We start from the raw sequence: 45397 nt of genomic DNA on the forward strand, positions 1-45397 counted from the left end.
TAATTTAAACCAATCAATCAATGATAATATTTCGATCAATCAACCAGTAAAAATCCACACAAGTTGTTCTTCATAATCTCTTAATGATCTTTCTAATACCTCGTCAGTATTAGATGCTGGACTTCGACAATCCCAAACAACTCAACGCTTCGCGCTTCGTTCGTTCCGGTTATCTCGTCGGTATGAGGCTCATTATAGGGCAATTTCTTACACGTGCAAGTGCTTTTAACTCACAAGATTCACGATTGTTTTATTTTTATGCACCAAATTGGTTCACTTTCCCACCAATATTTACATAAACTTATAATATTAAACAAAAAATATGAACAAAATATTTCTATTTAGTTTTATAGTTATTTGTTCACGCTTGGTGTTTTAATCGTCACACTTTTAATTTGTACTGCTGTAACTGGTACATTCTGATGCATTCCATAATTACGGGTCGGGACTTTGGCAATTTTATCTACAATTTCCATACCCTTCGTTACTCGCCCAAACACCGTATAGCCTGCATTCATGGCTGAACGATCCAGAAAGCTATTATCAACCAAGTTTATAAAGAACTGAGCTTTTGCAGAGTCAGGCTGATTGGTACGTGCCATAGCCAAGCTACCGCGTTTATTTTGCAAACCATTATAGGATTCATTTTTAATCGCCGCTTTAGCATTTGGCTTTTCTTGCATCGCTGCATCGAAACCACCACCCTGAATCATAAAGCCAGGAATCACACGGTGAAAAATAGTGCCGGTATAAAAGTTGCTTTTGACATAGTCTTCAAAGTTTTTGCTTGAGATCGGTGCCTTGTCATTAAAGAGTTCAATTTCGATATTGCCAGATGAAGTCTGCATCTCAATCAGGGTATTTGCAGCAAAGCCCGGTAAGCTAATGGCAGCTAGTACGATGGCAGACAATGATTTTTTTAACATTTTTTAACTCATCCTTTATATAGATCCGCTTTGGAATGACGGTATATTAAGCTTTTATGTCCAATAATAGCAGTTGTCTGCCAATCAAATACAAGAGAATAATAATGAATTATGCATTTGCACAGGAACAAAATATCAATCAGTTCCCACCTTGGCATTTGCAAGGTGAAGGTTTTATTTTAAATTACTGGCTGACGCCCAGTTTTATCCAGCAGGCCAAAGCGTTTCGAGTTGCGCCTTCAGCATTGGGCCGCGTTGTTCAGGTCCTCTTAATACGTTACCAGAGTTCACCGGTGGGTCCTTATGATGAGCTGCTGATTTTAGATCATCCTCTAATCAGTAAGCGGCGCTTAAGCTCCATTCCCAAAATCTATGTATCTACTCATGAATCTGTAGCACATGGTCAGGCTTTATGGGGGATTCCTAAAGAATATGCTGAATTTGAGTGGGAGGAGCATCATCAGGACACGATTTGCCGTATCAGCCACCAAGGTCACCAGATGAGCCTCTCTATTCGCAAAACCCGCTCACCGCGCCAGTTCTATATAAATAGTCATCATATCCCTGCCTCAATGCTGAGAATCCAGCAGGCCTGGGAAGGGCAGCGTTTTGACTTTAGCCCTCAGTTCCGCGGTTATCTCAGCAAAGTTTTACAGGTAGAATGGCATAATACCGGAGATATTTTTCCCGACTTTTCCAAAGCCAAATATTTACAAAGCTTTTATATCCCGAAATTTAATTTAATTTTCCCTGAAGCTCAAATCTCTTCCAAATAAACAGTATTCATAAGCAGAATAATGATCTCAAAATATAAAAGGTGTTTTAGCAAACACCTTTTAAAATTGGCCCAGCCTAATTGCGTTTATCCCAAAATTTTCGAAAATCCCGAGCGATCTCGATCACATATTTTTTGGCCCGTTTAGAAATCGGGCTTAAATTAATAAACCCATGCGTCTGATCGACATAGTTTTTATGATAGACCCGTACACCATGCTGGCGCAATTTATGAGCATAAATAGAGGCTTCATCATGTAATAGATCATGCTGTGCGGTAATAACATAAGTCGGCGGCAGCTGTTTTAAATTACCATAAGTCGGTGAGACCAGTGGATCATCAAGCGCCATCTGGTGGTTTTCCACATATAGTCGGCTAACCAGATTAACATCCTCTTCAGACAAGACCAGCCCCTCTTTATAGGCATAAAAAGAAGGATGACGGCTCTTGAAATCGAGCACAGGATATAATAGTAATTGCGCCCGTGCTGCATAGCTCTTGCCAACACTGTGCTGTGCTACAACAGTTGCCAGATTACCACCGGCACTATCCCCCGCAACCGCGATCCGGTTTTTATAGATTTTGAGAGTTTTACTGTTCTGATGTGCCCAGGCCAGTGCATCTTCACAGACCTGCACGATTTGTAGCGGGCTATATTCCGGAGTTAAAGGATAGGCCACACTGAGTACCTGTACTTTGGCATGCACAGCCAGTAAACGGCAGAACTCGTCATGGGTATCCAGACTGCCGACCATAAAGGCGCCACCATGATAAAACATGATCATAGGCAGCTTTTTCTGCGGCGCAGGATGATAGTGCCGAGCCATAATGGTTCCGCTATGTAAGGGCAGACGGATATCTTCAACCATTTTCAGTGAAGTCGGCTTGCCCTGAATCGCTTTCATCTGCTGAATAAAATCGACCCGTGCCTTAGCTACATCCTCATGAATAAAACTGGACTTTCCCTGCTTGAGCTGAATAGCCATTAAACATTTAACAAATGGGTCCAGATCCGGATAGATATAAGGATAGTCCAATGCCTTGGCTAGAGCCTCCTGTGCCATACCAGGCATATGGTTCAGCATCCGTGCGCCGAATCCTTGTCCCTTTTCTTGTACATATTTCATTACCGGGTGAGTTTGACTCATGCTTTTCTGCCCCTTTTCTCTTAATTCTTCATATTTTCTACATGATCAGAAGTTTAGTGACCATTCTGTTATAGAAACCTTAATATCTAGGTACACAGAGGTTCTATGCAATACGCTAACCTGCTTTATAAAAGATGTCATTGACAATTTTCTTAAGATTTCTGATGTTTTTTGCGAGCTTAATTGTATTTTAAAGAAGGAAGCCTATGGCCACTAAAGTAATCACGCTAGCTCTTGCAACTGCATTTTTAGCTGTAGGTTGTGTGGCATTTCCGGAAAATGACCATTATGACGGCCGTTATGATCGGCGTGGTTATGACTATCACTATGATCAGGATCATCGTTATAACCGGCAGCGTTGGCAATATGAACAGCAACGCAAGCGTCTGGAAATGGAGCGGCGCAGACAAGAAGTTCGACACCGTCATTGGGAACAGGAGCAGCAACAGGATCTGAAACAGCAGCGCAAAAGTATATCAGCACAACGTCAGAAACAGACTGAAGCGCAACGCAAACGTCGCCAGGCAGCTGAGCAGCAACGTAAAAAAGCCCAGCAGAACCATTCTGGGCATCGAAGCTGGAATGATCGCCATCGCCCGCAACAGCAGTCTCACCGCGGGCATCGCCGCGATTGAAGATTCAAGCGCAAAAACTCAATATCAGCTATGCAATTTAAAACAGACGAAAAAAAGGCTTATCCAGAGATAGATAAGCCAGAAAAACAAGAAACTACAGCGGTAAAATCTGAGTTAGATCCTATTCATTTAAGGCTGAATTGTGAAATACTTTATTGATTGGTTATTAATCTTTTTTAAGTATAAAAAACCAGCAACCCAAAACCAAGCTTGAATAATTTTTCAATTAAAACAGCCAGCTATAATCTAAGCTAAAAGTGACTTTATTCGGCTCTCTCTTCGGAGTAAAGTCACTATTGACAAGGCAATCATACATTTTCCTTCAGCCTATTGGAAACAGATAAAATTTATCCTCTTCATCTAAAATTACGATTGAGCAATAGAATTTGTAATGAGGCAATGCATAGAAAATCCGGATTTAAGCCCACATCATTCGACTAAAGTCTACAATTGTTTAAAAAACCTCGGGTTTGTTAAAAATAACTTAAACTTAAGGATAAATTACGGTGCTTTTATTCTTGGCGCTGAGCTGTACTCAAGAGCTACTAGACGATAAAAGCTGTGCGACTTTTATGAATTTTTCAGACTTTGCTATAAATCCTAAAATTAATCCGTACTTGCGCTTGAATTTTTTGGGCCTGCCCCTATTTCTAAAGTAATTCAGTATTTCAATCATGGCAGTTCAGCATTAACTTGGTTAACACTGATGCCCAAAGGACTGTACATGTTTAAAAACCCATTTAAACGGAGTAAATCAATGGCAACTGAGCAAAACCAGCAGGCTCAAGAACTTGAGCAAGAGCAAGTGGAACAAGACACAGCACAAACTCAAGCAGATACTGAGCAGGCGGAGGTTTCCGTTGAAGCTTTAGAAGAGAAAATTGCCCAGCTTGAAGGCGATCTGAAACTAGAAAAAGCCCGTACGGCCAATGCAGTCTATGAAGCACAAAAAAGTGTGGAACGGATTCAACGCGAATCTGAAAAGCATAAAGATACGGTGCTGGAAAAATTTGCCAAAGAGCTACTGGAAACCGTTGATAACCTTGAACGCGCAATTGCCGCAGTGGGCGAGGAAAAGACTGCTTTTTCTGAAGGAGTTGAGCTTACCCTAAAATCTTTACTGACAACTTTGGAAAAATTTGGTGTGGTGGTGGTGGATACCGCCAATGGCTTTAATGCAGACCTGCATCAGGCAGTAGGTATCGATCCAAATGCCAAAACCAATGAAATTGGCAATGTGCTGCAAAAAGGCTATACGCTGAATAGTCGTTTATTACGTCCAGCAATGGTCATGGTTGGCGCCTAAAGCTAAGTATTTCGGGAGTTTGTGAAATTTTTTCTAAAAATTAACTTGAAAAAATTTGAATGGCTCTCATATCGGATAACAAGTGTAAATCACAAAAAAATTATTGAGGAAACCTCCAAATGGCTAAAATCATTGGTATTGACTTAGGTACAACTAACTCTTGCGTAGCTGTACTTGAAGGCGACAAAGTTAAAGTAATTGAAAACGCGGAAGGTGCGCGTACCACCCCATCTATTATTGCGTATAAAGATGGCGAAATTCTGGTAGGTCAGTCTGCAAAACGTCAGGCGGTAACTAACCCGAAAAATACCCTGTTCGCAATCAAGCGTCTGATTGGTCGTCGTTATGAAGATCAGGCCGTACAAAAAGATATCGGTCTTGTACCTTATAAAATCATTAAAGCAGACAATGGCGATGCTTGGGTTGAAGTAAACGATAAGAAACTTGCTCCACAGCAAATCTCTGCAGAAGTTCTGAAAAAAATGAAGAAAACTGCGGAAGATTATTTAGGTGAAACAGTGACTGAAGCTGTGGTAACCGTGCCTGCTTATTTTAACGATGCACAACGTCAAGCAACGAAAGATGCCGGTAAAATTGCTGGTTTAGATGTGAAACGTATCATCAACGAACCAACGGCAGCTGCCTTGGCATTCGGTATGGACAAGAAAGAAGGCGACCGTAAAGTGGCTGTCTATGACTTGGGTGGCGGTACTTTCGACGTTTCAATTATTGAAATTGCCGACCTGGATGGTGACCAGCAAATCGAAGTATTGTCGACCAATGGTGATACATTCCTGGGTGGTGAAGACTTCGACAATACCCTGATCGACTATCTGGTTGAAGAGTTCAAGAAAGAACAAAACGTGAATCTGAAAAATGATCCACTGGCATTACAACGTCTGAAAGAAGCAGCAGAAAAAGCCAAAATCGAGCTTTCTTCTTCTAACGCAACTGAGATCAACCTGCCATATATCACGGCTGATGCGACTGGTCCTAAGCACTTGGTCATCAATATTACCCGTGCAAAACTGGAAGGTCTGGTAGCTGATCTGGTTGATCGTACGATTGAGCCTTGCCGTATCGCCCTGAAAGATGCCGGTCTGTCAGCTTCTGATATTTCTGACGTGATTTTGGTAGGTGGTCAGTCGCGTATGCCACTTGTACAACAAAAAGTACAGGAATTCTTTGGCCGTGAACCACGTAAAGACGTGAACCCGGATGAAGCAGTTGCAATGGGTGCAGCGATTCAAGGTGCCGTGCTTTCAGGTGACAAGACTGATGTTCTGCTGCTTGACGTCACTCCGTTGACACTGGGTATTGAGACCATGGGCGGTGTGTTAACTCCAATCATCGAGAAAAACACCACCATTCCGGCGAAAAAATCTCAAGTATTCTCTACTGCTGCGGATAACCAGCCTGCTGTAGACATTTCGGTTTACCAAGGTGAACGTAAAATGGCTCAACAAAACAAATTGTTGGGTAACTTCCAGTTAGGCGACATTCCACCAGCGCCACGTGGTGTGCCGCAAATTGAAGTATCGTTCGACATTAACGCTGACGGTATCTTGAAAGTATCTGCAAAAGACAAGAGCACAGGTAAAGAGCAATCAATTCAAATTAAAGCAAACTCAGGTTTGAGTGATGCTGAAATTGAAGCGATGATCAAGGATGCGGAAGCGAATGCAGAAGAAGACCGTAAGTTTGAAGAGCTTGCCAAAGCACGTAACGAAGCAGACGCACTGGTTTCTTCTGCTCAAAAAGCAGTGAAAGATCTGGGCGAACAAGTGACTGCGGATGAGAAAACTGCGGTAGAAACAGCGGTTTCAGAGCTTGAAACGGCTACGCGTGAAAATGATGTAGAAGAGATCAAGGCGAAAACTGAAGCGCTGCAAAACATCATCATGCCGATCACGCAACGTGCTTATGAAGCAGCTCAAGGCCAAGCTGGTGCACAAGGTTTCGACCCGAATGCATTCCAGGGTGGTGAGGCTGGTCAATCACAAAAAGCGGACGATGGCGTTGTAGATGCTGAGTTCACTGAAGTAAAAGATGACAAAAAATAATTTGTCAGCTGACACCTAAAAAACCGCGCGCAAGCGCGGTTTTTTATTCCCTGCATTTTATAAAAAGAAAATGTCCATATTGATCATATTTTTTAGCTCGTCCGTTGAGTGTCTGCGACGACTTAAAGGCAGATAGATAAAACCAGACTTGTCGCTGCTATGCCTTTCAAAGTGCAGTTCTTTTGGAAAAATTAAAATAGTCAGCTAGATTATGTATAAACAATAATTTTAAAATCAAAGACCTATTCTGATTTTCTAAGTATTTTAGGCAGGAGACTCAGTATTGCAGGCTATGTAGACCCCGCCAATCCCATCCACCATTACCCTATAACTCGCTTAGTGAGCGGCTGACTCACTTCCTGGATACCCGTTTGCATTGAGTCCAGCTATTTGCATCACGAGAACAATTTAACCGCCTCACAAAGCTATCTTGCAGATCAGCAACGTTATCTGATCAGTCAGAAAAGCCAGATTGAAACGGAGTTTCCGGCATTGTCATAACGCAAAAATCAGCCTGATTTATTTGAACATGAACGTGAAAAAATTGCGACAGAGTCTCAAGATCTAGAGGTACAGGCAACCCGTTTTCAGTAAGAATACCCGTCTTTGCAGCAGCAACAGCAGACTGACTTTAATCTGCAACTGCCTGCCCATCAAAACGGCTTATAGCAGCAAAATATTCTGCACGCCCAGTAGCGTTCTCCTCCACGCGAATTTGATAAAGGCGTATGTACGGCCAGCCAGATGCAGATTTATCAGTTGGAAGCACAAGATGTTGGACGGCTGACCCTGGCACATGGACTGGGCCATGCTTTGGGACTTCTGCCTCCTCATGGTCTGAAAGCCCTGAGGTATCCGGTTTTGGGTTAGCAAACAAGGTAGGATTTTCAACTGCGACCTGCCGATAAAACCCTACTCTATCGCCGTTAATCTGGCTGAGCCAGAGGATATATTTATCGGCAGATGGACAATTAAGCAGCAGATAAAGGCATTTCATGCTATGGTGAAGGGTAGTATAGTGTTTTAAGCCATCTCTGGAGATTCGTGTGAGTTACTACCATATTTTAATTGAAGTAAAGGATCACATTAGTACGATTGATGAAACCCGTGATGTTGAAATCTTCGATATCAAGGAACTTCAACCTTATCTCCATTCGATTTTATTACCTTATTTTAATGAACAGTTAATTGAACTGGATGATGAAAATCTGGAATACAAAGATATTCTGCATCTAGAAATCAAACAGACCATTTTACCGATCAATGATCTCATTGAAGAAGAACAGCGACTATTACCTAGCGATACTGATATTACCATCAGTGCTTATGAGATTTTTAATAACCGTGACCTCAGCCAGGATGTCACTTCGGTTATTTTCGATCTGCTGGAAGCGGTCAAACTAGAAAACTAGGTTTAAGCGGGTATAAAAAAGTCCTCTAGATGAGGACTTTTTTATTATTACGAAACTTAGATCGAGAATGAAGAACCACAGCCACAGGTTGTGGTTGCATTCGGGTTTTGTACCACAAAGCGTGATCCTTCTAGACCTTCGATATAATCTACGACCGAACCTACCAGATACTGATAGCTGAGTGCATCCACCAGAACTTTCACGTCGCCATTTACAAATTCTGCATCATCTTCATTCTGGCTATCTGCAAAGTTAAAGCCATAAGAAAAGCCTGAACAGCCGCCACCAGTGACATAAACACGGAGCATTAAGTCTTGGTTACCTTCACTGTCACGCAACTGGCGTACTTTATTTGCGGCATTGTCGGTGAGCACAAGCGCTTGAGCATTCATGGCAGATCCTCTATTGAATAGTATGTCTTTAAAAAGAAAAGACCATATTTCAAGTATAACACTCAATATATGGTCAGTCTCTTGAGATTAAAAGTCAAATCTGACTTATTTTATCAGGATTATTTATAGTTCTCATCCTGTAAGGCACATTCGAAATTTTTTGGGTTCTGCTTACAGCGGAACTGCCAGAGCAATTTCATCATGCGTTTGTCATAAATCCCGCGCTTGGTCAGGTCAATTCGGGCATCACGCATCATTTTCTGATAGCCCGGCTTGTCAGCAGCAGGAATATCCATCCAGTATTTTTGCGGAATATCCGCCTTCATCTTACCTAAAATACCAAAAGCACGCGGCAACTGGCCCTTGACCCATTCACGTGATTTTTGTCCATAACCTGCCGGGAATTTGTCCGGGCGAATAATAATATTGCCGGTCACCTGCAAAATTGGGTAATTGACGATTGCACCTTTATTTCCTAGGCCTTTATGCAGCTCAAGTGGCTTAAAAGCAGCAGCTGGTGCTCCAATAATATCGACTTGACCATTATTAAACATGCTGGCAAAGTTGCTGATTTCAGCACTTACGGCTTGCGCACCGACCTGCTGTACCATAATTTTCTGTGCTTCATCATAGCTCAGTACCGCAATTTTTTTACCTGCTGCTTTGGCCACGGTATTGATACTGCGATCATTGACCAGCAGATAAGCGTCCCCGACCGGAATCACGCCGGCAATTTCATATTTCCCCTGTAGCATATGCTTGGCAAAGGTCGGGCTGGCCAGCCCCTGCATGACTTTAACGGCCAGCTTCAGGTCAGTGATGGCACCAATTGCATCCAGAGAACCAGTGAAATTATTAAACTGGCGGCCACGCATTCCGGTAACACTGATTGCATCACATTTACCCGCTTTAAAGTCTTCGGCCACCACGGCCTCATTGGTATTCACGCGCAGCTCAATATCGCCTCCCCAGTTTTTAGCAGCCAGCTGATAGTCTTTCATTAGGCTATATACATCGCCATTTTTACCGACCAGGTCAAATACACATACTACCTGTTTGGCCTGCGTCAGTCCCGAAATCCCGAGCAGGGCCGTACCCAGCATGAGCGCCTTCCATCCTTTTTTCATTCTGCTGTTTTCCTTATCAGATTGTTTTTATTTTTTCATATTGCATGTTCTTGTTTTTAGAGGAACATGTGGGGTGTCTCCTCTTCAGTCTAACGATTTTTTAATAATCTGCAATCGTATAACTGACGGCGATGCTACAAAAAAAGCCTAGACGAATCTAAGCTTTTTTTTCTTCCAGAAGCAGATTATTCACCCGATAATGAACATTCAAAGTTGGCCTTATCTATAGAGCAGCGTGCACGTTTCAGAACAGACATCATGCCAGCATCATAAATACCCCGCTTGGTCATATCCATACGTCCATCGCGTAACAGTCTTTGATACTTGGTTTTGTCTTCTGCGCTGAGGTTCATTTTGTATTTTGCCGGAATACCGGCTTCCAGACGGTTAATCATTGCAATACTTTTTGGCAGATTTTTCACAAACCAGTCACGGGATTTCTGGCCAAAGCCGGCCGGGAATTTCTCTGGACGAATCACTAAATCTGCACTTACCTGCAAGACCGGGAAGTTAAACATAGCACCATTACTGCCCAGGCCCTTATAAATCTCCAGCGGCTTATAGGCATAAGCCGGCGCACCGACCATGTCGACCTGACCATTGTTGAATTTCGCCACAAAGTTCGACACATCTGAAATAACAGCTTGAGCCCCAACACGCTGAACCATGATTTTCTGGGCATCGTCATAGCCCAGCACGGCGAATTTTTTACCGGCCGCTTTTTCAATCGAATTAATATTTTTATCACGCACGAAAATAAACGCTGAACCGAGTGGGGCGATACCGGCTATTTCATATTTTTTGCCCCCCAGATTACTGACCATTTTAGCTGCATTACGTTTGTCGAGCGCAAAAGTAATGGCACGCTGGGCAATGGTATTGCTTGGAGCACCGCCCAAGGCATCAATGGAGCCAGCAAATTTATTATATTGACGGGCACGCATCGCAGTCATAAATACAGCATCACACTTTCCTGCCTTAAAGTCATTATCCGCAACGGCCTCGTCCTGACGTGCAATCAGATTCACCTCAGCGCCCCAGCCTTTTGCAGCCAGTGCCCATTCCTGTGCCATCTGATAAGACTCTCCAGACTTACCCAGTAAGTCAAAGATACACACATCCACTTTTTCCGCAGCAGCCGTACCCGCAAAACCAAATGCAGAAAGTGCAACCAACGATAAAACTGCTTTTTTCATTCTATTCATCCTTTTGAAATCTTGTTGTTAACTGAGTGTCCATACACATCATAAATCTTAGCAAGTTTATTAAAAAAATAGAGCAATTACTCAAATATGGCATGTCATTTCAGGAAATTTATATGTCTTTTCATGCATATATTTTTTTATTACCCATTTAAGTTATTTAATTTCAAATACTTATATTATATAAATTCATCTATATTTTTATATATCTGAAAAGACAATTACAAAATAAAACATACTGTTTTTATTCACCGCCAATTGAACACTCAAAATTGGTTCTTTCCACCGTACAGCGCGCCCGCTTGAGCACGGTCATCATCATCGGGTCATAAATCCCCTGCCTGGTCAGATCCATACGGCCGTCACGAAGAATTTTTTGATAATTCAGCTGCTCATCCCGGCTCAGGTTCAGAATATATTTGCTCGGAATCTCCGCTTCCATACGTTTTACCATAGCAAAACTGCGCGGCAGCTGCTTGATAAACCATTCCCGAGATTGAGCCGCAAATTGAGGCGGAAATTTTTCCGGACGGATAATCAGGTCTGCTGTGACATTAACCACGGGAAAGTTAATCATGGCTCCTTTGCTGCCCAAACCTTTGGACATTTCCAAGGGTTTAAAGGCATAAGCCGGCGCAGCCACGATGTCGACTTCACCCTGATTAAATTTACGGATAAAGTTAGAAATGTCCGATTTCACCGGAATGGCTTCAATACGTTTGACCATGCTGGTTTGGGCATGATCATAGTGCAGCACCGCAAACTTTTTATCTTTGATATGTTCCAGCTGATTCATGCTGCGGTCACGGACAAAAATATAGGCCGGTCCAATCTGGCCAATGCCTGCGACTTCAAATTTTTCCTTGCCATTTTGGCTGACAAGCCGTTTGCTATTACGCTTGTCCAGCACATAACTGATGGCCTTCATTGCAATATCATTGCTCGGTACACCACCTAGCGCATCAATCGAACCGGCAAATTTGTTATAGGTTCGGGCGCGCATGGAGGTCATGTAAAACGCATCGCATTTTCCAGATTTAACGTCCTGATCCACTTTGGCTTCATCCTGATAGCCACGTAGCTGAACGCTTGTACCCCACTGTTTACTGGCCAGCGCCCATTCTTCGATCAGCTTGTAAGATTCGCCCGACTTTCCAAGCAGATCAAATACGCAAACTTGCTGCGGCGTGGCAGAAGCAGTTGAGACCAGTATTGTCATGAGCGATAAAATCAAAAATTGTTTTTTCATTTTTATTGAACTCGCTGTAATCTGTTCATTAAAATAAGCAGCAATCTATTATTTTTAAAAAATTAGAGTAATTATTCTAATTATTTCTATCATAACCAAATTTAAAGTTTTTAAAAGACAGGTCATCTGCAAATTGCGATGGAAGTCTTTTTTGTTTTCAGCGAGCTTTCTATTAGAATAGCGCTATTATTTTTTGCCCGTGTTAGTAAGTTCAATGATCCAGTTTGACCAAGTTTCCTTACGCCGTGGTGGGCGAGTATTATTTCAAAAAGCGTCCATGCAGCTGCATCCTGGCTGGAAAATTGGTTTAACCGGAGTCAATGGCGCAGGCAAGTCCACCCTATTTGCCGCGCTACTCGGAGAGCTGGGGGCTGATGAAGGTTCACTGAGCCGTCCATCAATATGGACCGTAGCGCATATGGCACAAGAAATTAAAGCGCTGGACATGCCAGCCATTGATTTTGTGCTGTCAGGAGATGAAGAATACTGGCATATCCAGCAGCAGCTGGCACAGCCTGAACAGCTTTCTGATACGGAGCTGGCACAGCTACATGGCCGTTTTGACGAGATTCATGGCTATTCGGCACCGGCCAAGGCGGCACAACTGATGGCCGGCCTCGGTTTTATGGATCACCAGCTCCGTCTAGCGGTATCCAGTTTTTCTGGTGGCTGGCGGATGCGCCTGAATCTGGCACGGACCCTGATGAGCCGTTCAGATTTACTATTACTCGATGAGCCGACCAACCATTTGGACCTAGATGCGATTCTGTGGCTAGAAGACTGGTTAAAAGCTTATGAAGGGACTTTGGTACTGATTTCGCATGACCGCGATTTTCTGGATGCGGTGATTGATCATATTCTGCATATCGAGAATCAGGAACTGACGCTTTATACCGGTAATTACTCAACCTTTGAAGTGACCCGCAGTGAACGCCTATCCCAGCAGCAACAGGCCTTTGAAAAGCAGCAGGAAACACGCGCTCATCTGCAAAAATTTATTGACCGTTTCAAGGCGAAAGCGACCAAGGCCCGCCAGGCCCAAAGCCGGATCAAAATGCTGGAGCGTATACAGGAGCTGGCACCTGCCCATATCGATACGCCATTTACCTTCAGTTTCCGTGAGCCGACAAAAATGAGTTCGCCACTGCTGACGCTGGAGCAGGCAGAAATTGGCTATGGTGATAAGTCCATTGCCCAGAACATCAATCTGCAAATCACACCAAATTCCCGGATTGGTCTGCTCGGTATGAATGGTGCGGGTAAATCGACCCTGATCAAGTCTCTTGTCGGTGATTTACCTCTGTTAAATGGTCAGCGTAAGGCCTCTGAACTCCTGAATATCGGATATTTCGCCCAGCACCAGATGGATGCCTTAGATGGCCAAGCCAGTCCAATGCTGCAACTGGCACGTCTTGCTGATCCAAAAATCAGCGAAGCCCGCTTAAGGGCTTTCCTGGGTAGTTTCGGCTTTAGTGGCGAACGGATGGATACATCTTGTGAAAGCTTCTCTGGTGGTGAGCGTGCGCGTCTGGCGCTGGCGCTGATTGTCTGGCAACGTCCAAATGTGCTGATTCTAGATGAGCCCACCAACCATTTAGATCTCGATATGCGTCATGCCCTGACCATGGCCTTACAAGACTTTGAGGGTGCTGTGGTACTGGTATCGCATGAGCGACAACTCATCGCCACGGTCTGTGACGAGTTGCTGCTGGTACATGGCGGGCGCTGTACAGAGTTTGAGGGAGATTTGCAGGACTATGCCAAATGGTTACGCGAAGCACGCCAGCAGCAGATCAATGCGCAAAATACCTTAGTTAAGGCTCAAACAGTTACAGAGACGAAGCCGGCTGCACAGAAAGTCGATAAGGAAGCCCAACGTAAACTGGCAGCCCAGCGCCGCGAGCAGACCCGTCCCATCCGCAAGAATATTGAAAAGTATGAAACCCAGATTGAAAAGCTGCAACGGCGTCTGGCTGAGATTGAAGACTTGCTGGCCAATAGCGCTTTATATGAGGCATCACGTAAAGATGACCTGCTAAAGCTGATGAATGAGCAGACCGAACTCAAACAGAAGCTGGAACAGGCCGAAGAACATATGCTGGAACTTATGATGGAGCTAGAAACGCTGGAGCAGTCATTTCTGGACAGCTGAGTTCTGACCACTTTTTTATCTTAAAGAGCTGAGGCGCGGTGGACAATTCGCCTATGTCTGCAACATGAGAGCTATATTTCGCAAGAGTTTTTATGCTGATATGAGGCAGGAAATTCAGTCCTTCTAAAGGAAGGAGTCATAACGAGCTAGCAGTAAAAAATATGCTCATCCTGAACGTCTGGCGCTAAAATTTTTCCAGATTTTGTTATGAAACTTGGCAATAGTCTCGCTATTGCCAAGTTTCCTGCCTCATCTGCTCAGGTTTAGCTTATCACGCAATCTATTTACACAATGATCAACAGCCCCTCACTGTTTATCTAGTTAACCTCTTTTTTTAACACTCAAATTCATCTATTTGATTCAAAATTTTTTCTTTCCTCCAGTTTAAAAAGTTTCAAGCTGTTTTAGCAGGGAATTACGTAAGGCCTCTATAAGTTTATTTTTTAAACAGTTGGATGTCCTATTTCATACATTAATTTACAGCGCTTCCTCGCTTTCTCGGGCTCTAATAAAAAAGGTTTTTAATTTCTGGCAGTCTTGAGATGAGTCTGTTGAATATTGAACGAGAGAGGAGATCCGCATGCGTGCTCTTAGCTATCATGGTATTCGAGATGTACGAGTTGAATCTGTTCCAGATCCGGTTATTCAGGAACCAGATGATGTCATTTTAAGGGTGACTGCCACCGCGATCTGTGGTTCAGATTTGCATCTTTATCGAGGAAAAATTCCGGCCACAGAACAGGGTGATATTTTCGGGCATGAGTTTATGGGCATCGTGGAAGACATCGGCCCGGAAGTCAGCTCGGTCAAAAAAGGAGACCGGGTTATTATTCCCTTTGTGATCGCATGTGGTCACTGTTTTTTCTGCGAACATGAATTGATGGCTGCCTGTGAAAATACCAACAGCGGTCATGGGGCGATCCTGAATAAAAAACAGATTCCACCCGGTGCAGCCCTGTTTGGTTATAGCCATCTGTATGGCGGCGTTCCTGGGGGGCAGGCTGAATATGTGCGGGTTCCCAAAGGCAATGTCGGGCCTTTTAAAGTCCCCGGCTCATTACCAGATGAAAAAGTCCTGTTCTTGACGGATATTCTACCCACCGCTTGGCAAGCCGTGAGCAATGCGCAGGTCGGTCGCGGTTCCAGTCTTGCGATTTATGGAGCAGGTCCAGTCGGTCTGCTTGCTACCGCCTGTGCCCGCATGCTGGGCGCCGAGAAAATTTTTATGGTCGATCACCATCCTTATCGCCTGCGTTTTGCCCATCAGACCTATGGAGCGATTCCGGTTAATTTTGATGAGGTCGATGCGGCAGAATTTATCATCCAGAATACTGCCGGTCATCGGGGTGTAGATGCCGTGATTGATGCGGTTGGTTTTGAAGCCAAAGGCAGCCTGGTAGAAACCGTGATGACCAATCTGAAAATTGAAGGCTCCAGTGGTTTTGCCCTACGCCAATGTATCGCCGCAGTACGTCGCGGTGGGGTGGTGAGTGTGCCGGGAGTTTACGCCGGGCCAATTCATGGCTTCCTGTTTGGGGACGCTTTTGATAAAGGACTGACCTTTAAAATGGGACAAACCCATGTGCATAAATTCCTGCCCGAATTGCTGGAGCATATTGAAAATGGCAATCTTTCGCCAGACGTGATTATTACCCACCGCATGAAGCTGGAAGAAGCGGCGGAAGCCTATCGTATTTTTGATCAACGTGAACAGGATTGTCGTAAAATTATTCTGACGCCATAAAGACCGCTTCAGCCAGCAAGCAAAAAGCGCCCCGAAAGGCGCTTTTTTAGTCTGAGCTTTATCCTGAGCAATCAGGTATCAATATCGGCATTCAGGGCATTTTCTTCAATAAAGGCACGACGCGGTTCAACATCATCGCCCATCAAACAAGAGAACATACGGTCCGCTTCAATCGCATCCTGTACCGTCACCTGTAACATATGACGGTTTTCAGGGTCCATTGTAGTTTCCCAGAGTTGGTCGGCATTCATCTCGCCCAGACCTTTATAACGCTGGATCATCATACCGCGGCGTGAGTCTTGCAGAATATGCTGCCAGACCTGATGGAAATTACTGACCTGAATTTTGCGCTCACCTTTTTGTAAATAAGCCCCCTCTTCCAGCAGGCTAAACCAGCTTTTCGAGTTTTTCAATAAGCGCGCATACTCACTTGAACCGAGCAAACCAGCATCAATCAGATAATGATGTGGCAAGTTATGCACATAAATAGTGATTCGAGGTAACCAGCTCGCCACTGTTTGATCATTCAGTTCTTTTTCAAAGCGTTCCAGGCTCAGTTCAGGACGTAAGCCAGGCTGAATGCGCTCAATTGCTGCACGCAGCTGTTCACCCCAGCGGGTAACATAGTCCTCGTCTTCAAGCTGATCTAGCTTAAAGGCCTCGATTGAAATCAGGGCATCCAGCAGGCTGGCAGGATAACGCTGGGTCAAACGTGCCAAACTCTTTTGCGAGGTTTGGTAGTCTGCAATGACATTCGCCAGTGCTTCACCGCGAATGGCAGGGGCTTCTGCGCTAACATGCAATTCCAGTTCATCAATGGCATTGGAAATCAGATAAGTTTCCAGGGCATCATTGTCCTTGATGTACTGTTCCTGCTTGCCTTTTTTCAGTTTGTACAGCGGTGGCTGGGCAATATAGATATGGCCACGCTCAACCAGTTCCGGCATTTGACGGAAGAAGAAGGTTAAGAGCAGTGTACGGATGTGCGAACCATCGACATCAGCATCGGTCATGATAATAATTTTGTGATAACGCAGCTTATCCGGATTATATTCTTCACGGCCAATCCCACAGCCAAGTGCAGTAATCAGGGTGCCCACTTCGGCAGATGAAATCATCTTGTCAAAGCGTGCACGTTCCACGTTCAGGATTTTACCTTTAAGCGGCAAAATCGCCTGCATCTTACGGTTACGGCCCTGCTTGGCCGAACCACCGGCAGAATCACCCTCGACCAGGTAGAGTTCAGATAAAGCCGGATCCTTTTCCTGACAATCTGCCAGTTTACCCGGCAGGCCTGCGATATCCAGGGCGCTTTTACGGCGCGTCATTTCCCGGGCTTTACGTGCCGCATCACGGGCACGTGCGGCATCAATAATCTTGCCCGCAATTGATTTAGCCGCTTGCGGATTTTCCAGCAGATATTCCGCAAAAGCCTTATTCATGGCCTGCTCAACCGCAGACTTCACTTCACTGGACACCAGTTTTTCTTTGGTTTGTGAAGAAAATTTCGGATCGGGTACTTTTACCGAAACAATCGCGGTCAGACCTTCACGTGCATCATCACCTGATACGTTCACCTTCTCTTTTTTGAGCAGGTTTTCATTTTCCATATAACTGTTGAGGCCACGGGTCAGCGCAGCACGGAAACCGGCTAAATGTGTACCACCATCTTTTTGCGGAATATTGTTGGTGAAGCAGCGGACATTTTCCTGATAAGAATCATTCCATTGCAGGGCTACTTCGACGCCAATGCCATTTTCAGCCATGGTCGTAAAGTGGAAGATATCATTCAGATGGGTCTTGCCTTCATTAATATATTTAACAAATTCAGACAATCCGCCTTCGAAATCAAACACATGCTCTGCATGAATACGCTCGTCACGCAACACAATGCGTACGCCAGCATTTAAAAAAGACAGTTCACGCAAGCGACGTGCCAGAATGTCCACATTAAAAATGGTCTGGCTAAAGGTTTCTGTACTTGGCCAGAAACGCACATGTGTCCCGCTCTTGTCGGTCTCGCCGACCACCGTTAAGGGGAACTGCGGGTTACCGTGACGGTATTCCTGCTGATGAATTTTACCCGCACGCTGGATGGTCAACTCCAGCTTGCTGGACAAAGCATTCACTACCGACACGCCTACACCATGCAAACCGCCGGAAACTTTATAGCTATTGTCATCAAACTTACCACCAGCATGCAGAATGGTCAGAATTACTTCGGCAGCGGACACCCCTTCTTCTGGATGGATATCCGTTGGAATACCACGGCCATTATCAGAAACCGAGACAGATTCATCTTCGTGAATAGTCACGATAATTTCATCACAATGACCGGCCAGTGCTTCATCAATCGAGTTATCGACTACCTCGAACACCATATGATGCAGGCCGGTACCATCGTCTGTATCACCAATGTACATGCCCGGACGCTTACGGACAGCATCTAAACCACGTAGTACCTTGATGCTAGAGGAATCATAAGCCTTTTCAATGGTTTGTTCTGTTTGAGAAGCAGCTTGATCTTCTGAACTCATGGTTTCTCCCTAGTAAAGTATAGGTTTATACAAAGATGGGTAAAATTAAAAAAATTATCGCACAACAACTTCAACTGTATCGTTTTCAACCCGGAATAACTGATACGAAATAGACAGATCATGGAGGTGCTTTTGTACTGATTCATGGTCTAAGGTGGTAATAAAAACTTGACTACCTAGCTGGCTCAATCGTTCAATTAAACGTTGTTGTGCAGTTAAATCTAATTCTGCTGTCACATCATCTAATAATACCACAGTTTCCTTGTTACTAGCATGCAGCATTGCGATTTGCGACAGTTTTAGCGCCATCATCAACAGTTTCTTTTGGCCGCGTGACAGAATCACATCCGCCTCCCCCAAGGGAGTTTTGAGCCGTAAATCGGCACGATGTGGACCATATTCGGTATAGCGCCGTTCACAGTCTTTTTCATGATAATGGGTCAGGTCATTCAGCAGACCAGTTTCACTATGAAAGCCTGGGCTGTATTCCAGACGAATCTCCAGATCAGGCAGTAACTGCCTTAAATCTTCCTGAAAAAAGCCTTTCCACTGTTCCACGATCGTCACCCGCTGCGCATGTAAGATCTCGCCATATTCACTCAGCATCAGGTTCCACGGCTCCAGCTCAGACAGGCTTAAGAAACGCTTGGACTTGAGCAGGCTATTACGCTGCTTCAGGGCCCGGGCATAATATTGCCAGGTATGATAAAACTCTGGTTCCACGTGGAACATCAACCAGTCCAGTAGCTGGCGACGCGGCTTGGCACCATGGTCAATAATGTCAGTACTTTGCGGATCAATCAGTTGCAGCGGGAGCAGTTTGGCCAGCTGGCCTTGGGTTGCCACCGGATCACCATTAACCTTGATCAGCTGTTCACCACTGGCCATTTTCTGCATGCCGATTTTTTCAGTCTCGGACTGGGCAAACACGATTGCATCCTGAGCACCGTACTGGATGTAGTTTTTAGGAATATGGGTACGAAAAGAGCGGCCGCTAGCCAGTAAATGAATGGCTTCCAGTACTGAGGTCTTGCCAGAGCCATTCTGGCCATAAAAAACGTTAAACGGCTGCAATCCGTAGAGAGCAACCGTCTTCAAGTTTCGTACACGCTCAATATGTAAACGCGTAATATGCATCGTGTGGACTTATTTCTTCCAAAAGGTTTAGACGCGCATTGGCATCACGACATAGGTCTGGTCAGTCTGCGATGGGTCCTGAACCAGGACTGACTGGTTGGCCTCAGTCATGGTCATAGTGACATCTTCGCCATCCAATACCCCCAATACTTCAAGCAGATATTGGACATTGAATGACATTTCCATCGGCGCATCTACATATTGAATCGCCAGATCTTCAATCGCTTCATCCTGCTCCGGGTTATTGGCACGTAATTGCAGGGAATCAGCATTAAAGTTCAGGAAGACGCCACGTAATTTTTCATTACTGAGAATGGCAACACGTTGTAAAGACTGCTTGAACACATCATGAGCAATAATGACACGTTTATCACCACCACGCGGAATAACACGGCGATAATCGGGGAATTTACCATCAATCAGTTTCGTCGTGAAACGTACTGTGATATCGCCCTGCTCTTTATCCCGACTTGCTACTGTAATGGTGACATTTAATAATTCACGGCCAATCAGTAGGGATAACTGGTCATCTTCTACACTGAGCAAACGTTGTAATTCAGCCACCGCTTTACGTGGCACAATGGCCTGGATCGGCTGGGTCGTAGTCGCTTGCGCTACAGTCTCACACAGGGCCAGACGGTGGCCATCGGTAGTCACTGCACGCAATTGATTGGCATCAATTTCCAGCAAGGTACCGGTCAGATAGAAACGCACATCCTGTACTGCCATGGCAAAAGCAGTTTTTTCAAACAGGCGTTTCAGTTCACGTTGGGTGACGGTAACTTGGGTACCTTGCGTATTTTCAGTGCTTAAAAGCGGATAATCATCGGCAGGCAAAGTCCCGAGTACAAAACGGCTATTGCCTGATTTTAAAATACAGCGCTGATCATCAGTAATTTGCAGGTCAATTAATGCCGCAGAAGGTAAAGACTTACAGATATCAATCAGTTTGCGTGCCGGAACCGTGGTTTCCCCTGCCTGCAGGCAAGCGCCTTCGGCCAATGGGGTGCTGGCCACCAGCTCTACTTCCAGATCTGAGCCTGTCACCGTCAAGGCTTCAGCAGTGACCTGGATTTTCAGGTTGGACAGAATATTTAAGGTATGGCGACGTTCAACCGCTCCTACGACATGTGATAGAACATTCAGTAAGCTCTCTTTCGCGATTTTTAAACGCACGGTACATTCCTCTAACAACTGAAGATTAAGATAAATTTTGATTTTTTAGCAGTGTACTATGCGGCAAAATAAGCCGCATAGCAAGAACAGAATTTGAGCGTTTCCGGTTAACTTTGCAACAGGCGTTGCAGGTTTTTATAGTCCTCATTAAAGATCGGATCTTGCTCACGCAGACTTTGTACTTTCTCACAGGCATGCATCACGGTACTGTGATCGCGACCGCCAAAAGCCATGCCAATTTCCGGAAAACTGTCACCAGTCAACTCACGTGCCAGGCCCATGGCCAATTGACGTGGACGGGCATAAATCCGGGTACGTTTGGGACCGACCAGCTCCTTTAAAGGAATACGGAAATATTCACTGACGACACGCTGGATATTTTCGGTGCTGATGGTTCTCGCACGAATCGCCAATACATCTTTCAGGGATTCACGGACAACATCCAGGTCAATCGGTGTTCCTTTAAAACGGGAAATGGCCACGACCTTATTCAGTGCACCTTCCAGCTCACGTACATTGGCCACCACCTGTTGGGCAATGAACAGCGCACAGTTACGCGGCAAGTCCACCCCGGTGTTTTCGGCCTTTTTCAGCAAGATTTCAATTCGGGTTTCAATATCGGGCGGTTCCACCCCCACAGACAGACCCCAGGAAAAGCGGGAGACCAGACGCGGATCCAGTTCGGTCAATTCCTTAGGATAACGGTCCGAGGTCAGGATGATCTGCTTGGACTCATCCAGAAGTGCGTTAAAGGTATAGAAGAATTCCACCAGACTGGCTTCCTTACCGGCCAGCAAGTGAATATCATCGACCAGTAGCAGATCCAGTGAGCGGCAATTTTTCTTAAATTCTTCGACTTTCCCCTGCTGCAAAGAGCTGACAAAGTCCCGTACAAAACTTTCTGCGGTCATATACATGACCCGCGCATTCGGCTTGGCCTGTAAAAGTGCATTACCGACTGCCTGCATCAGGTGGGTTTTACCCAAGCCGGTAGGCCCATATAAAAATAAGGGATTATGTTGTGATGCGCCCAACTGGGTTAATACCTTGCGACAAGTTTCAGCGGCCATCTGGTTAGAGCGGCCTTCCACAAACAAAGAAAAGGTAAATAAAGGGTTCAATTGACGCTTGCGGTTATTTTTCGCAGTGTCTTCTTTTTCTCTTTTCGGTTTGGCCACCGGCGCAGGCATCGAAGCCAACGCTGCTGTAGTGGTCGCCGGCTGTTCACTGGCAGACAGGATGACACCCGGACGGGAATCCACCAGAATTTCAACTTTACGTACCCGGCCTTCTGACAACTGTTCGGCCAGAATTGAAATCAGCTCCAGATGATGCTCTTGAATGTAACGTGTCCAATAAGGATTCGGAGCATAGAGACGCAAAGTATCATCTAACTCTTCCGCCACTAATGGGCGAATCCACATTGTAAAGACATTTCCAGAGAGCTCTTGTCGCAAGCGATTTAAGCAGTCTGTCCAAAGCATGTGAATCCCCTATTCATTCCATTGTTTATTTAAAAGATGGCGACGGCCAAAGCGGGCCGCCATTCTAACCAAGTTATCCACATCTGTCATGGCTATTTCCGCAGATTTTGTGCAAAAACAGTCCAAAATGGATAAATTTAAATTTAAAAGGCTGGTGTGGATAAGTTTATCCGCAAGCTGTGGATAAAATATATCACAAAGTTATCCACAAAGTATAAAATTAATAGAAACAGTTTTACCCACAACCTAAGTTTATGTTTATTTAGAATAAAACTACCTTTTCCACAGAAAAACCCCTCCATAATAGTAATAAATTTAAATTTATAAATTTGAATTTATATATAAGATTCGACTTTTCTGTGGATAAACATAATTCGGTTAAATTTAAATTCAAAACCACAATCCAAATTTAAACCTGTTACAGTATTGTGGATAACCGTGTTGATATAAATGTTAATAACTTATATTCAAATGAATAACAACAACTTAATTTGTGTATAACTTTTAAGCAAGGGATTTTTTTAATCTATGAGATTCCTCAAAGCGACTTAGCCTTGAGAACTTATTTGAAAAGAAAACCTGTTTTACATTGACAGCTTAAGCAATGAGCACTAAAATCGCGGACCTTCATAGAAAGATCTTTTTGGGAGTTTCGAGATGAAACGTACATTCCAACCATCTGAATTAAAGCGTAAACGCGTTCATGGTTTCCGTGCTCGTATGGCTACTAAAGCTGGTCGTCAAGTATTAGCTCGCCGTCGTGCAAAAGGCCGTCACAGCTTAACTGTTTAATCAGTTAGGCTTTGCCGACTTTGGGTGTTATGACAGCACTTTATGGTTTTGGCACAGAGTTACGATTACGCTGTGCTGCCGATTATAAAGGTGTCTTTGATGGTGCGCTTTTTAAAGTGCATCAACCCCATTTCTTATTTCTTGCAAAACCGTCCGAACAGCCGAACAGCCGTTTGGGTTTAGTTGTTGCTAAGAAAAAAGTGCGCCGTGCGCATGAACGAAATCGAGTAAAACGACTCGCTCGCGAAAGTTTTCGCCTGCATCAGCAGCAACTCAGTGATTTGGATATTGTGGTGATGCCCAAAATGGGGATCGATAGCGTACCGAATGCTGAACTGCATCAGCAATTACAATTTGCTTGGCAAAAACTGAACCGTCTTGCCAAAAAGCATACAAAAACAGCTCCCTCCCCACAAAAGTAGAGCGCGCCAATGGTACGTTTACTGCATTGGTTAATCCGTTTCTATCAGATTGCGATTAGTCCTTTACTGGGACCACGCTGTCGCTATATTCCTACCTGTTCACAATATTCTCTGGAAGCAGTCCATCGACATGGTGCTGGACGTGGTGTGTGGTTGGCGACTAAACGTATTTGTCGTTGTCACCCCTGGGGTGGATCAGGATATGATCCTGTGCCTTTGAAAGCGATTCGTTTTATTTCATTTCAGCAAATAGATTCTCAAACGCTTCACGTTGCTGTACCCTTTCGTGATCGTTTAATGAACCAAAATCACTCTAACCACTTGGGGTAATACATATGCAACAATGGGCCAGGATTGCAATTCTAGGAGCCATGTTTGTTGTCGCATATTTGCTCATTTTGGCTTGGCAAAAAGATTATGGAAATGCAGAAACCCAACCGAAGCAGGAAACTGTGGTGGTTTCGCAGGAAGTATCAGCAGATTTGCCAAATAATCAGGTTGCTAGTGCAACCTCTGATGTGCCACAAGCAAATGTACCAGCGCAGCAAGCTACGGATGCTACAGCACCTGTAAGTCAGCAGCTTATTTCAGTACAAACTGACCTTTATCATCTTTGGATCAATCCAAAAGGTGGTGATATTGTTCGTGTTGAATTACTCAATCATGACAAAAACAAAGACAGTGATGAGCCTTTCGTCATGCTGGAAAGCGATGCGAAACGGACTTATGTTGCTCAGTCAGGTCTGATCGGTCTGAATGGGCCGGATAGCAGCCGCAATGGCCGTCCAATGTATGAGCTGGAAAAAACCACTTATACCTTGGCAGATGCCAAAGCCAGCAAAAATAAAGCCGGCGAAACGGTCAAAGTCTTGTCTGTACCGATGGTCTTTAAAACGGCTGATGGTGTAGAAATTATCAAGACCTTTAACTTTATCGAAGGTGAATACCCAGTCGTGGTGAATCACAAGGTGATTAACCGTAGCGGTCAAGCCTGGCAAGGTCAGATGTTTGGTCAGATCAAGCGTGATAATTCAGAAGATCCAGGCAAGTCGGATCAGGGGATTTTCACTCTAGGGACTTTCTTGGGCGGTGCCTGGGGAACACCAGATGAGCAGTATAACAAGTTGAAATTTGACAACTTTACTGAAGAAAAGCTCAGCACTGAAGCCAAGGGTGGTTGGGTTGCAATGGTACAGCACTATTTTGTAAGTGCATGGGTACCGGGTAACTTGAAACTGACCCAAGCCAATGGCGAAGCCTATAGCGCGAAACTTGAATCACGCAAGTCTACTGATGACATGAACATCATCGGTTTTACTTCACCAACTTTCACGGTGCCGGCGGGTACGGTTGCTGAAATTGATGCGACCTTCTATTCCGGTCCAAAAATCCAGTCAGAACTGAAAGACCTGGCTACGGGTCTGAATCAGACTGTAGATTATGGCTGGTTATGGCCAATTGCCAAACTGCTGTTTGTCGGACTTGAATTCTTCCACGGTCTGGTGGGGAACTGGGGCTGGGCGATCATTTTATTAACCATCTTGGTCAAATTGATCCTGTGGCCTTTATCGTCGAAGAGCTATCGCTCCATGGCGAAAATGCGTGTGATTGCACCAGAAATGCAACGTATGAAAGAAGAGTTCGGTGAAGACCGGATGCGCTTCTCTCAGGAAATGATGGCGCTGTACAAGCGTGAGCAGGTCAACCCACTGGCGGGCTGTTTACCGCTGTTACTGCAGATGCCAATTTTCCTGGCTTTGTACTGGGTCCTGATGGAATCTGTGGAACTGCGCCATGCCCCATGGCTGCTCTGGATTCAGGATTTATCTGCGATGGATCCATGGTTCATCCTGCCATTAATCATGGGAACCACAATGTATATTCAGCAAATGCTGAATCCACAGCCTACTGATCCAATGCAGGCGAAAGTGTTTAAAATTATGCCGATCATTTTCACTGTATTCTTGCTGTTCTTCCCGGCAGGTCTGGTTCTGTACTGGATTGTGAACAACCTGATCACGATCTTGCAGCAGTCCTTGATCAATAAAGCCGTGGCCAAAGAGCGTGCCAAACGCGATGAGGCAACGCCAGTCAACTAAGTTGTACTGACGGGCTGAATAAATCCGCTTAAGATGGTAATCTTAGGCGGATTTTTTTTGGCTGTCCTTTTGAGTCCTTGCAGGTGAATTTTATGCTTAACCCAACCACAACGATTGCTGCAATTGCAACTCCCCCAGGGCGTGGCGGTGTGGGGGTAATTCGCCTGTCAGGTCCAAAATCCTATGCGATTGCGCAGGCCTTAACCCAGAAAGACTTACCCAATGCCCGTTTTGCCGGTTTTCGCCAGTTTTATGATGCTGCCGGTGAGGTGATGGATGAGGGACTGGTGCTTTGCTTTCCTAACCCGAGTTCCTTTACCGGTGAGGATGTGGTCGAGTTACAAGGTCATGGCGGTCCGGTGATCCAGAATGCCCTGCTGGGCCGTTTGCTGGAGCTGGGCGCAACAGCTGCCAAAGCCGGTGAATTTTCCATGCGTGCCTTTGAAAATGGCAAACTGGATTTGGTTCAGGCCGAGGCGATTGCAGACCTGATTGATGCCACCTCACAGGCAGCCGCACGTTCTGCGGTACGTTCCTTACAGGGCGCTTTTTCCACCAAAGTCAATGCAGTACTGGAACAGCTGATCCATTTGCGCTTGCATGTGGAAGCGGCGATTGATTTTCCGGAAGAGGAAATTGATTTTCTGGCAGATGGCAAAATTTTAAACTTGCTGGATGGAGTCTCGACTGCCGTGACGCAGGTACAGCAGTCTGCACGTCAGGGACAGTTGCTGCGTGAAGGTCTACAGGTGGTGATTGCCGGCAAGCCCAATGCTGGTAAATCTTCTTTACTGAATGCCTTGGCTGGAATTGAACGTGCCATTGTGACCGATATTGCCGGCACTACGCGCGATGTTCTGCATGAGAAAATTACTTTAAATGGACTACCGATTACTCTGACTGATACCGCCGGTTTACGGGAAACAGGTGATATTGTGGAAAAAGAAGGGATTCGCCGTGCCATTAAAGAGATTGAACAGGCGGATTTACTGCTGCTGGTCTATGACTTGAGCCAAGGTGAAGATCCGCTTCAACTGGCTCAAGAATATTTTGCAGAGTATATCGAACCGAAACGTTTAATCTTGATTGGTAATAAAGCCGACTTAACCGGTACAGAGGCAAAAATCGGAGATTTAAAAGGCTTCCGCCATATTACTGTGTCTGCCAAGCAGGAAACAGGCGTACAGTCGCTGATAGAGGCGATTACAGAGCATGCAGGCTTCCAGCCTGAAGAGGATACCTTTATTGCCCGTACCCGCCATTTAGACGCAATGAAGCGTACCCAGCACTATCTTGCTGAAGCACGTGAGCAACTGGTGGTTTATAACGCAGGTGAACTGGTCGCGGAGTCACTGCGACTGGCACAAAATGCCTTGGGGGAAATTACCGGTGACTTTAGCGCAGATGATTTGCTGGGGAAAATATTTGGGTCATTCTGTATCGGGAAATAATGTCAGCTTTGCCAGGCAATGAAATATTGCGCAGATCAAAACAGCCGAATCAGGCTGTTTTTTTTGTATTGTCTTAAAGCGTATAAGATTTAGATGAGAAAGATGCTCCTCCTAAGCTGGTGCAGGTTTCCTCCATTCTCTACTTTAGTAGCCAGATATTAAAAATATACACCTTCAATAATTTTCTAAAATTCATCCAGTTCCAGTGGAGGAAGATTGGCCTGTTCACCAAGCCCATGATGGTATCAATGAAATTGATTAATTCATTTATTAAACCATTCACTGTCCCTTGAATGGCTACTCCCTATTGTAAAACATTAATACTGGATGGGTCTGCCGCTAATGCAAAACTTGTTTAATAGTAAGAATATTGAATTTTAAGTTTTTGATAAAATTGATAACTTTATTTTCTTGAAGGGATTCACCACAATCCTCTAAAAAATAAATATCCGGTGGAGGGAATATATTTAAACCCTAGGATGAAGAATGTGCAAAAAGTCCGACTGACCTGAATACAGGCACATCAGTGTGATGAAGATAATTCACTGGTACAAAAAACGTATGTTACTGGCCAACATTTTAATGACAGTCATCATGCTATTAGAAGTTCGGTGGCTGGATTTACAATTCTATGGCTTTACTTGCAGAGGGTTGGTTGATGAGTGGGCATTGGGGCTGGCATATTTTGCTTACCGTTGCGCTCGATATGATGCGCAAGATCACCGTTTTAGTTTTGGCAGCTGGAAAATTGAAATTTCGGCTGCTGATCGGAGTGCCGTCTTCTTGCTGGTTGTGGCACTATTTATGGCTTTTCAATCTGTAAATGACTGTTTAAACCGATTGCTATTCAGGATACCAAGGCCATGCCAATGGTGATTTGAGGTTTAGCGAGAGAACCTGGGAAACTGTATGGGATGCAGAAATCGAGCATCCAAGGATGAAGGAAATACGAGAAATGATTGCAGAATTTTTAGTGGGAAAAATTACCGCTTTTGATATGTCCGGGAAATGGGAAAGGCAAATTTTCCTGTAGTTGACTCTAGCCATCAATAACCGTCTCAATGTCGATCAGGCACGGGAGGAGCTGGTGATTGATGCGGAAATTGTACAGATTTCGGTAGAAATCAATTCTCTTTAATGAAACCGATGTTCCACGTGAAACGTGAAACGTGAAACGTGAAACGTGAAACATGAAGTGGGAAATCTGTAGACTTTAGCTAAGAGCCATTGCAAAGGTCAGAATTTTGGCATGGTTTTTAAGTAGAATGAGTTGGAAAAAATTTTAGAGCAATGAGCAAAAATATGATTAAAACAACCTTGGTATTGACCCTGTTCAGTTTGGCTTCAACTTTCACTATGGCAAATGTAGAGACAGTGAAAAAAAACCTCAGCCAACAACATCCAAAACTGAAAATTGAAAATATCCAGCCAACTGAAATGCAGGGTATTTACAGTGGTTCCATGCAGGGTCAGATTGTCTATTTGAATCAGGATGCCCAGCATCTGATTGCAGGCTCAATGTTGCGTATTCAGGATCAGCATAATCTGAGCCGGGACCTGTTGGTCCAGCAAAACAGTATAGACTGGAAAAAATTGCCCTTACAGGATGCTTTAAAAAGTGTAAGAGGGACGGGTAAACGTCAGATTGCGATCTTTTCTGACCCCTATTGCCCGTATTGTAAACAGCTGGAGGTAGAACTGAAAAAGTTGAAAGATGTTACGATTTATACTTTTATTCTGCCGTTAAAGCCGCAGTCGATCCTGCCATCCAAGCAGCTATATTGTGAAAACCATCCTGTGCAAGCTTGGGAAGACTTGATTTTTAAAGGCATCACGCCTAAAAGTAAAAAAAGTTGCGCCAATCCGGTCGAGCGCAATATCCAACTGGCGCAGACGCTGGGCATTCATGGGACACCCGCCATTATTTTTTCCAATGGTTTTAAGGTGATGGGGGCTTATCCGGCCGAGCAGATTGAACAGATTTTTAAGGAATTTACTTTATAAGTTTCTGTAACAGACTCTAGATACAGACCATAAAAAAGCACCAGATTTGGTGCTTTTTTACCTAGTATTGGGCGATGTCCGTGTAGATTTACACCGTTTTACGTTTCGTGACCATATTATAAATAAATAGAATAATCACAGCACCGATAATGGACGCAATCAGACCTGCCGCAGAGTCGGCTGAATACAGCCCCAACATACGTCCACCGAAGGTCGCCAGTAAAGAGCCAGCAATACCCAATAAAGTGGTGACGATAAAACCTGCTTTATCATCTCCGGGATGAATTGCCCGCGCAATCAGGCCCGCAACAAAACCAATCACAATAGCAACGATAAGTGTCCACATGAGGAGGCTCCTTATTATCATGTCTTTGTTTTTACATCATGTATTCATCATACTGAGGTAAACAAAAAACAGAAAAAAGTTGAGTCCTGCAACAGGGTGTAGTGTTTTTGTGCCTGTATGGGCTGAATCCTACCGCACAAAAAGTGGCAATCGCCACTTTTGGCAAGCAATCCTAGAGACCGATTTCACCAATAAACGGTAAATGACGGTATTTCTGGTTATAGTCCAGACCGTAGCCGACAATGAATTTATCTTCCACTTCAAAACCGAGGAACTGGACGTCTAGGTCAATTTCACGACGTGAAGGTTTGCTGACCAGAGTACAAAGCTGGATTGAATTCGGTTCACGTGTTTGCAGGATGTCGAGTACCTTGCTCAGGGTATTACCCGAGTCAATAATGTCTTCCACCACCAGCACATCTTTAGCACGGATTTCGCCATCCAGATCTTTTAAAATTTTCACATCATGTGTTGAAATTGTACCGCCACCGTAGCTGGATACAGTCATAAAATCCAGTTCATGGGGTTTGGAAATCGCGCGACATAAGTCCGCCATGAAAATTACTGAGCCACGTAATAAACCGATGAGCACAAGTTCTTTGTCACTATTGGCATAGTGTGCATCGATTTGAGCACCAAGCTCTTTGACTTTAGCTTGAATTTCTTCAGCGGAAATCATTACGCTCATTTGAACGGTCATGGGTAGATACCTGAAAATTGAAAAATAAAAAAGGTGTTGACTTGCAACACCTGAATATTCACTAATTTTAATACATCCGAACCTGAGATGCACCTGTTTCATCGGCTGTAAATGTAATCAGGTTTTGGTGGAAGCCGTATCCCTTTTTAAGAGTGTTGCACAGCCTACGCTGATCACTGACCAGAGCAGCAGCCTGCGACGGCGCGATTTTCCAGCAGCGGTATCCGCTCTAGGCTTTGACATAGCGGGCTTGTCCATAAATATAGGTCGCTGCAATATTACGGTCATCCCCCAGCATGGTCAGGGCAAAAAATGTATCTTCAATACTTTGCGCCTTGCTTTGGCGTAGTGCTTGAAGCGCAGTGGCATTCAGTTCCAATACCACAAAATCGGCTTCTTTACCGATATTAAAATTGCCCAATCGATCCTCCAGGCTCAGGGCCTTGGCTCCGCCTAAGGTGGCATGATATAAGGCTGCGAAAGCTGGAAGCTGCTCGCCCTGTAGCTGCTGGACCTTATAAGCTTCGTTCAGGCTTTGCAGCTGGTTAAATGAAGTCCCTGCCCCAATGTCGGTCCCTAGTCCGACTTTCACCTCTTTGTCCCACGTCTTTTTCAAGGGAAACAGGCCGCTGCCAAGGAACAGGTTGGAGCTGGGACAGAAGGCAATTGCTGAATCGGTCTGATGCAGACAATCCCATTCGGATTCTTCAAGATGTACACAATGCGCAAATACCGATTTTGACCCGGTCAGGCCATAATGGTGATAGACATCCAGATACCCTTTACGTTCTGGAAACAGGTCTTTGACCCAGGCAATCTCATTGTGATTTTCACTAAGATGGGTGTGAACATAGACATCCGGATATTCTGCTTTCAACTGCCCTGCTTTTTCCAGCTGTTCGGGAGTCGAGGTTGGGGCAAAGCGCGGGGTAATTGCATACAGGTTCCGCCCCTGCCCATGCCACTTTTCAATCAGTTGTTTTGAGTCCCGATAGGCAGTGTCAGGGCTATCGCAGAGCTCGGGAGGAGCATGACGATCCATCAGTACCTTACCGGCAATCAGGCGCATATTCTGTGCCGTAGCAGCTTCAAAGAGCGCATCTACAGATTGCGGATGTACGGTACAGAAAACCAGTGCCGTGGTGGTTCCATTTTTTAATAATTCCTGAACAAAAAAATCAGCAATTTTCTTTGCATAGGCTGGGTTCTGAAACTGGATTTCGGTAGGAAAAGTATAGGTGTTCAGCCATTCCAGCAGCTGTTCGCCATAAGCACCCATCATTTCGGTTTGCGGAAAGTGAATATGGGTATCGATAAAGCCCGGTACAATCAATTGCTCCGGATAATGGCTGACCTCTAACCCGTCTGGCAGATAATGCTGGCCTTCTTCCCAGTGGCCAAACCACCGGATCTGGCCATTTTCACTGATGAGCAAGCCATCTTCTAGATAACGCACCTGATCGTGAATTTCACGTGCTTGGGCAACGGTATTCTGGATGTCGAGGAAGCGACCGCGAACCGCTGTGGTTGCAATATGAGAAGACATGTTAACACCTGTGTTTTTACTTTTTTCAACAGATTGTAACCTACTTCAGATGATTTATAACGTGACCCTGTGGACTGCGTTTATCAAGCTTAAGCCGCAGCTGTGATCAGGTCATCTGAAAATAAAAAAGCCTGCTGATGCAGGCTTTTTTGAGGATTGTTTTTATAGCGTGGTTTCGTTGTATTTCTTGCTGTGACGAATCGACAGGATCGCAGTGATCGTCAAGACAAGCACAATAAAGCTCAGTGAAATCCAGATTGGCATATGGAACACATCCAGCATCAGCATTTTAAAGCCGATAAAGACCAGAATAATCCCGAGGCCATAAGGCAGATAATGCATCTTGGATGCTGCACCCGATAACAGGAAGAACATCGCACGCAGACCCAAAATCGCCATCAGGTTGGCGGTCAGGACAATGAAGGGGTCGGTCGTGACAGCAAAAATTGCCGGAATAGAATCGACCGCAAAGATCACATCCGAGGCTTCGACCAGAAGCAAGACCAGGAATAACGGCGTTGCCCACAGTAAACTATCCTTACGGATAAAAAACTTGTCGCCCTCAAGCTGCGGGGTGATGCGCATATGTTTACGCAGCCATTTCAGAATCGCCATATCTTCAATATTGCTTTCTTCTTCTTCATCCTGACCACGCAGGAATTTAAAGCCGGTATACACCAGGAAAGCACCGAAGATATATAAAATCCATGAGAATTCCTGCACGAACCAGGCGCCAATAAAAATGAAGATGGTTCTGAGGACAATCGCACCGAGTACGCCGTAAAGCAGCAATTTACGCTGCAGCGCGGGTGGAATGGCGAAAGCCGCAAAAATCATCAGCCAGACAAAGACGTTATCAATTGCCAGAGATTTTTCCAGCAGATAACCGGCGAAGTATTCCATGACCTTGGCATTGGCAATTGCCGTACCTGCAGTCTGTTCCAGATACAGCCATAAACCGCCACCAAATAAGGTCGCGACACTGACCCAGGCAATACTCCAGTAGGCCGCAGTCCGGACTTTTACCTCCTGACCTTGTTTTTGTTTGAAGCCTAAAAAATCAATAAACAGCATTACCAGAACGATGCTGAAAAAAGCCAGATACAGCCAGAGCGTACCAATTGTTTCCATGTGAATCCTCCACATCCGACAATTGGCCATAAAAAAACCTTGACCTGTTGTCAGATGAAAAACATCTATACCAACATGATCAAGGTCTTGCCTACATCTTACCTTTACACTTCCCATTAAAAGTGTGGCAGCAAGATGCTCAGATACCGACTTTTTGCAAAGTGTAATGACGATATTCTGACACGTTTTACAAGTTGAACCGCAATTGTTAAACGTTTGGAGGAGGCTACTCCCCTTGTTCTACTCAATTCTATTTTGGATCAACTCCAAAGAGAGTGAAGAATGTCATATTTATTGAAATTACGCAAATTTTATCTGGAGACTGGGGGATGAATAAAATCCGTTTGTCGCACCAAAATAAGCGCCAATAAGAGAGCCAAAACCGCAAGCAGGCCGCCGGCCAGTCCAATATACTCCAGCCCAATGCTTGCACTAACCCAGCCTCCGACTAAGGCACCGCCGCCAATACCGACATTATATAAACCTGAGTAAATGGCCATGGCTACATCGGTGGCATCTGAGGCCAAGTTAAGGGTTTTTGCTTGCAGGGCTAGACTAAAACCAATGATGCTCATGCCCCATAAGAGTGACAGCAGATTCAGTCCCCAGACTGTAGTGGATAAAGGCAATAATAGCAGCATGGACAGCATGATCCCGAAGCTGAAAAATGGAATGGTCATTTTTGGAAATTTGGGAGCATAGCGGCCAAATAGATAAGAGCCTAAAAAGCCTGCACCGCCATATATCAACAATAAAGTCGTGGTCTGTGCCGAGCTGAACTGGGCAACAGTCAGGGAAAAAGGCTCAATATAACTATAAGCGGTAAATTGTGCCGTGATAACTATCACGGTAAGTGCAAAGACAAGCATCAGGCTCGGGCGTCTGGCCAGAATTTTTAAACTGTTTAAAGAACCAGAATTCACACTGGGCAGTAAAGGCAAGGTTTTGGCCAGAATCAGGCAAATGACAGTGGCAGCGATGCTAATCAGGGCAAAACTGTTGCGCCAGCCATAAGCTTCCCCAATCATGCGTCCAAATGGAATACCGAGTACCATCGCCATCGCTGTGCCGGTGGCCAGCAAACCCAGTGCCTGAAATTCTTTACCTTTGGGCGCCACCCGAACCGCAAGCGAGGCGGTAATGGACCAGAACAAAGCATGGGCCACCGCAATACCTATCCGGCTCATGACCAGTATTTCAAAGCTCCAGGCAAAATAAGACAGCACATGACTGAGAATAAAAACCACGAATAATGTGCTGAGCAGCAAGCGCCGTTCAATCTGTTTGGTCAGCAGCATAATCGGTAAAGATAACAGAGCCACGATCCAGGCATAAATGGTCAGCATCAGTCCCACTTGGGTAGGAGACATTGAAAAACTTTGACCAATATCACTGAGCAAGGCGACAGGAATAAATTCGGTGGTGTTAAAAATGAACGCAGCACAGGCTAAAGCAATGACACATACCCATTGGCGGGTAGGATTTGCCGAAATTTCAGAAGATGACATAGGACGTGACGATGAGTATTGAGCTTAAATTTTAGGGGGAACGGGGCCACTTGTTAAGTTGAAAGCCTGAAAAAAATGTTTCTAAGTTCAATTCAGTAAAATCCAGCTGCGCTACTTGCCTGTTTGAAGCTCTGATGATTGACCATGCTTAACTCTTCCCTACTGCCTATCTGGTGATCTGTGAGGGGATAATTGACATATCATCTATGATTGAAATACAGACAATATAGAGCCAGAAGTAGCAGATGCAGTGTGAAGTTTTTATAAAGTCTGTTTTTGTTTCCTATTCACCTTTAGATAATATTGAAATCAGGGATTTTAAAGTATGCTGATAGCGGTTTAATTAAAAAAACGAAGGTAAGCGATGCAGTTTCAACATAGCGATAATGGCCAGCAAGGTGAATTTTTTCATTTGAATGAGGCGGGTCAACCGATTGCCAAAATCAGTTATATTTGGCGAGGAGAACATCAAATTATTGCCAATCATACCTGGGTCGATGAGTGTTTACGCGGTCAAGGGGTAGCGCGACAACTGCTGGATGTATTGGTGGAGTTTGCCCGTAACCGACAACTGAAAATTGTACCGACCTGTTCTTATGTCGAGGTGATATTTAAACGCGAGAAAAGTTTTGAGGATGTCGCCGCCTAAAAATCCTTAAAAATAAAAAAGCCCGCAAAGCGGGCTTTTCAAATCTGTTTATCCGGTTTTTAAGGCATTAATCAATTTCTGATGTAAGCCGCCAAAACCACCGTTGGACATAATCACTACGGCGTCTCCCTCGCCTGCTTCAGTGAGCACAGTTTGAATAATATCCTCCAGGCTACCTACGACTTTGGCTTTGTTGGGTGCAGCCTCGATTACCGGTTGTAAATCCCAGTCCAGACCTTCAGGTTGATACCAGAGGACTTCATCCGCCAAACGGGCTGAATGTGCCAGTCCCTCTTTATGGCTGCCCATACGCATGGTATTTGAACGCGGTTCAATAATCGCCCACAGCTTGCGTTTCCCCAGACTTTTGCGCGCACCCTCTAAAGTGGTTTCAATGGCCGTCGGATGATGAGCAAAGTCATCATAGACTTCAATTCCTTTTACAGTATCCAGTAATTCCATCCGGCGTTTCACGCCGCCAAAATTCGACAAGGCCTGACAGGCGCTGTCAATAGAAACTCCCACATGTTCTGCCGCAGCAATGGCGGCCAAGGCATTCGCCACACTATGCTGTCCGGTCATGTTCCATTTCACTTCACCTTTTACCACGCCATGTTGTAGCACTTTAAAGTGTGAGCCATCTGCGACCAATTGTTCGGCATAGAGTTCTGCAGTGTCATTGGCAGTTAAAGCGGTGCGCACCACTGGAGTCCAGCAGCCCATTTCCAGCACTTCATCAATATGGGTTTCAGTGATAGGTGCAATGATGCGGCCTTCACTGGGAATGGTACGTACCAAATGATGGAATTGTTTTTGGATGGCAGCCAGATCATCGAAAATATCGGCATGGTCAAATTCAAGATTATTTAAAATCACCGTTTTAGGGTGGTAATGCACAAACTTGGAACGCTTGTCGAAGAAGGCGGAATCATATTCATCTGCTTCGACACAGAAATATTTGCCGCCCCCTAAACGTGCACTTTCGCTAAAACCTAAAGGTACGCCGCCAATCAGGAAACCCGGATTTAAACCGGCTTGATCCAGTATCCAGGCCAACATGGTGGTGGTGGTGGTTTTACCGTGTGTCCCGGCAACGCCTAACACATGTTTGCCTTGTAGCACATGATCTGCCAGAAACTGGGGACCTGAAATATATGGCAAGCCTTCATTCAGCATATATTCTACTGCATCAATGCCGCGCTTCATGGCATTGCCGACTATCACCAGATCCGGATGCGGCTGTAAATGGCTACGGTCATAGCCCTGCATCAAGCTGATCCCTGCATTTTCCAGTTGGGTAGACATGGGTGGATAGACATTCGCATCTGAACCCGTCACTTGATGTCCTAAATCGCGGGCCAATAGTGCTAGTGAACCCATAAAGGTGCCACAAATACCCAAAATATGCAGATGCATCTACTTCACTCCATTCTTGCCTGACACATCACGTTGTAGAGGTGCTGTTGCCATGATTTATTCGATTTGCAAGCAACGATAGCAAGGCTTAGACTGAAAAGATAGTCAAAGTTCAAGCATTCCTGTGGGATTTTTTTAATCCGGTTTTAGCGACAAAGTCAGGAAAAATTTCAAGTTTCCCCGCCTACCTTTGGGCTCAATAAACCGTAAAATAAGCTGGATCGTTTTACAGGGTGCGTGCAGATGCTACCAACTCTCTTTCTACTGGTGATTGCCAACTGTTTTATGACTTTGGCCTGGTATGGTCATCTTAAATTTTTGCCGCATGATGCACCACTCTGGCAAGCGATCCTGTTGAGCTGGATCATTGCCCTGTTTGAATATAGCCTGATGATTCCGGCAACCAGATTGCTGGCGCAACAGGGGCTGGCTGTGGGACAAATGAAAATTACTCAGGAAGTCGTGACTCTGCTGGTTTTTGTGCCTTTTATGATTTTTCTGTTCAAGCAGCCTTTTAAGCTGGACTATCTATGGGCAGCGGTATGTCTGTGTGGCTGTATCTATTTTGTATTTCGTAGTGCTTAACTATTAAAACGGTTTTTATGATCTGAATATCAGTCAGTCCATAGTTTACTCAGATTTTTTTATATAGCCTTCCAATAGGAGCTGATAAAGGCTTCAGCCCGAAGTCCTTCTATATGTTAAAAATATTCAAAACTTACCTTTATTTGGTCCGTCTTCAGAGCCTTCGCCCTGCGGCTTGGCCTGATCCAGTTTGTTGCTTTCCGCTCAGTATTGGCTTGAATGCTAAAATCTAAAATCTAAATTTTCTTTATGGCTCTTATTTAGCGTAAAGAAGAAAGCGCCAGGTGCTCTACCCGACTGATCAGGCTGGCGCCTGTTGTAAATAGGGGCGGCAAAATGATTCAGAGCTTAAACAGTCTATTTTTTGCAAGTACTCCATTTAATCCTCTGTATGAATTCATCAAAACCCTGCTCTACAATGACAAAAAAATCAGGATTTATTTTTACAAGCCCTATTTGGCCGGGACTCCCCTGCCCGGCGATTTTCTGTCAGTTATTTTAAATCTGATAAAAACCATCAAAATCGCGTCTTAGTTTGACCGTTAAATTTTATGAAGTTGAAATTTCGGTCTATAATAGTGAGTTCTTATTAAAGCTTGGCTCTCGTCGAGATTTATCTCTCTTAATTATCTCTGGAAACATTGCAATGAATGCGGCCGCTTCACAAGACACTCCTCTCGTTGGAATCATCATGGGTTCTCAGTCAGACTGGGCTACCCTCGAACACACTGCCAATATGTTAAAACAACTTGGCGTCCCATTTGAAGCGGAAGTGGTGTCTGCGCATCGTACCCCAGACCGTTTATTTGAATATGCGGAAGCAGCACGAGAACGCGGTATCCAGGTGATTATTGCAGGTGCGGGTGGTGCAGCACATTTACCAGGTATGTGTGCGGCGAAAACCGATCTGCCGGTGCTCGGCGTACCGGTAAAATCTTCAATTTTAAACGGTGTAGATTCATTGCTTTCTATCGTGCAGATGCCAGCGGGTATTGCGGTAGGGACACTGGCAATTGGTCCTGCCGGTGCAACCAATGCGGCCATTATGGCAGCGCAGATTTTAGGTTTAACCCGTGCTGACATCGCTAAAAATGTCGCAGATTTCCGTGCGGCACAGACTGAAAAAGTCGCAAGCAACAATATTCCAGGTCAAATGTAAGCCAGGCTGAACACGGGACAACACACATGGATAAAACCATCGGTATTTTTGGTGGCGGCCAGCTAGGCCGGATGATGGCGCAAGCAGCCCTGCCACTCAATATTCAATGTACCTTCTTTGAAGCATCTGCCGACTGCCCATCGAAAGCGTTGGGTCGGGTGATTTCAACTCAAGCCGAAAACGCTTTACAGGACTTCATCAACAGTGCAGATGTTTTCAGTCTGGAGTTTGAAAATACTCCCCTGGCAGATGTCGATATACTGGTTCAAAACAAAGACCTGCATCCGCCACGTCAGGCTCTGGCCATTGCACAGAACCGTCTGTCTGAAAAAGCCCTGTTTGATGAGCTGAGCATTCCGGTCGCGCCGTATAAAGCGGTGAATTCACTGGACAGCCTGAAAGCTGCGGTTGCTGAACTCGGTCTGCCAATTGTATTGAAAACGGCTACAGGCGGTTATGATGGCAAAGGCCAGTTTGTATTGCGTAACGCGGAACAAATTGATCAGGCCTGGGCTGAACTTGGCCCTGCGGGTTCTCTGATTGCAGAAAGTTTTGTGACCTTCTCGCGTGAAGTGTCGATTATCGCGGTGCGCGGTCAAAACGGTGAGGTCAAAACCTGGCCACTGGCAGAAAATCATCATCACAATGGCATTCTGTCACACTCGATTGTTCCTGCACCCCACAGTGCCGACTTGCAACCTGTCGCGCAAGACTACATCACTCGCCTGCTGAATCATTTGAATTATGTTGGCGTGTTGACGCTTGAGCTGTTCGTGACAGAGAAAGGCTTATATGCAAACGAGATGGCGCCACGTGTGCATAACTCAGGCCACTGGTCGATTGAAGGTGCAGTCTGCTCGCAATTTGAAAATCATATCCGTGCAGTAGCTGGCTTGCCTTTGGGTTCTACTGAAGTGATACGTCCAACGGTGATGGTAAATATCATTGGACAGCATCCAAAATCTGCAGAAGTACTGGCTTTGGACGGCGCGCATTTGCATCTGTACAACAAGTCAGAACGTGAAGGCCGCAAGATTGGCCATATCACCTTAATGCCCACTGACAGCAGTCAACTGACCGGGTTATGCCGCCAATTGGCGAAAATTTTGCCGAATCCGTTAGCATTGAGCGAAGATATGACCATCTAAACTTTAACTTGCTGATAAAAAAAGCGATCACATCTGTGGTCGCTTTTTTATTTGTCTGCTTTCAGGCATGATTGCGCCTCTTTTCAATCCCCCTGCTATTGCTTGGATTACTTTTTAACTTAATTGCTTATAAACCGAGCAATTGAATAGACCGGCAATGATTAAATTGAACTCTGCTCGATGTTCATCTTTTGAGATTGTGCTGTGGATAAGTCTAAGGCTGAGGGGAATTTAAAACCGGTCTTGCGCTTTGAATTTAAATTCAAAACAATAAATTTAAAACTGTGCTTTGAATTCAAACCTGGTTTTAAATTCAAAAAAATATGAATTCAAATTTAAATAGCCGTGAATGAATTTAAAGTTCTGAATTTAAAGCAGCCTGATTGCTGTAAAATGAATTTAAAAATAAAAAGTTAGATATTTAAAGGCTTAAGAGATACAGGGCTTTGTTTATTAATGTAATTTATCCGCAATATCTTTTGAATTTAAAAATATTTTTAGAAATTCAGTTTTGAATTCAAAGAGTGTTGGGGTTTGAATTTAAAGTTTGCTTATGGATAAGTGATTTTAAATTTAAAAACTAAAAAATGAATTTAAAAGTGGAGAAAATATGAATTTAAATTTACCTATTGTTGCTTTAAATTTAAAGATGAGCTGTTAAGGTAGAAGTAATAATTCGAAATTTAAATATTCAGGGGTTTTATGCAACGGCTTGCACTTTCGATAGGTTCTCTGCTTTTGGCTGCCTCCCAGGCCCAGGCCGAACTGGTGATTAATGGACAACGTGTCGCGCCGACTGATTTGTCTTCTGCTTCGACAGTTATTTCAAATAATCCAGTAAATTATGCAGCTCAAAATGATTTTCAACGCTGTTTGGCGAATTTGCGCGGCCGGGCGATTGCACAGGGGGTGAGTGGCGCAAGTTATGACCGTTATACGCAACATTTAAGCCCAGATTATTCGGTAATTGAAAAGCTGAATTATCAGCCTGAATTTTCAACCCCAATTTGGGACTATTTATCTGGCTTGGTGGATGAAGAACGAGTTCAGCTCGGCCGGCAAAAGCTACAACAGCATCGTGATGTGCTAAACCGGGTGAGTGCAGTTTATGGTGTACCAGCGGAAACTATTGTAGCGGTCTGGGGAGTAGAAAGTAATTTTGGTGATATTTCCGGGAAATATCCTTTATTGCAGTCTTTGGGCACATTGAGTTGTGAAGGCCGTCGCCAAGGGTATTTCCAGGGTGAATTTTTTACCACCATGAAGCTGTTACAGCGTGGTGATGTGCGCGAAGAGCAGCTTAAGGGGTCTTGGGCGGGTGCTTTTGGTCATACTCAGTTTATGCCATCGACTTATAATGAGCTTGCAGTTGATTTTGATGGTGATGGTCGTCGTGATCTGGTGTCAAGTATTCCCGATGCCTTGGCCTCAACCGCCAACTTTTTAAGCAAGCGGGGCTGGCAGACCGGTCAGCCATGGGGTTTTGAGGTGAAAATTCCGCAAAATATGTCAGTCTCTGGTGAAGGCCGACGTAATAAAAAATCACTTGGCAGTTGGGTAAACCGTGGTCTTGTACGTGCCGATGGTACAGCTTTAGTGCAGGGCAATCTATCGGAGGCTTCACAGGCTGGCCTGTTAGCACCGGCAGGTCCAAATGGTCCGGTATTTTTAGTATTTAAGAATTTTGATGCGATTTATAGTTATAACGCGGCCGAAAGCTATGCACTGGCTATTGCACATTTATCTGATCGTTTACAGGGCAAAGGTGGTCTGCTGACTGCCTGGCCGACAGATGATCCGGGCACTTCACGTATGGAGCGCCGTGAAATTCAGCAATTCCTGTTAAATCGTGGTCATGATATTGGTACAGTCGATGGGTTAATTGGCGATAAAACCCGACAGGCTATTCGTCAGGAGCAAATCCGTTTGGGGCTCAATCCGACAGGACGAGCTGGCCAGCAGATTTTACGTGCCTTCCGGAATGAAAATGCCAAGCTGATGATGCGTTAAGCCAGATCTTCATTTGTGGTTTGGTTTCCCTCTCCTTGCAGGAGACTTGCGAAGCATGCTTCTCAGGGAGAGGGGTTTATAAAACTTTCCCTCATCCTCACCTTCTCCTAAAGGGAGAAGGGGCTTTTAATCCTTATAAATTTAGGTGGATGTAATCGTGCCTAGTACACGATACCCCGTGGCTCCGGTAACAGCAGGTAAATTTCCACTCAGCTGTTTTATAAAACGCATAGCCAGCCAGGCAAACGCTGTGGCTTCTACCCAGGTCGGACTGAGGCCTAAATCAGCCGTGGTTTGTACACTCCATTCATGTTTGCGCAAGCGCCAGCGTAACTGTTCCAGCAGGTGTGAGTTATAGGCACCGCCACCACAGACATAGACTTCACCAGTCTCCAGTCCCGAGCGGTAAATGGCTTTTTTAATTGCACGTGTGGTCAATTTCATTAGCGTGGCCTGAATATTTTCCGGTGTATCTTCCAGCTCATCGTAGTCCAGGTCACTGCGCCAGTCCAGAATCTGCTCATCCAGCCATTCCAGATTAAAGTCTTCACGTCCGGTGCTTTTGGGCGGTTCTTTAGAAAAATAGTTATGTGACTGTAAACGGTCAAGCAGGCTACGGATCGGGGTGCCATAAGCAGCCCAATTGCCATTTTCATCATAAGGCTGGCCGGTATAACGCTGGCACCAGGCATCCATCAGGATATTGGCGGGGCCGGTATCAAAGCCATATACTTTCTCGGGTTGTCCGGCAGGCAGCATACTGACATTGGCAATCCCGCCCAGATTTAAAATCACCCGGTGAATGGTGTCATGCTGAAAAAGATCCTGATGAAAGGCTGGTACCAGGGGAGCACCCTGACCGCCTGCGGCCAGATCGCGACGACGAAAATCAGAAATCACCGGAATCTGGGTAATTTCAGTAATAATATTTGGATCGCCAATTTGCAGGGTAAAACCATGCTCGGGACGATGGCGAATGGTCTGACCATGCGAACCAATTGCCTTAATCCAGGCTTTGTCCAAATTATTTTTTTCAATCAGGGTGTTAATGCCATGACCAATCATCTGGGCTAACGCCACATCTGCTTTGCCCATCCGGTCAATTTCGTTGTCATCCGGTAAGGTCAGGGCCATCAGCTCATCCCGAAGGTCGGGATCAAATGCTAAAGTAAGGGTGGCATGAAGCTGAAGAGGATCAAAAGAAGCAGCAACAATATCGACACCATCCATGCTTGTGCCGGTCATTACCCCAATATAGATCGCTGTCATGGTTATTCTTAAGCCTGCAATATGCTGAAAAAGTGATAGTATATCGTACAAATTGAATAACTGATGTATTTGGATTTTGTGATGTCAAATTTCCTACCGGCTGAAGAACAACTTGCTCTCATTCAGCGAGGCACCCATGAAATTATTTCTGAAGAAGATCTGCTTAAAAAATTAAAGCAGAATCGTCCTTTAAAAATTAAAGCGGGTTTTGACCCGACTGCGCCCGACCTGCATTTGGGGCATACAGTTCTGATCAATAAGTTAAAAGTGTTTCAGGACCTGGGACATGAGGTGTTTTTCCTGATTGGTGACTATACCGCAATGATTGGCGACCCAAGTGGAAAAAGTGCAACACGTCCGCCACTGTCACGTGAGCAAGTATTAGAAAACGCAAAAACCTATCAGGAACAAGTGTTTAAGATCCTTGATCCAAACAAAACCAAGGTGGTGTTTAACTCTGAGTGGTTTGAGCAAAGAACTGCGGCAGACCTGATTCAACTGGCTTCACAGCAAACTGTGGCACGTATGCTGGAACGTGATGACTTTACCAAGCGTTATAATAGCCACCAGCCAATCGCTATTCATGAGTTTCTGTATCCGCTGGTACAAGGTTATGACTCGATTGCGCTTGAAGCTGATGTAGAAATGGGCGGGACGGATCAAACCTTTAACCTGTTGATGGGGCGTACTTTACAAGGTCGTTATAATCAAGAGCCACAGGTGTGTATTACAGTGCCTATCCTTGAAGGTTTGGACGGTGTCAATAAAATGTCTAAATCTCTGGGCAACTATATTGGTGTATTTGATGCACCAGGTGCCATGTATCAAAAAGTGCTGTCCATGCCGGATGCGCTGATCGAACGTTATTTCGATCTACTGAGCTTTAAAACGATTGAAGAGATTCAGCAGCTGTTAAAAGAAGTGGCTGAAGGCCGTAATCCGCAAGAAGTGAAGAAAATTCTGGCACTTGAGCTGGTAGAGCGTTTCCACGGGGCGGAAGCGGCTGCCAATGCTCATAAAGGTGCGGGCAATTTGATTACGGAAGGTGAGCTGCCTGAAGGTACGCCTGAAATTACTGTTTCTCGTTCTGAATTTGGGGGTGAAATCTTTATTGCTTCCATACTGCGTGCAGCGGGTCTGGTAAAAAATGCGGCTCAAGCCAAAGATGCGGTGGCACGTGGTGCAGTTAAAGTCGACTGGAAAGAGGTAGATGCTTCGTATTCAGTAAAAGAAAATTTGACTTTAATTGTTCAGGCCAGCAAAAAAGCGATTGCCAAAGTGATTTTTACGGACTGATGCAATTTATAAGTGATTGAAAATAAAAGCAGGCTCCGGTCTGCTTTTTTGTTGTCCGCTATATCTAAAATTCAAATAAGCAAATTCAAAAAAACCTTATAAAAACAAGAATTAAATTTTTCCAAACCGCTTGCGTTTGAATATTTTTGTGTATAAGATTTATTCGTCTAGAGAATTGGTTTACAGCGCATCTAGAGGGTAATGGGACATAAATAACCCCATAACTTGGAAAGCCTCTTGTACAGGGTTCTTTTTAAGCAATTAGCGAATAACAATAACAATGACATACTGGATCGGGTAAAGATTCAATTCAAGGAAGAGGTTTTGGGAGAGATCTCTTCCTTTTTTATTTTCTTAAATCTCATTTCTGAGCTTATATAGAGTGAGCGTGTCTTGAAATCGCCAGCCGTTAATTGACTGGCTGATTGAATGGGTCAAAATACCAAAAATAGCTTTCAACTGGAAAACTCAGAAAAGCAGCATGTTTTTAAGCCTCCCAAAAAACCAAGAGTGCATATCCTGCTGAAGATGTTTTTTTGATGAAAAATATGTTCCGGGGCTAAAATTTTTCTTTACGTAAATTTGTATTAAAGAATAGTTATTCTACTTTTAAAGTGATATTGACTCTATTTTAAGGAATACAGCTGTTTTTTTTATCGCTTCTTTATAACAGTTTTAACTGGGAGAGCATAAAGCGTATCAAGGCAGGATTTATGGACATGGGACATAGGTAGAGAAAGTTTCACTCATTTAACTGAATGAAAAGAGTCATAAAAATTAGATTATAAAAATAAAATCCACACGAGGAAGAATATTTAAGAGTTAGGCAGATTTCTTCTAGAGCACTACAGAAAAAAGCTCTGAATATAAAGCCTCATCAGGAAATTCAAGAGGCAGCCTATTTTTAAAGTGAATAGAGAGCTTATTTTTCAAATAAATTAATTTATTTTTGAAGTGATGCTGGAAAACTGCTCACTCAAGGGGGAGATTCCGGATAAAAAGCTGAAGGGCGAGGATTTTTGATCGTAATTAGCTCTAAGTAAATAGGGTGAAAATAAAAACAAAGCTTGTATTAGTGGGTTTATAGGCAAAAAAATGCTTAAAATTTAGATAAAAAACCAATTTTTACACCGTTTTCGTAGAAAAAAGAAACATACGTGAAAAATATATTGAATAGGGGCTTGCAAAGCTTTAGAAATCCTCTAGAATGCACCCCATACCGACGAGATAGCCGGAACGAACGAAGCGCGAAGCGTTGAGTTGTTTGGGATTGTCGAAGTCCAGCATCTAATACTGACGAGGTATTAGAGAGATCATTAAGAGATTATGAAGAACAACTTGTGTGGATTTTTACTGGTTGATTGATCGAAATATTATCATTGATTGATTGGTTTAAATTAC

General features: G+C 44.5%; 38 protein-coding genes and 1 pseudogene. 21 read left to right on the top strand and 18 right to left on the bottom strand.

What is annotated here, in order from left to right; all coding sequences use genetic code 11:
* Positions 1-353 precede the first annotated feature (353 nt).
* On the bottom strand, positions 354-926 hold the full coding sequence (locus NI467_RS10690; protein WP_151208065.1) for a peptidylprolyl isomerase: 573 nt from the start codon (positions 924-926) through the stop codon (positions 354-356).
* 104 nt (positions 927-1030) lie between these two features.
* Between NI467_RS10690 and NI467_RS10695 the strand changes: the two genes are divergently transcribed.
* The gene (locus NI467_RS10695; RefSeq protein WP_151208063.1) at positions 1031-1702 is read left to right on the top strand and encodes an acetoacetate decarboxylase family protein; all 672 of its coding nucleotides are present in this window, start codon (positions 1031-1033) and stop codon (positions 1700-1702) included.
* A 76-nt stretch (positions 1703-1778) separates the two neighbouring features.
* Here NI467_RS10695 and NI467_RS10700 read toward each other — a convergent pair whose 3' ends face one another.
* Complete coding sequence (locus NI467_RS10700; protein ID WP_151208061.1) at positions 1779-2849, bottom strand: alpha/beta hydrolase; 1071 nt, start codon at positions 2847-2849, stop codon at positions 1779-1781.
* 206 nt (positions 2850-3055) lie between these two features.
* On the opposite strand from NI467_RS10700, the gene NI467_RS10705 reads away from it, so the two are divergent.
* From NI467_RS10705 to NI467_RS10720, 5 genes are all read left to right on the top strand, one after another.
* Complete coding sequence (locus NI467_RS10705; RefSeq protein WP_151208059.1) at positions 3056-3484, top strand: hypothetical protein; 429 nt, start codon at positions 3056-3058, stop codon at positions 3482-3484.
* Positions 3485-4241: 757 nt separating this feature from the next.
* Positions 4242-4790, top strand: coding sequence for a nucleotide exchange factor GrpE (gene grpE, locus NI467_RS10710; RefSeq protein ID WP_151208057.1), 549 nt, complete (start codon positions 4242-4244; stop codon positions 4788-4790).
* A gap of 119 nt (positions 4791-4909) precedes the next feature.
* A complete protein-coding gene (gene dnaK, locus NI467_RS10715; RefSeq protein WP_151208055.1) occupies positions 4910-6853 on the top strand; it encodes a molecular chaperone DnaK in 1944 nt (647 codons plus the stop codon).
* 744 nt (positions 6854-7597) lie between these two features.
* On the top strand, positions 7598-7723 hold the full coding sequence (locus NI467_RS14755) for a hypothetical protein (protein WP_258170045.1): 126 nt from the start codon (positions 7598-7600) through the stop codon (positions 7721-7723).
* Positions 7724-7887: 164 nt separating this feature from the next.
* Positions 7888-8265 (top strand): hypothetical protein, encoded by a 378-nt coding sequence (locus NI467_RS10720; RefSeq protein WP_162850573.1) that lies wholly within the window; start codon positions 7888-7890, stop codon positions 8263-8265.
* Positions 8266-8321: 56 nt separating this feature from the next.
* Here NI467_RS10720 and erpA read toward each other — a convergent pair whose 3' ends face one another.
* The 4 genes from erpA to NI467_RS10740 all read right to left on the bottom strand — a co-directional run bounded on the left by erpA (position 8322) and on the right by NI467_RS10740 (position 12235).
* Complete coding sequence (gene erpA, locus NI467_RS10725) at positions 8322-8657, bottom strand: iron-sulfur cluster insertion protein ErpA (protein ID WP_151205216.1); 336 nt, start codon at positions 8655-8657, stop codon at positions 8322-8324.
* Positions 8658-8776: 119 nt separating this feature from the next.
* Entirely contained in the window at positions 8777-9760 is a 984-nt protein-coding gene (locus tag NI467_RS10730) for a putative solute-binding protein (protein ID WP_161982805.1), read from the bottom strand.
* A gap of 209 nt (positions 9761-9969) precedes the next feature.
* Positions 9970-10980 carry a putative solute-binding protein gene (locus NI467_RS10735; RefSeq protein ID WP_151205214.1) on the bottom strand — a complete coding sequence of 337 codons (1011 nt, stop codon included), beginning with the start codon at positions 10978-10980 and terminating at the stop codon, positions 9970-9972.
* A 250-nt stretch (positions 10981-11230) separates the two neighbouring features.
* Positions 11231-12235 carry a putative solute-binding protein gene (locus NI467_RS10740; RefSeq protein WP_253152920.1) on the bottom strand — a complete coding sequence of 335 codons (1005 nt, stop codon included), beginning with the start codon at positions 12233-12235 and terminating at the stop codon, positions 11231-11233.
* A 214-nt stretch (positions 12236-12449) separates the two neighbouring features.
* Between NI467_RS10740 and NI467_RS10745 the strand changes: the two genes are divergently transcribed.
* Positions 12450-14387, top strand: coding sequence for an ATP-binding cassette domain-containing protein (locus NI467_RS10745; protein ID WP_253152922.1), 1938 nt, complete (start codon positions 12450-12452; stop codon positions 14385-14387).
* A gap of 580 nt (positions 14388-14967) precedes the next feature.
* A complete protein-coding gene (locus NI467_RS10750) occupies positions 14968-16131 on the top strand; it encodes a zinc-dependent alcohol dehydrogenase (protein ID WP_253152924.1) in 1164 nt (387 codons plus the stop codon).
* 71 nt (positions 16132-16202) lie between these two features.
* Here NI467_RS10750 and gyrB read toward each other — a convergent pair whose 3' ends face one another.
* From gyrB to dnaA, 4 genes are all read right to left on the bottom strand, one after another.
* A complete protein-coding gene (gyrB, locus tag NI467_RS10755; RefSeq protein ID WP_174659042.1) occupies positions 16203-18668 on the bottom strand; it encodes a DNA topoisomerase (ATP-hydrolyzing) subunit B in 2466 nt (821 codons plus the stop codon).
* 54 nt (positions 18669-18722) lie between these two features.
* Complete coding sequence (recF, locus tag NI467_RS10760; RefSeq protein ID WP_174659041.1) at positions 18723-19805, bottom strand: DNA replication/repair protein RecF; 1083 nt, start codon at positions 19803-19805, stop codon at positions 18723-18725.
* Between the two features lie 27 nt (positions 19806-19832).
* The gene (gene dnaN / locus NI467_RS10765; protein ID WP_174659040.1) at positions 19833-20981 is read right to left on the bottom strand and encodes a DNA polymerase III subunit beta; all 1149 of its coding nucleotides are present in this window, start codon (positions 20979-20981) and stop codon (positions 19833-19835) included.
* A 107-nt stretch (positions 20982-21088) separates the two neighbouring features.
* Entirely contained in the window at positions 21089-22465 is a 1377-nt protein-coding gene (dnaA, locus tag NI467_RS10770) for a chromosomal replication initiator protein DnaA (RefSeq protein ID WP_151208039.1), read from the bottom strand.
* Between the two features lie 657 nt (positions 22466-23122).
* Here dnaA and rpmH point away from each other — a divergent pair.
* The 7 genes and pseudogenes from rpmH to NI467_RS10805 all read left to right on the top strand — a co-directional run bounded on the left by rpmH (position 23123) and on the right by NI467_RS10805 (position 29233).
* Positions 23123-23257: a 50S ribosomal protein L34 gene (rpmH, locus tag NI467_RS10775; protein WP_000831329.1), complete on the top strand. Its 135-nt coding sequence runs from the start codon at positions 23123-23125 to the stop codon at positions 23255-23257.
* 29 nt (positions 23258-23286) lie between these two features.
* Complete coding sequence (rnpA, locus tag NI467_RS10780; protein ID WP_151205259.1) at positions 23287-23679, top strand: ribonuclease P protein component; 393 nt, start codon at positions 23287-23289, stop codon at positions 23677-23679.
* Between the two features lie 9 nt (positions 23680-23688).
* A complete protein-coding gene (gene yidD, locus NI467_RS10785; RefSeq protein ID WP_151208037.1) occupies positions 23689-24009 on the top strand; it encodes a membrane protein insertion efficiency factor YidD in 321 nt (106 codons plus the stop codon).
* A gap of 5 nt (positions 24010-24014) precedes the next feature.
* Positions 24015-25778: a membrane protein insertase YidC gene (gene yidC, locus NI467_RS10790; protein WP_174660527.1), complete on the top strand. Its 1764-nt coding sequence runs from the start codon at positions 24015-24017 to the stop codon at positions 25776-25778.
* A 92-nt stretch (positions 25779-25870) separates the two neighbouring features.
* Complete coding sequence (gene mnmE / locus NI467_RS10795) at positions 25871-27229, top strand: tRNA uridine-5-carboxymethylaminomethyl(34) synthesis GTPase MnmE (RefSeq protein ID WP_151208032.1); 1359 nt, start codon at positions 25871-25873, stop codon at positions 27227-27229.
* Positions 27230-27741: 512 nt separating this feature from the next.
* Positions 27742-28107 (top strand): annotated as a pseudogene (locus NI467_RS14930) (cation transporter); the annotation flags it as partial.
* A 424-nt stretch (positions 28108-28531) separates the two neighbouring features.
* A complete protein-coding gene (locus NI467_RS10805; protein ID WP_174660526.1) occupies positions 28532-29233 on the top strand; it encodes a DsbC family protein in 702 nt (233 codons plus the stop codon).
* Between the two features lie 88 nt (positions 29234-29321).
* On the opposite strand, the gene NI467_RS10810 is transcribed toward NI467_RS10805, so the two are convergent.
* The 6 genes from NI467_RS10810 to NI467_RS10830 form a co-directional block, all read right to left on the bottom strand.
* Entirely contained in the window at positions 29322-29579 is a 258-nt protein-coding gene (locus tag NI467_RS10810; protein ID WP_174660525.1) for a GlsB/YeaQ/YmgE family stress response membrane protein, read from the bottom strand.
* A gap of 172 nt (positions 29580-29751) precedes the next feature.
* A complete protein-coding gene (hpt, locus tag NI467_RS10815) occupies positions 29752-30279 on the bottom strand; it encodes a hypoxanthine phosphoribosyltransferase (protein ID WP_151204850.1) in 528 nt (175 codons plus the stop codon).
* Positions 30280-30396: 117 nt separating this feature from the next.
* Positions 30397-30522, bottom strand: coding sequence for a hypothetical protein (locus tag NI467_RS14760; RefSeq protein ID WP_258170046.1), 126 nt, complete (start codon positions 30520-30522; stop codon positions 30397-30399).
* Positions 30509-31825 carry a guanine deaminase gene (gene guaD, locus NI467_RS10820; RefSeq protein ID WP_253152925.1) on the bottom strand — a complete coding sequence of 439 codons (1317 nt, stop codon included), beginning with the start codon at positions 31823-31825 and terminating at the stop codon, positions 30509-30511. Before guaD ends, NI467_RS14760 begins: the two co-directional genes overlap by 14 nt.
* Positions 31826-31987: 162 nt before the next feature.
* Positions 31988-32956 carry a TerC family protein gene (locus NI467_RS10825; RefSeq protein ID WP_174660523.1) on the bottom strand — a complete coding sequence of 323 codons (969 nt, stop codon included), beginning with the start codon at positions 32954-32956 and terminating at the stop codon, positions 31988-31990.
* 311 nt (positions 32957-33267) lie between these two features.
* Positions 33268-34464 (bottom strand): sugar transporter, encoded by a 1197-nt coding sequence (locus NI467_RS10830; RefSeq protein ID WP_174660522.1) that lies wholly within the window; start codon positions 34462-34464, stop codon positions 33268-33270.
* A gap of 364 nt (positions 34465-34828) precedes the next feature.
* Between NI467_RS10830 and NI467_RS10835 the strand changes: the two genes are divergently transcribed.
* Complete coding sequence (locus NI467_RS10835) at positions 34829-35113, top strand: GNAT family N-acetyltransferase (protein WP_174660521.1); 285 nt, start codon at positions 34829-34831, stop codon at positions 35111-35113.
* Between the two features lie 48 nt (positions 35114-35161).
* Here NI467_RS10835 and mpl read toward each other — a convergent pair whose 3' ends face one another.
* Positions 35162-36529 carry a UDP-N-acetylmuramate:L-alanyl-gamma-D-glutamyl-meso-diaminopimelate ligase gene (gene mpl, locus NI467_RS10840; RefSeq protein ID WP_174660520.1) on the bottom strand — a complete coding sequence of 456 codons (1368 nt, stop codon included), beginning with the start codon at positions 36527-36529 and terminating at the stop codon, positions 35162-35164.
* A 243-nt stretch (positions 36530-36772) separates the two neighbouring features.
* Here mpl and NI467_RS10845 point away from each other — a divergent pair, with 243 nt between their 5' ends.
* The 4 genes from NI467_RS10845 to NI467_RS10860 all read left to right on the top strand — a co-directional run bounded on the left by NI467_RS10845 (position 36773) and on the right by NI467_RS10860 (position 41431).
* Entirely contained in the window at positions 36773-37114 is a 342-nt protein-coding gene (locus NI467_RS10845; protein ID WP_151204844.1) for a DMT family protein, read from the top strand.
* A gap of 646 nt (positions 37115-37760) precedes the next feature.
* On the top strand, positions 37761-38273 hold the full coding sequence (gene purE / locus NI467_RS10850) for a 5-(carboxyamino)imidazole ribonucleotide mutase (RefSeq protein ID WP_174660519.1): 513 nt from the start codon (positions 37761-37763) through the stop codon (positions 38271-38273).
* Positions 38274-38299: 26 nt separating this feature from the next.
* Entirely contained in the window at positions 38300-39421 is a 1122-nt protein-coding gene (locus NI467_RS10855; protein WP_253152926.1) for a 5-(carboxyamino)imidazole ribonucleotide synthase, read from the top strand.
* A gap of 702 nt (positions 39422-40123) precedes the next feature.
* Complete coding sequence (locus NI467_RS10860) at positions 40124-41431, top strand: lytic murein transglycosylase (protein ID WP_174660517.1); 1308 nt, start codon at positions 40124-40126, stop codon at positions 41429-41431.
* A 141-nt stretch (positions 41432-41572) separates the two neighbouring features.
* Here the strand turns inward: NI467_RS10860 and NI467_RS10865 are convergent, their stop codons facing one another.
* Positions 41573-42700 carry an anhydro-N-acetylmuramic acid kinase gene (locus NI467_RS10865; protein ID WP_174660516.1) on the bottom strand — a complete coding sequence of 376 codons (1128 nt, stop codon included), beginning with the start codon at positions 42698-42700 and terminating at the stop codon, positions 41573-41575.
* A 63-nt stretch (positions 42701-42763) separates the two neighbouring features.
* On the opposite strand from NI467_RS10865, the gene tyrS reads away from it, so the two are divergent.
* Positions 42764-43996 (top strand): tyrosine--tRNA ligase, encoded by a 1233-nt coding sequence (gene tyrS / locus NI467_RS10870; protein WP_174660515.1) that lies wholly within the window; start codon positions 42764-42766, stop codon positions 43994-43996.
* Positions 43997-45397 lie beyond the last annotated feature (1401 nt).

The sequence above is a fragment of the Acinetobacter sp. S4397-1 genome (assembly GCF_024129285.1).
GTDB lineage: Bacteria > Pseudomonadota > Gammaproteobacteria > Pseudomonadales > Moraxellaceae > Acinetobacter > Acinetobacter lwoffii_C.

What these genes read in the sequence shown, in the direction of transcription:
- NI467_RS10690 (WP_151208065.1), bottom strand. Translation starts at nt 926, where the DNA reads ATGTTAAAAAAATCATTGTCTGCCATCGTACTAGCTGCCATTAGCTTA.
- NI467_RS10695 (WP_151208063.1), top strand. Translation starts at nt 1,031, where the DNA reads ATGAATTATGCATTTGCACAGGAACAAAATATCAATCAGTTCCCACCT.
- NI467_RS10700 (WP_151208061.1), bottom strand. Translation starts at nt 2,849, where the DNA reads ATGAGTCAAACTCACCCGGTAATGAAATATGTACAAGAAAAGGGACAA.
- NI467_RS10705 (WP_151208059.1), top strand. Translation starts at nt 3,056, where the DNA reads ATGGCCACTAAAGTAATCACGCTAGCTCTTGCAACTGCATTTTTAGCT.
- grpE (WP_151208057.1), top strand. Translation starts at nt 4,242, where the DNA reads ATGGCAACTGAGCAAAACCAGCAGGCTCAAGAACTTGAGCAAGAGCAA.
- dnaK (WP_151208055.1), top strand. Translation starts at nt 4,910, where the DNA reads ATGGCTAAAATCATTGGTATTGACTTAGGTACAACTAACTCTTGCGTA.
- NI467_RS14755 (WP_258170045.1), top strand. Translation starts at nt 7,598, where the DNA reads ATGCAGATTTATCAGTTGGAAGCACAAGATGTTGGACGGCTGACCCTG.
- erpA (WP_151205216.1), bottom strand. Translation starts at nt 8,657, where the DNA reads ATGAATGCTCAAGCGCTTGTGCTCACCGACAATGCCGCAAATAAAGTA.
- NI467_RS10730 (WP_161982805.1), bottom strand. Translation starts at nt 9,760, where the DNA reads ATGCTGGGTACGGCCCTGCTCGGGATTTCGGGACTGACGCAGGCCAAA.
- NI467_RS10735 (WP_151205214.1), bottom strand. Translation starts at nt 10,980, where the DNA reads ATGAAAAAAGCAGTTTTATCGTTGGTTGCACTTTCTGCATTTGGTTTT.
- NI467_RS10740 (WP_253152920.1), bottom strand. Translation starts at nt 12,235, where the DNA reads ATGAAAAAACAATTTTTGATTTTATCGCTCATGACAATACTGGTCTCA.
- NI467_RS10745 (WP_253152922.1), top strand. Translation starts at nt 12,450, where the DNA reads ATGATCCAGTTTGACCAAGTTTCCTTACGCCGTGGTGGGCGAGTATTA.
- NI467_RS10750 (WP_253152924.1), top strand. Translation starts at nt 14,968, where the DNA reads ATGCGTGCTCTTAGCTATCATGGTATTCGAGATGTACGAGTTGAATCT.
- gyrB (WP_174659042.1), bottom strand. Translation starts at nt 18,668, where the DNA reads ATGAGTTCAGAAGATCAAGCTGCTTCTCAAACAGAACAAACCATTGAA.
- recF (WP_174659041.1), bottom strand. Translation starts at nt 19,805, where the DNA reads ATGCATATTACGCGTTTACATATTGAGCGTGTACGAAACTTGAAGACG.
- dnaA (WP_151208039.1), bottom strand. Translation starts at nt 22,465, where the DNA reads ATGCTTTGGACAGACTGCTTAAATCGCTTGCGACAAGAGCTCTCTGGA.
- rpmH (WP_000831329.1), top strand. Translation starts at nt 23,123, where the DNA reads ATGAAACGTACATTCCAACCATCTGAATTAAAGCGTAAACGCGTTCAT.
- rnpA (WP_151205259.1), top strand. Translation starts at nt 23,287, where the DNA reads ATGACAGCACTTTATGGTTTTGGCACAGAGTTACGATTACGCTGTGCT.
- yidD (WP_151208037.1), top strand. Translation starts at nt 23,689, where the DNA reads ATGGTACGTTTACTGCATTGGTTAATCCGTTTCTATCAGATTGCGATT.
- yidC (WP_174660527.1), top strand. Translation starts at nt 24,015, where the DNA reads ATGCAACAATGGGCCAGGATTGCAATTCTAGGAGCCATGTTTGTTGTC.
- mnmE (WP_151208032.1), top strand. Translation starts at nt 25,871, where the DNA reads ATGCTTAACCCAACCACAACGATTGCTGCAATTGCAACTCCCCCAGGG.
- NI467_RS10805 (WP_174660526.1), top strand. Translation starts at nt 28,532, where the DNA reads ATGATTAAAACAACCTTGGTATTGACCCTGTTCAGTTTGGCTTCAACT.
- NI467_RS10810 (WP_174660525.1), bottom strand. Translation starts at nt 29,579, where the DNA reads ATGTGGACACTTATCGTTGCTATTGTGATTGGTTTTGTTGCGGGCCTG.
- hpt (WP_151204850.1), bottom strand. Translation starts at nt 30,279, where the DNA reads ATGACCGTTCAAATGAGCGTAATGATTTCCGCTGAAGAAATTCAAGCT.
- NI467_RS14760 (WP_258170046.1), bottom strand. Translation starts at nt 30,522, where the DNA reads ATGTCAAAGCCTAGAGCGGATACCGCTGCTGGAAAATCGCGCCGTCGC.
- guaD (WP_253152925.1), bottom strand. Translation starts at nt 31,825, where the DNA reads ATGTCTTCTCATATTGCAACCACAGCGGTTCGCGGTCGCTTCCTCGAC.
- NI467_RS10825 (WP_174660523.1), bottom strand. Translation starts at nt 32,956, where the DNA reads ATGGAAACAATTGGTACGCTCTGGCTGTATCTGGCTTTTTTCAGCATC.
- NI467_RS10830 (WP_174660522.1), bottom strand. Translation starts at nt 34,464, where the DNA reads ATGTCATCTTCTGAAATTTCGGCAAATCCTACCCGCCAATGGGTATGT.
- NI467_RS10835 (WP_174660521.1), top strand. Translation starts at nt 34,829, where the DNA reads ATGCAGTTTCAACATAGCGATAATGGCCAGCAAGGTGAATTTTTTCAT.
- mpl (WP_174660520.1), bottom strand. Translation starts at nt 36,529, where the DNA reads ATGCATCTGCATATTTTGGGTATTTGTGGCACCTTTATGGGTTCACTA.
- NI467_RS10845 (WP_151204844.1), top strand. Translation starts at nt 36,773, where the DNA reads ATGCTACCAACTCTCTTTCTACTGGTGATTGCCAACTGTTTTATGACT.
- purE (WP_174660519.1), top strand. Translation starts at nt 37,761, where the DNA reads ATGAATGCGGCCGCTTCACAAGACACTCCTCTCGTTGGAATCATCATG.
- NI467_RS10855 (WP_253152926.1), top strand. Translation starts at nt 38,300, where the DNA reads ATGGATAAAACCATCGGTATTTTTGGTGGCGGCCAGCTAGGCCGGATG.
- NI467_RS10860 (WP_174660517.1), top strand. Translation starts at nt 40,124, where the DNA reads ATGCAACGGCTTGCACTTTCGATAGGTTCTCTGCTTTTGGCTGCCTCC.
- NI467_RS10865 (WP_174660516.1), bottom strand. Translation starts at nt 42,700, where the DNA reads ATGACAGCGATCTATATTGGGGTAATGACCGGCACAAGCATGGATGGT.
- tyrS (WP_174660515.1), top strand. Translation starts at nt 42,764, where the DNA reads ATGTATTTGGATTTTGTGATGTCAAATTTCCTACCGGCTGAAGAACAA.